The sequence below is a fragment of the Collimonas humicola genome (assembly GCF_018304945.1).
In the GTDB taxonomy this organism is placed as follows: Bacteria; Pseudomonadota; Gammaproteobacteria; order Burkholderiales; family Burkholderiaceae_D; genus Collimonas; species Collimonas humicola.
In genome coordinates this window covers 284,845-341,157 of the sequence record NZ_JAGQEE010000004.1, presented here as the reverse complement: position 1 = coordinate 341,157, position 56,313 = coordinate 284,845, and the positions used below count along the sequence as shown (strand labels likewise).

53 protein-coding genes and 1 tRNA gene (2 of these 54 cut by a window edge) are annotated in these 56,313 nt (G+C 60.5%); 21 read left to right on the top strand and 33 right to left on the bottom strand.

Annotation, left to right across the window (positions count from 1 at the left end):
• The 5 genes from KHU30_RS15600 to KHU30_RS15580 form a co-directional block, all read right to left on the bottom strand.
• Nucleotides 1–204: the 5' end (the start) of a methionine ABC transporter permease gene (locus KHU30_RS15600; RefSeq protein ID WP_211443538.1), read on the bottom strand. 450 nt of this gene lie to the left of the window's left edge; the window shows 204 of its 654 coding nt (coding positions 1–204); the start codon lies at nt 202–204; its stop codon lies beyond the left edge, outside the window.
• Nucleotides 194–1,249 carry a methionine ABC transporter ATP-binding protein gene (locus KHU30_RS15595; protein ID WP_211443537.1) on the bottom strand — a complete coding sequence of 352 codons (1,056 nt, stop codon included), beginning with the start codon at nt 1,247–1,249 and terminating at the stop codon, nt 194–196. The genes KHU30_RS15600 and KHU30_RS15595 overlap by 11 nt, the downstream gene beginning before the upstream one ends.
• Before the next feature lie 487 nt (nt 1,250–1,736).
• Nucleotides 1,737–3,389, bottom strand: a complete 1,653-nt coding sequence (groL, locus tag KHU30_RS15590; RefSeq protein WP_211443536.1) for a chaperonin GroEL — start codon at nt 3,387–3,389, stop codon at nt 1,737–1,739.
• Between the two features lie 90 nt (nt 3,390–3,479).
• Nucleotides 3,480–3,773 (bottom strand): co-chaperone GroES, encoded by a 294-nt coding sequence (groES, locus tag KHU30_RS15585; protein WP_211443535.1) that lies wholly within the window; start codon nt 3,771–3,773, stop codon nt 3,480–3,482.
• Nucleotides 3,774–4,196: 423 nt separating this feature from the next.
• The gene (locus tag KHU30_RS15580; RefSeq protein WP_211443534.1) at nt 4,197–7,412 is read right to left on the bottom strand and encodes a di-heme oxidoredictase family protein; all 3,216 of its coding nucleotides are present in this window, start codon (nt 7,410–7,412) and stop codon (nt 4,197–4,199) included.
• A 595-nt stretch (nt 7,413–8,007) separates the two neighbouring features.
• On the opposite strand from KHU30_RS15580, the gene KHU30_RS15575 reads away from it, so the two are divergent.
• Both KHU30_RS15575 and KHU30_RS15570 read left to right on the top strand, forming a co-directional pair.
• Nucleotides 8,008–8,631, top strand: coding sequence for a TetR/AcrR family transcriptional regulator (locus KHU30_RS15575; RefSeq protein ID WP_211443533.1), 624 nt, complete (start codon nt 8,008–8,010; stop codon nt 8,629–8,631).
• 237 nt (nt 8,632–8,868) lie between these two features.
• On the top strand, nt 8,869–9,273 hold the full coding sequence (locus KHU30_RS15570; protein WP_211443603.1) for a VOC family protein: 405 nt from the start codon (nt 8,869–8,871) through the stop codon (nt 9,271–9,273).
• 38 nt (nt 9,274–9,311) lie between these two features.
• Here the strand turns inward: KHU30_RS15570 and KHU30_RS15565 are convergent, their stop codons facing one another.
• Nucleotides 9,312–9,932, bottom strand: coding sequence for a septal ring lytic transglycosylase RlpA family protein (locus KHU30_RS15565; RefSeq protein WP_211443532.1), 621 nt, complete (start codon nt 9,930–9,932; stop codon nt 9,312–9,314).
• Nucleotides 9,933–10,434: 502 nt separating this feature from the next.
• Here KHU30_RS15565 and KHU30_RS15560 point away from each other — a divergent pair.
• From KHU30_RS15560 to KHU30_RS15550, 3 genes are read left to right on the top strand one after another with little or no spacing between them, the layout of a single operon-like run.
• The gene (locus KHU30_RS15560; RefSeq protein WP_211443531.1) at nt 10,435–11,925 is read left to right on the top strand and encodes an efflux transporter outer membrane subunit; all 1,491 of its coding nucleotides are present in this window, start codon (nt 10,435–10,437) and stop codon (nt 11,923–11,925) included.
• A 24-nt stretch (nt 11,926–11,949) separates the two neighbouring features.
• Nucleotides 11,950–13,101, top strand: a complete 1,152-nt coding sequence (locus KHU30_RS15555; RefSeq protein WP_211443530.1) for an efflux RND transporter periplasmic adaptor subunit — start codon at nt 11,950–11,952, stop codon at nt 13,099–13,101.
• A gap of 13 nt (nt 13,102–13,114) precedes the next feature.
• Nucleotides 13,115–16,183: an efflux RND transporter permease subunit gene (locus KHU30_RS15550; RefSeq protein ID WP_211443529.1), complete on the top strand. Its 3,069-nt coding sequence runs from the start codon at nt 13,115–13,117 to the stop codon at nt 16,181–16,183.
• A gap of 68 nt (nt 16,184–16,251) precedes the next feature.
• Here KHU30_RS15550 and cynR read toward each other — a convergent pair whose 3' ends face one another.
• Nucleotides 16,252–17,139: a transcriptional regulator CynR gene (gene cynR, locus KHU30_RS15545; RefSeq protein WP_211443528.1), complete on the bottom strand. Its 888-nt coding sequence runs from the start codon at nt 17,137–17,139 to the stop codon at nt 16,252–16,254.
• A gap of 113 nt (nt 17,140–17,252) precedes the next feature.
• On the opposite strand from cynR, the gene KHU30_RS15540 reads away from it, so the two are divergent.
• The 4 genes from KHU30_RS15540 (at nt 17,253) to KHU30_RS15525 (ending at nt 20,463) form a co-directional block, all read left to right on the top strand.
• A complete protein-coding gene (locus KHU30_RS15540) occupies nt 17,253–17,915 on the top strand; it encodes a carbonic anhydrase (RefSeq protein ID WP_211443527.1) in 663 nt (220 codons plus the stop codon).
• Nucleotides 17,916–17,967: 52 nt separating this feature from the next.
• Nucleotides 17,968–18,438: a cyanase gene (gene cynS, locus KHU30_RS15535; protein WP_211443526.1), complete on the top strand. Its 471-nt coding sequence runs from the start codon at nt 17,968–17,970 to the stop codon at nt 18,436–18,438.
• 81 nt (nt 18,439–18,519) lie between these two features.
• Complete coding sequence (locus tag KHU30_RS15530; RefSeq protein ID WP_211443525.1) at nt 18,520–19,722, top strand: MFS transporter; 1,203 nt, start codon at nt 18,520–18,522, stop codon at nt 19,720–19,722.
• A gap of 90 nt (nt 19,723–19,812) precedes the next feature.
• Nucleotides 19,813–20,463: a DUF1345 domain-containing protein gene (locus KHU30_RS15525; protein WP_211443524.1), complete on the top strand. Its 651-nt coding sequence runs from the start codon at nt 19,813–19,815 to the stop codon at nt 20,461–20,463.
• Between the two features lie 137 nt (nt 20,464–20,600).
• Here the strand turns inward: KHU30_RS15525 and mgtA are convergent, their stop codons facing one another.
• Entirely contained in the window at nt 20,601–23,363 is a 2,763-nt protein-coding gene (gene mgtA / locus KHU30_RS15520; protein WP_211443523.1) for a magnesium-translocating P-type ATPase, read from the bottom strand.
• A 689-nt stretch (nt 23,364–24,052) separates the two neighbouring features.
• Between mgtA and KHU30_RS15515 the strand changes: the two genes are divergently transcribed.
• Together KHU30_RS15515 and dacB are read left to right on the top strand one after the other, a co-directional pair.
• The gene (locus tag KHU30_RS15515; protein WP_211443522.1) at nt 24,053–24,235 is read left to right on the top strand and encodes a hypothetical protein; all 183 of its coding nucleotides are present in this window, start codon (nt 24,053–24,055) and stop codon (nt 24,233–24,235) included.
• 148 nt (nt 24,236–24,383) lie between these two features.
• A complete protein-coding gene (gene dacB / locus KHU30_RS15510; RefSeq protein ID WP_407928087.1) occupies nt 24,384–25,817 on the top strand; it encodes a D-alanyl-D-alanine carboxypeptidase/D-alanyl-D-alanine endopeptidase in 1,434 nt (477 codons plus the stop codon).
• An 85-nt stretch (nt 25,818–25,902) separates the two neighbouring features.
• On the opposite strand, the gene KHU30_RS15505 is transcribed toward dacB, so the two are convergent.
• Genes KHU30_RS15505 through KHU30_RS15495 form a run of 3 tightly spaced genes read right to left on the bottom strand, consistent with a single transcriptional unit; the run spans nt 25,903 to nt 27,856 of the window.
• Nucleotides 25,903–26,403 (bottom strand): TPM domain-containing protein, encoded by a 501-nt coding sequence (locus KHU30_RS15505; protein WP_211443521.1) that lies wholly within the window; start codon nt 26,401–26,403, stop codon nt 25,903–25,905.
• Nucleotides 26,403–27,257, bottom strand: a complete 855-nt coding sequence (locus tag KHU30_RS15500) for a TPM domain-containing protein (protein WP_211443520.1) — start codon at nt 27,255–27,257, stop codon at nt 26,403–26,405. Before KHU30_RS15500 ends, KHU30_RS15505 begins: the two co-directional genes overlap by 1 nt.
• Complete coding sequence (locus KHU30_RS15495; RefSeq protein WP_098494010.1) at nt 27,257–27,856, bottom strand: LemA family protein; 600 nt, start codon at nt 27,854–27,856, stop codon at nt 27,257–27,259. The genes KHU30_RS15500 and KHU30_RS15495 overlap by 1 nt, the downstream gene beginning before the upstream one ends.
• A 173-nt stretch (nt 27,857–28,029) precedes the next feature.
• Between KHU30_RS15495 and pyrF the strand changes: the two genes are divergently transcribed.
• On the top strand, nt 28,030–28,857 hold the full coding sequence (gene pyrF, locus KHU30_RS15490) for an orotidine-5'-phosphate decarboxylase (protein WP_211443519.1): 828 nt from the start codon (nt 28,030–28,032) through the stop codon (nt 28,855–28,857).
• A gap of 43 nt (nt 28,858–28,900) precedes the next feature.
• On the opposite strand, the gene KHU30_RS15485 is transcribed toward pyrF, so the two are convergent.
• From KHU30_RS15485 to KHU30_RS15445, 9 genes are all read right to left on the bottom strand, one after another.
• Complete coding sequence (locus tag KHU30_RS15485) at nt 28,901–29,404, bottom strand: CinA family protein (RefSeq protein WP_211443518.1); 504 nt, start codon at nt 29,402–29,404, stop codon at nt 28,901–28,903.
• Between the two features lie 100 nt (nt 29,405–29,504).
• Nucleotides 29,505–30,029, bottom strand: coding sequence for a phosphatidylglycerophosphatase A family protein (locus KHU30_RS15480; protein WP_230427403.1), 525 nt, complete (start codon nt 30,027–30,029; stop codon nt 29,505–29,507).
• Nucleotides 30,026–31,021: a thiamine-phosphate kinase gene (gene thiL / locus KHU30_RS15475; protein WP_211443516.1), complete on the bottom strand. Its 996-nt coding sequence runs from the start codon at nt 31,019–31,021 to the stop codon at nt 30,026–30,028. The genes KHU30_RS15480 and thiL overlap by 4 nt, the downstream gene beginning before the upstream one ends.
• Before the next feature lie 76 nt (nt 31,022–31,097).
• On the bottom strand, nt 31,098–31,655 hold the full coding sequence (locus tag KHU30_RS15470; protein WP_211443515.1) for a hypothetical protein: 558 nt from the start codon (nt 31,653–31,655) through the stop codon (nt 31,098–31,100).
• A 26-nt stretch (nt 31,656–31,681) separates the two neighbouring features.
• On the bottom strand, nt 31,682–32,389 hold the full coding sequence (gene trmB, locus KHU30_RS15465) for a tRNA (guanosine(46)-N7)-methyltransferase TrmB (RefSeq protein WP_211443514.1): 708 nt from the start codon (nt 32,387–32,389) through the stop codon (nt 31,682–31,684).
• 131 nt (nt 32,390–32,520) lie between these two features.
• A tRNA-Gly gene (locus KHU30_RS15460) sits at nt 32,521–32,594 on the bottom strand.
• A gap of 303 nt (nt 32,595–32,897) precedes the next feature.
• Complete coding sequence (locus KHU30_RS15455) at nt 32,898–33,218, bottom strand: DUF4359 domain-containing protein (protein WP_211443513.1); 321 nt, start codon at nt 33,216–33,218, stop codon at nt 32,898–32,900.
• A 157-nt stretch (nt 33,219–33,375) separates the two neighbouring features.
• On the bottom strand, nt 33,376–33,627 hold the full coding sequence (locus KHU30_RS15450) for a hypothetical protein (RefSeq protein ID WP_211443512.1): 252 nt from the start codon (nt 33,625–33,627) through the stop codon (nt 33,376–33,378).
• A gap of 32 nt (nt 33,628–33,659) precedes the next feature.
• On the bottom strand, nt 33,660–34,565 hold the full coding sequence (locus KHU30_RS15445; protein WP_211443511.1) for an alpha/beta fold hydrolase: 906 nt from the start codon (nt 34,563–34,565) through the stop codon (nt 33,660–33,662).
• A gap of 104 nt (nt 34,566–34,669) precedes the next feature.
• On the opposite strand from KHU30_RS15445, the gene KHU30_RS15440 reads away from it, so the two are divergent.
• Complete coding sequence (locus KHU30_RS15440) at nt 34,670–35,689, top strand: hypothetical protein (RefSeq protein WP_211443510.1); 1,020 nt, start codon at nt 34,670–34,672, stop codon at nt 35,687–35,689.
• Between the two features lie 73 nt (nt 35,690–35,762).
• Here KHU30_RS15440 and KHU30_RS15435 read toward each other — a convergent pair whose 3' ends face one another.
• Nucleotides 35,763–36,050, bottom strand: a complete 288-nt coding sequence (locus KHU30_RS15435; RefSeq protein ID WP_211443509.1) for a putative quinol monooxygenase — start codon at nt 36,048–36,050, stop codon at nt 35,763–35,765.
• A 387-nt stretch (nt 36,051–36,437) separates the two neighbouring features.
• On the opposite strand from KHU30_RS15435, the gene KHU30_RS15430 reads away from it, so the two are divergent.
• The 4 genes from KHU30_RS15430 to KHU30_RS15415 all read left to right on the top strand — a co-directional run bounded on the left by KHU30_RS15430 (nt 36,438) and on the right by KHU30_RS15415 (nt 39,249).
• The gene (locus tag KHU30_RS15430; RefSeq protein ID WP_211443508.1) at nt 36,438–37,496 is read left to right on the top strand and encodes a YncE family protein; all 1,059 of its coding nucleotides are present in this window, start codon (nt 36,438–36,440) and stop codon (nt 37,494–37,496) included.
• Between the two features lie 206 nt (nt 37,497–37,702).
• The gene (locus tag KHU30_RS15425; RefSeq protein ID WP_211443507.1) at nt 37,703–38,110 is read left to right on the top strand and encodes a DUF6249 domain-containing protein; all 408 of its coding nucleotides are present in this window, start codon (nt 37,703–37,705) and stop codon (nt 38,108–38,110) included.
• Nucleotides 38,111–38,116: 6 nt separating this feature from the next.
• Nucleotides 38,117–38,743, top strand: a complete 627-nt coding sequence (locus tag KHU30_RS15420) for an RNA polymerase sigma factor (RefSeq protein ID WP_211443506.1) — start codon at nt 38,117–38,119, stop codon at nt 38,741–38,743.
• Nucleotides 38,740–39,249, top strand: a complete 510-nt coding sequence (locus tag KHU30_RS15415) for a hypothetical protein (RefSeq protein WP_211443505.1) — start codon at nt 38,740–38,742, stop codon at nt 39,247–39,249. Before KHU30_RS15420 ends, KHU30_RS15415 begins: the two co-directional genes overlap by 4 nt.
• Before the next feature lie 154 nt (nt 39,250–39,403).
• Here KHU30_RS15415 and KHU30_RS15410 read toward each other — a convergent pair whose 3' ends face one another.
• Both KHU30_RS15410 and KHU30_RS15405 read right to left on the bottom strand, forming a co-directional pair.
• Nucleotides 39,404–40,789 carry an NCS2 family permease gene (locus KHU30_RS15410; protein ID WP_211443601.1) on the bottom strand — a complete coding sequence of 462 codons (1,386 nt, stop codon included), beginning with the start codon at nt 40,787–40,789 and terminating at the stop codon, nt 39,404–39,406.
• Nucleotides 40,790–41,177: 388 nt separating this feature from the next.
• Entirely contained in the window at nt 41,178–41,438 is a 261-nt protein-coding gene (locus KHU30_RS15405) for an energy transducer TonB (RefSeq protein WP_211443504.1), read from the bottom strand.
• A 133-nt stretch (nt 41,439–41,571) separates the two neighbouring features.
• Between KHU30_RS15405 and KHU30_RS15400 the strand changes: the two genes are divergently transcribed.
• The 3 genes from KHU30_RS15400 (at nt 41,572) to KHU30_RS15390 (ending at nt 43,782) form a co-directional block, all read left to right on the top strand.
• Nucleotides 41,572–42,000, top strand: a complete 429-nt coding sequence (locus tag KHU30_RS15400; RefSeq protein ID WP_211443503.1) for a DUF3574 domain-containing protein — start codon at nt 41,572–41,574, stop codon at nt 41,998–42,000.
• Nucleotides 42,001–42,115: 115 nt separating this feature from the next.
• Nucleotides 42,116–42,889 carry a DUF3050 domain-containing protein gene (locus KHU30_RS15395; protein ID WP_211443502.1) on the top strand — a complete coding sequence of 258 codons (774 nt, stop codon included), beginning with the start codon at nt 42,116–42,118 and terminating at the stop codon, nt 42,887–42,889.
• A 296-nt stretch (nt 42,890–43,185) separates the two neighbouring features.
• The gene (locus KHU30_RS15390) at nt 43,186–43,782 is read left to right on the top strand and encodes a hemerythrin domain-containing protein (protein ID WP_211443501.1); all 597 of its coding nucleotides are present in this window, start codon (nt 43,186–43,188) and stop codon (nt 43,780–43,782) included.
• Between the two features lie 36 nt (nt 43,783–43,818).
• On the opposite strand, the gene KHU30_RS15385 is transcribed toward KHU30_RS15390, so the two are convergent.
• From KHU30_RS15385 to wecB, 9 genes are all read right to left on the bottom strand, one after another.
• Entirely contained in the window at nt 43,819–44,868 is a 1,050-nt protein-coding gene (locus tag KHU30_RS15385) for a M29 family metallopeptidase (RefSeq protein WP_211443600.1), read from the bottom strand.
• 291 nt (nt 44,869–45,159) lie between these two features.
• Complete coding sequence (locus KHU30_RS15380; protein ID WP_211443500.1) at nt 45,160–45,426, bottom strand: hypothetical protein; 267 nt, start codon at nt 45,424–45,426, stop codon at nt 45,160–45,162.
• 69 nt (nt 45,427–45,495) lie between these two features.
• Nucleotides 45,496–46,296 carry a hypothetical protein gene (locus tag KHU30_RS15375; protein WP_211443499.1) on the bottom strand — a complete coding sequence of 267 codons (801 nt, stop codon included), beginning with the start codon at nt 46,294–46,296 and terminating at the stop codon, nt 45,496–45,498.
• Complete coding sequence (locus KHU30_RS15370) at nt 46,293–47,345, bottom strand: YaiO family outer membrane beta-barrel protein (protein ID WP_230427402.1); 1,053 nt, start codon at nt 47,343–47,345, stop codon at nt 46,293–46,295. Before KHU30_RS15370 ends, KHU30_RS15375 begins: the two co-directional genes overlap by 4 nt.
• Nucleotides 47,342–49,195 (bottom strand): polysaccharide deacetylase family protein, encoded by a 1,854-nt coding sequence (locus tag KHU30_RS15365; protein WP_211443498.1) that lies wholly within the window; start codon nt 49,193–49,195, stop codon nt 47,342–47,344. The genes KHU30_RS15370 and KHU30_RS15365 overlap by 4 nt, the downstream gene beginning before the upstream one ends.
• Complete coding sequence (locus tag KHU30_RS15360; protein ID WP_211443497.1) at nt 49,192–50,181, bottom strand: hypothetical protein; 990 nt, start codon at nt 50,179–50,181, stop codon at nt 49,192–49,194. Before KHU30_RS15360 ends, KHU30_RS15365 begins: the two co-directional genes overlap by 4 nt.
• 25 nt (nt 50,182–50,206) lie before the next feature.
• On the bottom strand, nt 50,207–51,271 hold the full coding sequence (locus KHU30_RS15355) for a bactofilin family protein (protein WP_211443496.1): 1,065 nt from the start codon (nt 51,269–51,271) through the stop codon (nt 50,207–50,209).
• Between the two features lie 2 nt (nt 51,272–51,273).
• Nucleotides 51,274–52,584 (bottom strand): glycosyltransferase family 2 protein, encoded by a 1,311-nt coding sequence (locus tag KHU30_RS15350; RefSeq protein ID WP_230427413.1) that lies wholly within the window; start codon nt 52,582–52,584, stop codon nt 51,274–51,276.
• Between the two features lie 205 nt (nt 52,585–52,789).
• A complete protein-coding gene (wecB, locus tag KHU30_RS15345; RefSeq protein WP_329956686.1) occupies nt 52,790–53,980 on the bottom strand; it encodes a non-hydrolyzing UDP-N-acetylglucosamine 2-epimerase in 1,191 nt (396 codons plus the stop codon).
• 552 nt (nt 53,981–54,532) lie between these two features.
• On the opposite strand from wecB, the gene KHU30_RS15340 reads away from it, so the two are divergent.
• Nucleotides 54,533–55,465, top strand: coding sequence for a 2-hydroxyacid dehydrogenase (locus tag KHU30_RS15340; RefSeq protein ID WP_211443494.1), 933 nt, complete (start codon nt 54,533–54,535; stop codon nt 55,463–55,465).
• Nucleotides 55,466–55,519: 54 nt separating this feature from the next.
• Here KHU30_RS15340 and KHU30_RS15335 read toward each other — a convergent pair whose 3' ends face one another.
• A protein-coding gene (locus KHU30_RS15335) for an ABC transporter substrate-binding protein (RefSeq protein ID WP_211443493.1) crosses the window boundary here: on the bottom strand, nt 55,520–56,313 show its 3' portion. The gene runs 361 nt beyond the window's last position; the window shows 794 of its 1,155 coding nt (coding positions 362–1,155); the start codon falls outside the window, past its right edge; its stop codon occupies nt 55,520–55,522.

Genomic DNA, 56,313 nt, shown 5'->3' with positions numbered 1-56,313 from the left:
GAAAGGTGTCGAGCGCACGGCGTTGACGATCAGTCCGGCGATGCGGTTGAAAATCGGCTGCGGCAGGACGCCTTCGCGGCCGGTCAGGTGCAGCGCGATCCCCAGCGGCACGCCAAGCAGGGCGCCGAGTACGCCGGAGATGCCGACCATCATCAGGGTTTCGCCGAACGACGATAAAAACAGATCAAGCATTTCAGATGACATGGTTCAACTCCTCTACGGTGACGCCCTGGGCCGTCAGGTAAGCCATGGCGGCCTGGATGTTTTCACCGGTGCCGTTGGCCAGGATCGCCAGCGAGCCGAACGCCTGCCCTTGTATTTCATCGATCTGGCCATGCAGGATATTGAAATCCAGGTCGAACTTGCGCACCGCTTCCGACAGCAGCGGCTGGTCGACGCCCGAGCCGGTAAATGCGAAGCGGAACAGGTGATCGCTGCTGTTACTGCTGCCGGCATCGCTTTGCGCCAGCCGCGCACGCAGGCGCTGCAGGACGCCCTGCGGCAGTTCCTGGGCGATCACATCGCCGATCAAGGCGCGCGTTACTTCATGCTTGGGCGCGCGGAACAGCTCCAGCACTTCGCCGTGCTCGATCATTTCGCCGGCTTCCATCACCGCCATGCGGTCGCAAATCATCTTGATCACTTCCATCTGGTGCGTGATCAGCACAATCGTCAGGCCCAGTTCGCGATTGATCTTGCGCAGCAGTTCCAGGATGGAACGGGTGGTTTCCGGATCGAGCGCGGAGGTGGCTTCGTCCGACAGCAGGACTTTCGGTTCATTGGCCAGCGCGCGGGCGATGCCGACGCGCTGTTTCTGGCCGCCGCTGATCTGCGCCGGATAACTGTCCTTGAGCGCGCTCAGGCCCACCAGCTCCAGCAGCGGCGTGACTTTTGCGGCAATGGCGCTTTTCGACAGACCAGCCAGTTCCAGCGGCAGCGCGATATTGTCGTACACCGTGCGCGACGACAGCAGGTTGAAATGCTGGAAGATCATGCCGATCTCGCGCCGCGCGCCGCGCAGCTGCTCGGCGCTCAGCGCGGTCAAGTCCTTGCCGTCGACGATGATGCTGCCGGAAGTAGGGCGGTTCAGCAGGTTGAGGCAACGCACCAGGGTGCTCTTGCCGGCGCCGCTGCGGCCGATGATGCCGAAGATCTCGCCCTTGCGTATCGTCAGATTGACGTTACGGACCGCATCGACCGTGCCGCGCGCGCCGTTGAAACGCTGGGTGACTGCTTTGATTTCTATCATTTCAGAATGAAAAAAGGCAGCTGATTGTCGCAATATCAACAATCTCGCCGCCATTATGTTTTTTTAGTAGGTGCTTATTTTATAAGCGTTTGTCAGGCAAGGGAAGGAACATTTAGGCATGGCTATATTACTGCCATGTCTATGCGCCCACTACCGGCAGTAGTTCAATCGGGGTCAGAGTTTTTTACGACGGCTGCATCGTCGTAAATTACTCTGACCCCGATTGAACGCGACTCTGACCCCTATTTAGTGGGCTGTGGAGCGCGGTGTTAAAACCTGGTTCTTTCTTCGATTGCCGCCCATAGGGGACAGAGCCGCACGGGGAGTGTAACTCGCCGCGCTTCGGCGGCTCATAAACTCTGTCCCCTATGGACTACTACTATAGGCTGCGCCATAAAAAAAGCCTGCGACGGATAACCATCGCAGGCTTTTTCAAAGCATGACAACAAATGCTTCATTTGGGCCGGAATATGCCGGCCCAAATAAATTACATCATGCCGTCCATACCACCCATGCCGCCCATGCCACCCATGCCGCCTGGCATGCCGCCGGCTGCCTTGTCTTCCGGCAGTTCAGCGATCATTGCATCGGTAGTCAGGATCAGGCCGGCAACCGAAGCAGCGTTTTGCAATGCCGAACGGGTAACCTTGGCTGGATCCAGGACGCCCAGTTCAACCAGGTCGCCGTAAGTGCCGTTGGCAGCGTTGTAACCGTAGTTGCCCTTGCCTGCCAGGACTGCGTTGATCACAACCGATGGCTCGTCGCCAGCGTTGAATACGATTTGACGCAGTGGCTCTTCGATCGCGCGCAGCACGATCTTGATGCCGGCTTCCTGGTCGGCGTTGTCGCCTTTCAGGTCCTTGACAGCAGCACGTGCGCGCAGGAATGCCACGCCGCCGCCTGGAACAACGCCTTCTTCCACTGCTGCACGGGTAGCGTGCAGAGCGTCTTCAACGCGTGCTTTCTTTTCTTTCATTTCAACTTCGGTTGCAGCACCAACGCGGATCAGCGCAACGCCGCCGGCCAGCTTGGCAACGCGCTCTTGCAGTTTTTCACGGTCGTAGTCCGAAGTCGCTTCTTCGATCTGCGCACGGATTTGCTTGACGCGTGCTTCGATAGTGATGGCTTCGCCGGCACCGTCGATGATGGTGGTGTTTTCCTTGCTGATTTCGATGCGCTTGGCTTGGCCCAGTTCAGCCAGAGTGGCTTTTTCCAGGGTCAGGCCGACTTCTTCAGCGATAACCTGGCCGCCGGTCAGGATAGCGATGTCTTCCAGCATGGCTTTACGACGGTCGCCAAAGCCTGGAGCCTTGACAGCTGCAGTCTTCAGGATGCCGCGGATGTTGTTCACAACCAGGGTTGCCAGCGCTTCGCCTTCGACGTCTTCTGCGATGATCAGCAGTGGACGGCCGGACTTGGCGACTTGTTCCAGGATCGGCAGCAGGTCACGGATGTTCGAAACTTTCTTGTCGAACAGCAGGACGAACGGGTTTTCCAGGGCAACGACTTGCTTCTCTTGGTTGTTGATGAAGTATGGCGACAGGTAGCCGCGGTCGAATTGCATGCCTTCGACGATGTCCAGTTCGTTTTCCAGCGACTTGCCATCTTCGACAGTGATCACGCCTTCTTTGCCGACCTTATCCATTGCCTTGGCAATGATTTCACCGATGTCGGTGTCGGAGTTAGCGGAGATCGAACCAACTTGAGCGATTTCCTTGCTGGTGGTGGTTGGCTTCGACAGAGTCTTGATTTCAGCAACGATGGCGACGACAGCTTTGTCGATACCGCGCTTCAGGTCTGTCGGGTTGAAACCGGCGGCAACGTACTTGAAGCCTTCGCGAACGATAGCTTGTGCCAGCACGGTAGCGGTAGTGGTGCCGTCACCAGCGTTGTCGGAAGTCTTGGAAGCGACTTCTTTCACGAGCTGCGCGCCCATGTTTTCCAGCTTGTCTTTCAGTTCGATTTCTTTAGCGACCGAAACACCGTCCTTGGTGACTGTAGGGGCGCCGAAGCTGCGCTCCAGAACCACGTTACGGCCCTTAGGACCCAAAGTGACCTTGACTGCGTTAGCCAGGATGTTGACGCCGTTGACGATCTTGGCGCGTGCTTCATCGCCGAAAATTACTTGTTTTGCTGCCATGTTTTATTCTCCTGAATACGTTGAATTCGATTGTGTCGCGGATCGGAAGCGCCAGGCGCCGGCCAATCAGAGAATCCCGGTCTACCGGAATTACTTGCCTTCGACTACGGCAAACAAGTCTTCTTCGCGCATGACCAGCAGCTCAGTGCCGTCGATCTTGACAGCCTGGCCCGAGTATTTGCCGAACAGAACGCGATCGCCAACCTTGACTGCCAGTGCACGGACGCTGCCGTTTTCCAGAATCTTGCCGTTACCGACGGCCAGCACTTCACCTTGATCCGGCTTTTCAGCAGCTGCATCTGGCAGCACGATGCCGGAAGCGGTTTTGGTTTCCTGGTCGAGACGCTTGACGATGACGCGATCGTGCAAAGGACGAAGATTCATATGTGACTCCTTAAGATTCAACAGGTTATTTGTATTTGCAGCAACATCGCAGCAAAGCACCACTGTTCTGCTTTGCTATATAGATGCGCCGCACAGTGACTAGTGAGTTCGGGGAGATTGTTAGCACTCTCTCCTAACGAGTGCTAAGTATAGGGACGCTCTGTCGATTTTTCAAGCCCGCATTCTGGTTTGCATTGATCCTGAATTGCATAATTTGCAATTATCGATATTCGTTTAATGCTTAATGGCAATGATCGGGGTCGAAGAACGCTCTTTTATTTCTGAAAAGAGTGCGCGCAGCTCATTGGCGCTGGTGCGAAGGCCGTCGAAAGGCAGAGCTGGAAATACCTGTAATGCAAACGGCCGCCGGACAGCTTATCTGTCCGGCGGCCGGCACATCATGCAATCCAGTCCTTAAGCGGGCTACAGAGACCTGAGGAACGCCAGCAGGGCTTCGCGGTCGGTTGCGGACAGGGCCTGGAAGCGCTGGCGGGAACGATCCGCCTCACCGCCGTGCCAGAGGATGGCTTCGGTCAGATTGCGGGCGCGGCCGTCGTGCAGATAACCGACTTTGGCGCTGTTGTCCATGACCTTGTCGGTGTAGCCGATACCCCACAAAGGCGCGGTACGCCACATGCCGCCTTTGGCCTGGCCTTCGACAAACTTGTCGGCAAGGTCGGCGCCCATGTCATGCAGCAGCAAGTCGGTGTACGGGTGGATGGTCTGGTTACGCAGCTCGGCAAACAGATGGCCCGGTCCGGTCTTCATCTCTACTGCGTGGCAGGCGGTGCAGCGTATGCCCTGGAAGAGCTTGGCGCCGCTGCTTACCTGGGCCGGATCGACGCGGTGTTCATCCAATGGCGCTACGCCCTTGGGGAAGCCGCTGGCAAGACTGCGTTGCGCCGGCACGCCCACCAGCGAAAGATAGTGCGAGATCGCTTGCAGATCGGATTCCGAGATGCCCTTTTGCACGCCGGCGGAGGCGCAGCCGGCCGGGTCTGTGTTGCAGGCGCGGTTGGGGTAGACCGGCGAGGTCACGGCCATGTCCAGCAGCAGCGCCGAAGCGGCCTGCTGGCGCAGCGTCGCCTTGGATGCCTTCCAGCCGAAGCGGCCCAGGCGTACGGCGCCTGTTTCAGGATCGAAGACAAAGTTAGGCAGGCCCTTGACGCCATCCTCATCCGGCGTCGCGCGAGCGCGCGCCAGGATGTCCGCCTCCGGCACGGCTTCCAGCAAGCCGGTGCCAATCATCGGCTGCGCGGCGCGCAGCGAGAAGGCGTCCGGCACCGGTCCCTCGAAAGCCAGCGTCGGCTTGCGCAATTCGACTGCCGTGCCGTCTGCCAGCTTTACCGTACGGCTCTCGAATCCCGCAACATTGACGCTGTTGCCCCAATTCTGCGAGCTTCCGGTCGCCGATGCGCCATTCATCTGTACTGCGGTGCCGTACTGCGGATGCGGTAGCTGCTGCCCGCTGGCGTCGATCATTGCCACCCGCACCGACATGCTGTCGAGCCGCTGGTTCAATGCGCCCGGTGCGATGCTGCGGCCGTTGTTGACGTGGCAGGCGATACAGGCCGACTGGTTAAAGCGCTGCCCCTGCAAGCCGACAGCCGGCGCATAGCGGTCATTGCCGGGCTCGTTGTGATCGCCAGTCGTGAAGTTGGTATGCACCAGCCGCCGTCCCTCGACGAAGCGCTGCATGTTCTGCATGCCGACATTGTTCTGCGGCTGCTGGAACATGAACAGTCCGTTGTTCGAGTAGTTGTAGGACACCGAACCGACGCCGCCCGACAAGGTAGCGGCCGGCAGCGGCACCGAGTTCAGGCGCGGTTGCACGCCGTACCAGGGCCTGAGGCCTGCGCCCACCACGTAGATCCATTCGGCTGAGTAGTAGCGGATGCCGCCGTCGTCGCCTTTGGCCAGCATGGCGTCCTTGGTGGAGAAGAACGAGGGCGAGACTTCGATCACATCGCCGGCCACCAGCGGCCGCCCGGGAACGTTTTTGCCATTGGGGAAGCCGTCCGGACCAAGATCACCGTGACCGGGGTAACCGGTCACAGTCAGGCTGCAGCCGTTGTTGAGCAGGTTGGCGCTGGCCAGCTTGCCGTTCGGCGGGTACGGTACGGGAGGGCAGATGGTGAGAGTGCGGTCGGCCAGCTCGCCGGGATTCATCCAGCCGTAACCGGTAACGCCCGGCCGGTCGAAGGCGCGGAACCAGGCCACGCCGCCGGGCAGCTGGGCTTGCTGGAAGTACTCGTTGACTTTCAGCGTCGGCTTGGTCACACCGGCAACGCGGCTATTGTCGATGATTTCGAAACCCCAGGTGCGGTTCTTGAAGTACTGCGGTACGAAAGTCAGGTAATTGCCCGGTCCTTTATCCACCGGCAAGCCGGTGACCGGGTCGACCGTCTCGTTGGGACCATAGCCGATCTCGTTCCATTCCTCGCCGCGCTCGCGGCCGTGGCGGGCCAGGCCGCGAGCGCCGAAGCGCGTCACCAGCGTGCCGTCGGGCAGCGTGAATTGCAGCGTTTCCAGCGGCTCGGCGGCGGCGGGCAATGGCGTCATGCCGTTGCCGCTGGCGGGGAATTTCAGGGCCGAGGTAGCGGCGCTGGGTAGTGTGTTGTCGCTGCCCGGCGTTTTGAACTCGACCTCGAACAGTGAATAGCCATATTGCGTGGCGCGGGCGATACCTTGCAAGCGGATGTAACGGGCATTGGCGCCGAGATTGAAAAATTCTTCGGTACCGCCCTGGCCATTGCTCACATAGCGCAGTTGCGACCAGGTCTGGCCGTCGTCCGACACCCGCAGCGCGTACTGCTTGCCGTAGGAGTTTTCCCAAAGCAGTTTCATGTAACCGATCTGCGTCTTGGCGCCAAAATCGAATTGAATCCAGGCGCCGTCCTCGGCGGCGCTCGACCAGCGCGTCGTCATTTTGCCGTCGATCGCCATGGCGGCCGACAAGCCCGGATTTTCCAGCGCCGACGAGGTCGCTGCTACCGGCTTGATGGCTACGCCCGGTTTGCTGGTGTCGACCGGCACAGGTACCGGATCAGATACGGGTGGCGCAACCGGAGTGCCTGAGAAGGCCTGGATCTCGAAGATGGAATAGCCGTACTGCGTCGACCGTTTGATGCCCTTCATGCGCAGATAGCGGCCCTGGCCTGAGAGCCCGCTCCAGTCCTCGGAGCCGCCCTGGCTATTGTCCACGGTCTTGATCGTGCTCCAGTTTGCATTGTCGTCGGAGACTTGCAGCAGGTACTGGAGAGCGTGGGCGTTTTCCCAATCGATGTGGACGCGGTTGATGACCTGGGATGTGCCGAAATCCAGTGTCAGGTATTCATCGTCGGAGAAGCCGCTGCCCCAGCGCGTGCTCTCGTTGTGGTCGATGGCCGCGGCGGCGGACAGGTCGCCGCGCTCGGCCGAACTGGCGCTGGCGCTCACCGGCGTCAGCACCACTTCCGCCGCGGCGCTGGCGGCGGCCAGGGACTGGGCGCTCTTGGCCGAGGCACCCTGGGCGGCAGGATCGTCGCTGCCGCCGCCGCAGGCTGCAAGCAACAAGCTCAAGGCGAAGGCCAGCCCATGCGCGGAAAGACTGCGCGCGGGTTTCCATTTTAGTCGCCGCCGGTATGGCAATTCATTCATGATGTTTCCTTTGCTTTTTTGTTAGTGCGTTCTAATCAAAAAAATGAGCGGTTTGAGCAACCGTCAATACTTTTTCAGGACTTGCTTGCAGATGCGGCGTCAGAACAGCGGGCAGGTAAGCATGCGAAGCTTGTTTGCGGACTTGCCCGTGTCCGAGGCGTTTACAACTCAGATAACTTTCACTTGCTGACGCGTGTGCCGTGCATGGCACAGGTCAAAAACTGCGTTCCGCGAGACTAGGTTCGGGTGAATTGATCCGTGGCGGATTCAGCGCGTTCGCAGTACATATATTGCATAAGAGCAAGTGCCGTACCAGCAAGATCAGGTGTGTTTTCTTGACATTTAATGGCAGTAAAAAATTTATTGCCGCGCATTTGTCAGGTACTGACATTTTTTGTCGCTGGGGTTGATGTGTGCGGCAAGCAGGCGTTCCATTTGTTTAGCGCGTCTTTGATTTGTTTAGCGCATCCTCAGCGCTGATGTGGTTTGAGAGGCGCAAATTTCAGCCGCTGCGCGATGATGTCGGGCGGATGCCATGCATCGTCCGATAGCCGGTAGAATGTGAGTCATTACTCGCTTTGTGTCAGGTGACATCGTGACCGCAAGAAAACGCCAATCATTAAAGCCGCGCAAGATTCCCCAGCAATCGCGCGCCGGACAAACTGTCGCTGCGATCCTGGAGGCTGCGGCCCGCATCTTGGAAACCAAGGGAATCAAGGGGCTCAATACCAATAGCGTCGCGCAGCGCGCCGGCGTCAGCATCGGCTCACTGTATCAATACTTCCCAGGCAAGGATGCACTCATCGTCGCCCTCTGCCAGCGCGAGCGAGCCGTGTTCTTTGCCGAGGCTGAAGGAGCGCTGAGCGAGCCGAGCGGCAAGAGGGCGTTGCAGCATCTGATTGCCGCTTCCGTGCACCAGCAGCTGCGGCGGCCGACGCTTGCGCGGCTGCTCGATGCCGAGGAAAGCCGTCCCGCCATTGCCAAAGAACTGGCGCCGTTCATTGTTGCCATGAGTGAGTTGATCGGCCAGATCCTGGCGCATGAAGACATGCCGCCGCAGCCGAACATCGAGATCGCGGCCGACGACATCATCGCTATCGTGCGCGCCATGGTGGATGCAGCGGGATACCGCGGTGAAGTGGATCGCGCAGCGCTGGAGTGCCGTGTCAGCCGCACCCTGTTCGGATATCTGGGGATCGTGGAGCGCCGGCCCGGATAGCCTGCAAGGGCTTTCGCAAATGTGAGCAATTGCCCGGGCCCGGGCTGCACCCGGCGCCCAAATCCTGCGTCACTTCTATGACCGCCTGTTGCAGGCCGGTGCGCTGGGCAATGCGAGTTTTAAAATCGAGCAATTACTCGCAAAATGGACGTTGTGGAGAGTCATGCGATCGCGCAGCGGTACGGATCGGTGACTGCTCCCTCTATGGCGTATTTCAACCTTTTTGCGAGAGCTATCATGCATATTCATACCCAAGCAAAGCTGAATCATTTGAGCTTTCCCACCACCAATGTAGCCGAGACGGCTGCGTTTTTCGAGAAATATCTCGGCTGCGAAATCATTGCCGCCGGCGACAGCTGCCTGCTCAAGCGGCACGACTTTGACATCGTTCTCGACCATGTCACGGAGGGGCAGCCGGCGTGGCCCAAAAATTTCCACTTCGGTATAGAGCTCGACAGCCTGGAGCAGGTCCAGGCTCTCTATAAGGAGTTCCTGGAAGACGGCGTCCATATGGAGACAGAGGTCTTCAACAACGCGCGCGGATCGCGCTTCTTTTGCCGTACGCCTGGCGGCGTTCTGCTGGAAGTGAATACCCGTGCGGACATGCAGCAGCAAGATCAATGGCAAAAGCTGTTTGCATAGCGCTGCAGGTCTGCACTTTGTCCGCTATCGCCAGGCCGTCATTGCTCGCTTGCGCTGCAATCGTCGGTATCGGTCGCCGGCGCGATGCCATGCGCGATCTGTGCCTTCACCAGAGTCATTTCGCTAGGGGACAAGGGCCGCACTTCGACGCGGGCCGTACCCTTGCCGGCGAAGCCCAGCTGTTTCGCCGCGCTGTAAGAGACATCCAGTATGCGTTTGCTGTGGAAGGGGCCGCGGTCGTTGACTTTCAATATCGCCATCTTGCCGTTGCCGATGTTGCGCACCAGCACCCAGCTGTCCAGAGGCAGGCTCGGGTGTGCAGCCGTCATGGCGTGCATATTGAAGCGCTCGCCGCTGGCCGATTTGCGGCCGTGCAGCTTGCCGCCGTACCAGGAAGCAGTGCCGCGCTGGACTAACTTCTTCGGCGCGTCGTCATCGGCAGGCACAGCACACTCGCCCGATGGCGGCGGCGTTGTCATTTCATGCTGCGTGGCGGCCGCTCCAGTGTCGCCGCTGGCGGCAGAAGCCGCCGCCGTTTGCGCTTGCGCGGCATCGGCAATCGGCAGCCACAGTACGACGGCGCAAACGCCCGCGCGCAGGAGCGGCGGGAGAGCGCGGTACGGCTGTCGGGGCCATTGCGGCAGCTTGAAAATTGTCATCTTGCGAAGTCTACATTTCAACTAGCAACATTGACCACTGTTGTTGCAAAATCAAACAAATCTCGTGCGGGGGCTTTTTCTGCCCTTGTCGTCCGATGCGCTTGCAGCGTGTCGGCACAGCCTTCTGGATCTCAAATGGAGGAATCAACAAGTCAGGCGGGAAGCAGGCTATTATTGCCGCTCAGAAATTCCGGCGATTCTTTTAAATCGCCTGAAATAATTGTCGTTTATGCAATTTAAATGCATATTTGATAAAATCCGGCCCGATTGCATTCCATTCCGCGTTTTAGTCGATTTATCCCATCGATTCTGCAGATCGTCGCAATCGCGTACTCAGTAGCAATTTTCCTCTTTACAGTGTCGCCACACCCTGTACATTGGAGAGTTGTGCAGGGCAAGCAGAGATCTTGTTACATCTAGTCAGGCAGCACCAAAACCGCATAAAACAATTGAACATCCCGCATTTGGGAGCCCCGCAAAAAAATTAAGTAAGGGAAAAAGGATGCGTTTACTAAAGATGCTCGGCAGCGTACCCCTGCTGTCCGTGATCGCCGGTTGCGTGGTCGGGCCTACCTATCAGGTACCCTCGCCAACCACATCATCACAAGCAGTACTGCCGCAATTTCAAAGCGCTTTACCGAAGCCGCCGGCAACGGAAGGCGGCACAACGGACCTGACGCGCTGGTGGTCGCAATTCGACGATCCGCTGGTGGCTGAACTGGTGGCCACGGCCGAAGCCAGCAACCCCAGCGTGGCGCAGGCGCTGGCGCGCATTACGCAGGCGCGCGCCACGGCCGGTTCCGCCGGAAGCGCGCTCTATCCTTCGGTGGCCGCCGACGCCAGCAGCACGCGCAGCAAATCTCTCTCGGGCCTGACCTCCAACCTGGGCAGCGTCGCCACCGTCGCCACCAGCAGCACCGCCACCTTCGACGCCAGCTGGGAGCTCGACCTGTTCGGCGGCAAGCGCAAGACTGCCGAAGCCGCCAATGCGCGTGTGTTCGCCCGCAACGCCGACTGGTACGGCGCCAAGGTGTCGCTGGCGGCGGAAGTCGGCAGCACGCTGGTGAACTACCGCGCCTGCGTGGCTACCGCGGCGATGCTGGAGCAGGACTTGAAGTCGCGCGAACAAACCGCCCAGTTGACCTCGCTCAAGGTCAAGGCCGGCTTTACCGCGCCGGCCGACGGCGCGCTGATCAACGGCTCGACCGCCGACGCAAGGCAAAAGCTGGTAGTGCAGCGCACCGAGTGCGACCTCGACGTCAAAGCGCTGGTGGCGCTGACGGATATTCCCGAGCCTTCCTTGCGCGCCAAGCTCGCGGTCAACCAGCGCGTGCCGCAGCCGCGCGGTTTCGTGGTCGAGAGCGTGCCGGCGCAAGCCTTGTCGCAACGGCCTGACATCGCTGTCGCCGAGCGCGAACTGGCGGCCGCCAGCGCCGAAATCAATGTCGCCCAGGCCAACCGCTATCCCAGCATTTCGCTGCTGGGCAGCATCGGCATAGGCGGCTTGCGCTTCGACGGCGGCAGCTCGCGCTCCGACACCTGGTCGTTCGGCCCTTCGCTCAAGTTGCCGCTGTTCGATGCCGGGCTGCGCAAGTCGCAGGTCGACCTGGCGCGCGGCCGTTACGACGAGGCCTATGCGGGCTACCAGGCGCAGGTGCGCAGCGCGGCGCGCGAAATCGAAGAAGCCCTGGTGCGCCTGGATGCGGCGGCGCGGCGTGAAGACGATGCGGCGCTGGCGGCGCGCGAATACGAAAGCTATTTCCGCGCCAACGACGACAAATTCAAGGCCGGCAGCGGCAGCCTGTTTGAGCTGGAGGATGCGCGCCGCACCTTCCTGGCCGCGCAGCAGAGCCAGATCAGCGTGCAGCGCGATCACGTGGCGGCCTGGATTGCCCTGTACAAGGCTTTGGGCGGCGGCTGGCGCAATCAGGCGGAACAGGCGGCCTTGCCGGCTGCATCGCCAACTGCGGCGCCAAACTCCGATCGTTCTTAACATAGACAAGTAAAGAAGAGAGTCATGAAAAAGCCATCTTTGAAACTGGTAGCAATTGCGGCGCTGGTCGTTGTCATCGGTTCCGCCGCGGTATGGGCCACGACAGGCAAGAGCAGCAAGCCCGCCGACAAGGAAGCCAGCAAGCCGAAAGCGTCCTTGACCGTCACCACCACCAAGGCGCAAAGCGCCAACTGGCCGCTGACGCTGTCGGCCAACGGCAGCATCGCCGCCTGGCAGGAGGCCGTGGTCGGCAGTGAACTGGGCGGCCTGCAGCTGGCCGAGGTGCGCGTCAACGTCGGCGATATCGTCAAGCGCGGCCAGGTGCTGGCGCGTTTCAGCAATGACAGCGTAGAGGCGCAAGTAGCGCAGCAAAAGGCCGCGGTAGAAGAAGCGAAGGCGGCGCTGTCGGAAGCGGACGCCAATGCCGAACGGGCGCGCACGCTGGTCAACAGCGGCGCCTTGAGCGGCCAGCAGACCACTCAGTATGAAGTCGCCGAGCGCAGCGCCAAGGCGCGCTTGCAGTCGGCCCAGGCCAGCCTGGAAATGCAGCAGATCCGGCTGCGCCAGACCCAGGTGCTGGCGCCCGACGACGGCGTGATTTCTTCACGCACGGCGACGGTCGGTTCGGTGGCGTCGCAAGGGCAGGAGCTGTTCAAGCTGATCCGCCAGAACCGTCTTGAATGGCGGGCCGAGGTGAATGCCACCGACCTGCTGCAGATCAAGGTCGGCCAGGAGGTCAAGCTGCGCGTCACCAACGGCGTGGTGGTGGACGGCAAGGTGCGCATGGTGGCGCCGACCGTCGATCCGCTCACGCGCAACGGCCTGGTGTATGTCGATTTGCCGGCGCCAGGCAGCGCCCACGCCGGCATGTTCGGCACCGGCCAGTTTGCGCTGGGCCACGCCGAGGCGCTGACCCTGCCGCAGAGCGCGGTGGTGATGCGCGACGGCTATAGCTATGTCTATCAGCTGGGCAAGGATGACAAGGTGACCCAGACCAAGGTCACGCTGGGACGCCGCATCGGCGACCGCATCGAAGTCGCCGAGGGACCGAACGGCATTACGATGGCGATGACGCTGGTGGAAAAGGGCGCAGGTTTCCTGGCCGACGGCGATACCGTGCGGGTAGCGCCGGCAGCGCCGGAATCGAAGCCGGCCGCACCGCTGGCGATGAAATAAGCGAGGCCCGGCCATGAATTTTTCCGCTCTCTCGATCAAGCATCCGGTTCCGGCCATCTTGCTGTTCATCCTGCTCACCATCATGGGCTTGATGAGTTTCAAGGACATGCTGGTGCAGGACCAGCCCGATATCGATTTTCCGTTCATTTCCATTTCCACCAGCCTGCCGGGCGCATCTCCCTCGCAGCTGGAAACCGAAGTGGCGCGCAAGATTGAAAATTCGGTCGCTACCGTCACCGATGTACGCCACATCTACACCACCATCAATGACGGCGTAGTCAATACCACCGTCGAGTTCCGCCTCGAAAAGGATATTTCGGAAGCGATGGACGATGTGCGCGATGCGGTCAACCGCATACGCAGCGATTTGCCCACCGACGTCCGCGATCCGGTCTACGGCAAGGCCAACACTTCCGGCCAGCCTATCATCACCTATACCGTCAAGTCCGACCAGCTCGATGAAGAAGCCTTGTCCTGGTTCGTCGACAACGACGTTTCCAAGGCTTTGCTGTCGGTTGCCGGCGTCGGCAAGATCGCCCGCGTCGGCGGCGTCAACCGCGAAGTACTGGTGGAGCTGGATCCGGAGCGGATGGCGGCCCTGAACGTATCGGCGGCGCAGATCTCGCGCCAGCTGCAGCGCGTGCAGCAGGAAGCGCCGGGCGGCAAGGCTGACATCAGCGGCGCGCGGCAATCGGTGCGCACCATCGGCACGGTCGGCAACGTGGCGGAAGTGGCTGCCTTGCAGATGGCTCTGCCGGACGGCCATGTGATCCGCCTGGACCAGGTCGCCAAGGTGACCGACGGCATCGGCGAGCGCACTGCGCTGACGCTGCTCGACGGCAAGCCGGTGGTCGGCTTCGAAATCACGCGCAGCAAGGGCGCCAGTGAAATCACCGTATCCAAAGCAGTCAAGAAGGCGGTCGCCGAGCTGAACAAGAAAGCGACCCACGTCAAGATCGAGGAAGCCTTCAACAACGTCGATGTGGTCCAGGAAAACTACGAAGGTTCAATGTCCTTGCTGTATGAGGGCGCGATCCTGGCGGTGCTGGTGGTCTGGTTCTTCCTGCGCGACTGGCGCGCAACCCTGGTGGCTGCAGCGGCGCTGCCGCTGTCGATCATCCCGACTTTCATGGCGATGAAGTTCCTCGGATTCTCGCTCAATGGCGTGACCTTGCTGTCGCTGGCGCTGGTGATCGGGATCCTGGTGGACGATGCGATTGTCGAAATCGAAAACATCGTGCGCCACCTGCGCATGGGCAAGACGCCGTACCAGGCGGCGCTGGAAGCGGCCGATGAAATCGGGCTGGCGGTGGTGGCCACTACGTTTACGCTGGTTGCGGTATTTTTGCCGACTGCGTTCATGAGCGGCATCGTCGGCAGATTCTTCAAGCAGTTCGGCTGGACCGCGGCGATCGCGGTGACCACCTCACTGGTCGTGGCGCGCTTGCTGACGCCGATGATGGCGGCCTATCTGCTCAAGCCTATCGTGCACGAGAAAAAAGAAAGCCGCCTGATGGCGAAGTACATGGCGGTCGCCTCCTGGTGCATGCACCACCGGGTCAAGACCATGGGCATGGCGGCGCTGTTCTTCATCTTGTCGCTGGCCATGATTCCATTCCTGCCGACCGGCTTCATTCCGCCTAGCGACCGCGGCCAGACCCAGGTCACGCTGGAACTGCCGCCCGGCAGCATCCTGGCGGAAACCCGCGCCAGCTCGGAACAGGCGCGCCGCTTGCTGATGACCAACAAGAATGTCGCCCAGGTCTACAGTGCGATTGGCGGCGACGAGACGCGCCGCTCCACCTTGACGGTGTTGCTCAAGGATCCGCCTGAGCGCAAGGAAAAGCAGACCGAGGTGGACAGCGAATTGCGCAAGCTGCTGACGCAATTGCCGGGACTGCGGTTTACCGTGGGCGGTGGCGGCAACGGCGAAGAAATACAGCTGCTGCTGTCGGGCGACGATCCGCAGGCGCTGAGCTCGGTGACGCGGGCCATCGAGCGCGAGATCCGCACGATTCCCGACCTTGGCAACATTACGTCCAGCATCAGCCTGGTGCGGCCGGAAATCATCGTCACGCCGAATTTTGCCAAAGCGGCCGACCTTGGCGTGACGTCTTCGGCCATCGGCGAAACCCTGCGCATTGCTACCTCGGGCGATTACGATCAGCTGGTCGCCAAGCTGAACCTGCCGGAGCGGCAGATCCCGATCCGGGTGCGCTTGCCGGAAGATGCGCGGCATGACCTGAGCGTGCTGGAACGTTTGTCGGTGCAGGGCAAGGGCGGCAACGTGCCTTTGAGTTCGGTGGCCGACATCCGCTTTGACAGCGGTCCGGCGCGGATCGACCGCATCGACCGCAACCGCCGCGTGATCATCCACGTCGAGCTTAACGGCCATGAAATCGGCGAAGTGATGGCGAAGATCAATGAGCTGCCGAACGTGAAGAACCTGCCGCCCAACGTCAAGCGCGGCGAGCTGGGCGACGCCGAAATCATGAAGGAACTGTTCTCCGGTTTCGCGCTGGCGATGCTGACCGGCGTGCTGTGCGTGTACATGGTGCTGGTGCTGCTGTTCAAGGGTTTCCTGCAGCCTGTGACGATCCTGGCGGCATTGCCATTGTCTATCGGCGGCGCCTTTGCGGCCTTGCTGATCACGCATAATTCGTTCTCGATGCCGTCGCTGATCGGCTTGCTGATGCTGATGGGGATCGCGGTCAAGAATTCGATCCTGCTGGTGGAGTACGCCATCGTGGCGCGTCGCGACCATGGCATGAGCCGTTTCGACGCGTTGATGGATGCCTGCCACAAGCGGGCCCAGCCTATCGTCATGACCACCATCGCGATGGGCGCCGGCATGCTGCCGATCGCCCTCGGGCTGGGCGCGGATTCCAGCTTCCGCGGACCGATGGCGATTGCCGTCATCGGCGGCCTGGTGACCTCGACTTTCCTGAGCCTGCTGGTGATTCCGGTGGTGTTCACCTATGTCGACGACCTGCTGCTGTGGGCCAGCCGCAAGTTCCGGCGCAAGCCGGGTGAAAGCGTGGCGCACATGGTGGCCAGCAAGTTGCACATTACCGAAACCTGATCGCAACGTGATCCAGAAAACGCCCGCAAGGGCGTTTTTTTATTGCCATGTATTTTTGATTGCTGGTTTTATCCGGCGGCAGCCATGTCGCCGGCGAGTTCGGCGAAAGCCTTGGCGGCAGCGCTTTGATAGCTGTCCTTGCGCCAGAGCAGCGAGACGGTGCGATGCGGCAGGGCAGGGTTCAGCTGGATTTCCTTCAGCCCCGGATGTTCGCGCGCAATCGCATCCGGCAGGATGGTGGCGACGCCGCCGCGGCGGACGATTTCCACGATCGCGCTGATGGTATTGGCTTCGATCGCGATCTTGGGCGAGATGCCCTGTTGCTGCAGATAGGCGTCGACAAAGGTGCGGGTGGCGAAATCGCTGCTGAGCAGCGCCAGCGATTGCTGTCCCAGCTCGCTGGCGGCCAGCGCGGCGGCAGGGCGCTGCGCCAGCGGATGCGTCAGGCCGGCCACGACGCACAGCTTTTCCACGAACAGGGGCCGGCTGCTGATTTCCAGGGAGCGCACCTGGTTGAAGGCGAGCCCCAGGTCGACCTGGTCCGCGGCCAGCGCCGTTTCGATCGCATCCAGCGTTTTTTCAATCACCTGCAGCGCGATGCCGGGATAGCTGGCGTTGAAGCGGGCGATCAGCGGCCCCGCCAGATAGGATGTCAGGCTGGGCGTCATGGCAAGCCGCAGCGTGCCGCGCGCCAGGTCGCGCACATCGTGGATCGCCCGCTGGCCGGCTTCCAGCTCGCGCAGCGCCCGGCGCGCGTAGGCGATATAGGCTTCGCCCGCATCGGTGGCGCGCACCGCCCTGCCGCTGCGGTCCAGCAGCTGCACTCCCAGTGTTTCTTCCAGCTGGCGGATCTGCTGCGACAAGGTCGGCTGGGAAACGTATAAAGCTTCCGCTGCCCTGGTGAAGTTGCCCTGTTCGACGACGGCGAGCAGGTAGCGTATGTGGCGTAGTAGCATGTTTGATAACTATAGGCAGTTCTTATGGCGTTGATTGTATATCGGTCTTAGACCTAATAGCTGAATGCCTTCATCATGGCTCCATTACTTCAACACCTACAAGGAGAAGCGCCATGAAGTCCATCGTCGATGGGGTTTTGAAATTCCAGAAACACACGTTCCCCGGCTTGTCCGGCCTGTTCAAGGAACTGGCCACTACGCAAAATCCGAGCGCACTGTTCATCACTTGTTCCGACAGCCGCGTCGTGCCGGAGCTGCTGACCCAGCAGGATCCGGGCGACATCTTCGTGATCCGCAATGCCGGCAATATCGTGCCTTCCTATAGTTCGGCGCCGGGCGGCGTCACCGCCACGGTCGAATACGCAGTCGCGGTGCTGGGCGTGAGCGACATCGTGGTCTGCGGGCATTCGGATTGCGGCGCCATGACGGCCATCTCCAGCTGCAAATGCCTGGACCATCTGCCCGCAGTGGCCGGCTGGCTGCGCCATGCCGATTCGGCCAAGGTAGTCAATGCGGCTCGTACCCATGCTTCGCCTGCAGCCCGGCTAAGCGCGATGGTGCGTGAAAACGTCATCGCCCAGCTGGTGAACATCAAGACCCATCCTTCCGTTGCGCTGGCGCTGGAACAAGGCAGCCTGAACCTGCATGGCTGGGTGTACGACATCGAAACCGGCACTATCGTGGCGCTGGACGGCGCAAGCAATCAGTTCGTCTCGCTCGCCGAATTTCCCCAGACCGTTGCTACGCAAGCCAAGCGTAGCGCCCTGGCCGCCTAAGGTTTAACCACAGTCAGTTCTTCACCCGTTCTCTCACTGAAAAGGAAACATCATGCAACAAGCAAACGTATATCAAGACAACCGCGTCGCCCTCACTTCCCGCGTCATCGCCGCCAAGGCGCTGAAGGACCTGTCCTGGAAACAGCTGGCAGAAGGCACCGGCCTGAGCGTAGCCTATGTCACGGCCGCGCTGCTGGGACAGCATGCCCTGCCGAAGGCTGCCGCGGAAGTAGTTTGCCGGCACCTCGGCTTCGAGCCGGAAGCGGCGGCAGAGCTGCAAATGATTCCTCTGCGCGGCAGCATCCCGGGCGGCATCCCTACCGATCCGACCATCTACCGCTTCTATGAAATGCTGCAAATCTACGGCACCACCTTGAAGATGCTGGTGCACGAAGAACTGGGCGACGGCATCATCAGCGCCATCAACTTCAAGCTGGACCTGAAGCGGGTGGAAGATCCGGATGGCGGTTCGCGCGCGGTGATTACTCTGGACGGCAAGTTCCTGCCGAACAAGCCTTACTAAAACCGGCGTTGCGGCCTGGGCAGCATCCCCAGGCTGCAATTGCGCGTGTTTTTTTTGAATCAAGCGGAAAGGTAGTTGGCGATGGAAACAGGAACGTCTTCCAGGCTCAGTCCTGGCCTGGTGGCATTGATGGCGATGGCGACCGGGGTCGCGGTGGCCAGCAATTATTATGCGCAGCCGCTGCTGCATACGATCGCCGGCCAGTTCGGCATCAGCAACGGCGCCGCCGGTTCGGTGGTTACCGTGGCCCAGCTCAGCTATGCCTTGGGCTTGCTGTTGCTGGTGCCTTTGGGCGACATGTTCGAGCGCAAGAAGCTGATCGTGGTCATGACTCTGCTGTCCGCCGCGGGGTTGGCGCTGACCGCGCTGGCGTCGAATCTCGCGCTGGTATTGCTGGGGACTGCGCTGACCGGGATGTTTTCGGTGGTGGCGCAAATCCTGCTGCCGTTTTCCGCGACCCTGGCGGCGCCTGAAGAACGCGGCAAAGTGGTCGGCCATGTGATGACCGGCTTGTTGCTGGGCATCCTGCTGGCGCGCACCGTGGCGGGATATCTGTCGGCCATCGGCGGTTGGCAGACGGTGTACTGGTTCGGCGCCGCCATGATGTTTCTTACTGCACTGGCGCTGGCGCGCGCGTTGCCGCGCTATCACCAGCCGCTGGGCCTGTCCTATCCGCGCCTGCTGACGTCGGTGCTGCGCCTGTTCGTTGACGAGCCGGTATTGCGCATGCGCGCCTTGCTGGGGGCGATTGTCTTTGCCGTATTCAGCATCTTGTGGACCTCTATTTCTTTCCTGTTGTCGGCTGCGCCATATCACTACGGCGACGGCACCATCGGCTTGTTCGGACTGGTCGGCGCCGCCGGTGCGCTGGCAGCCTCGCAAGTAGGACGGCTGGCGGACCGCGGCAAGGCGGGGCTGGCCACCAGCATCGGACTGGCGCTGTTGCTGCTGTCCTGGCTGCCGCTGGCGTTTTCAGAATATTCGCTGGCGGCTCTCCTGTTCGGCGTGCTGCTGCTCGATCTGGTGGCGCAGGCGGTGCATGTCACCAACCTGAGCGTGATCAATCACCTGCATGGCGCAGCCCGCAACCGTTTGACTTCGGGCTATATGACCTGTTATTTCATCGGCGGCGCCGCCGGTTCCATGCTCTCCACCTTTCTCTATGAGCATAGCGGCTGGCTGGCGGTATCGGCCAGCGGCGCCTTGCTCAGCGCACTCGGCCTGCTCATCTGGCGGGGCAGCCTGCGGCGCAGCGCCGCAACAGGGGCGCTCAACCCGGGCTGATCTTGGGCCGGTTGGCGGCCAGGAATACCTCCCTTCGGCCGGCTCTGGTAAAGTGCGCCTATTTACAAGCCGTGCAAAGGAAGCAGCGCCATGTGGTTCAAAAATCTGGTTTTTCGTAGCCATCCCCGCCTGGTCATCGGCATCGTGCTGGGGCTGATCGTCTGGGCCCTGGTGCCGCAGAGTTCGGCGATCACCCGCGCCCTGATCGGCTGGAACGCCGGGGTCTGGAGTTATCTGCTGATGCTGTGGTGGATGATGACCCGTGCCAGTTGCGAGCTGGTCAGGAAAAGGGCGGAGATCGAGGATGAGAACGACACCGTGATCCTGATCCTGATCTGCATTGCGGCCGTCTCCAGCATTGCCGCGGTAGTGTTCGGCCTGACGCAGGCCAAGGATTTCCTGCCGGGGCCGAAAGAGATCCGCTATCTGTTTACCGGCATGACGGTGCTGGGTTCATGGTTCCTGGTCGGCACCATCTTTACCTTGCATTATGCGCGGCTGTTTTACGCGGCCGACGCGGAGACGCCGCCGCTGCGTTTCCCGGATGAGGAAAAGAACCCGAACTACTGGGATTTCCTGTATTTCTCGTTCACCATGGCGGTCGCGGTGCAAACCTCGGACGTCAGCGTCATGACGCGTTCCATGCGCAAGATCGTATTGCTGCAATCGGTGCTGACCTTCCTGTTCAATTCGGCGATTCTCGGCTTGTCGATCAATATCGCGGCGGGGCTGGTGGGATAGCCCAGGAGAGCAAGGCCGGCAGGCGGCGGCCTTTGCCGCAGCCAAAAGAAAAAAGCCAATCGTTTCTGCGATTGGCTTTTTGTTTTGTGCGGATGGAGATGCATATCGCCATCTCCATCCGCAGGATTGCAACGGCTTTATTGCCAGCCGTAGCGCCTTGCGTACCAGCCCTTCATTGCCTGCGTCAGCACGGCATAGGCTACCAGGATCAGCACCAGCCACGGGAAGTAGGTCAGCGGCAGCGCCTGCAGCTTGAAGTAATCGGCCATCGGCGACATCGGCAGCAGGATGCCGACCATCATGATGATGATGGTCATGCTCAGCAGCGCCCACGAAGCGCGGCTCTGGAAGAATGGAATCTTGCGGGTGCGGATCATGTGCACGATCAGGGTTTGCGACAGCAAGCCTTCGACGAACCAGCCGGTATGGAACAAGGTCTGGTGCTCAGGAGTGTTGGCGCCGAAGATGTACCACATCAAGGCAAACGTGCTGATGTCGAAGATCGAGCTGATCGGGCCGAAGTAGATCATGAAACGGCCGATCTCGGCGGCATTCCAGCGCTGCGGCTTTTCCAGGAATTCCTTGTCGACGTTATCGAACGGGATTGCGATCTGCGAAATGTCGTACAGCAGGTTCTGCACCAGCAGCTGCAGCGGCAGCATCGGCAGGAACGGCAGGAAGGCGCTGGCCAGCAGCACCGAGAACACGTTGCCGAAGTTCGAGCTGGCGGTCATCTTGATGTACTTCAGCATGTTGGCGAAGGTCTTGCGGCCTTCCAGTACACCTTCTTCCAGCACCATCAGGCTCTTTTCCAGCAGGATGATGTCGGCGGCTTCCTTGGCGATGTCGACTGCGGTATCGACAGAGATGCCGATGTCGGCTGCGCGCAGGGCCGGCGCGTCGTTGATGCCGTCGCCCATGAAACCGACTACATGGCCTTTGTCATGCAGGATGCGCACGATGCGCTCCTTGTGGGTCGGGCTGAGCTTGGCGAATACCGTGGTGGTGTCGACCGCGACCGAGAGTTCGGCATCGCTCATTTTTTCGACCTGGTTCCCAAGCAGCATGCCGTCCACAGCTAGGCCGACCTGGCGGCAGATCTTGGCGGTGACCAGCTCATTGTCGCCGGTTAGGATCTTGACTGTGACGCCGTGCGCCTTGAGTGCGTCCAGCGCCGGCTTGGTGGATTCCTTCGGCGGGTCGAGGAAGGCGATATAGCCAATCAGCACCAGGTCGCATTCATCGGCAACGCCGTACACTTCCTTGGTCGGCGGCAGGTCTTTGGCGGCCACTGCCACCACGCGCAAGCCTTCGGCGTTCAGGCTGGAAGTGGTCTCGTAGATTTCTTGCAGCAGTTCCTTGGTGAACGGCACCACTTCGCCGTTGTGGCGCGCGTGCGTGCAGACCGAAACGATTTCTTCGACCGCACCCTTGCAGATCAATTCATGATGGTCGTCGCGTTCGCTGACCACCACCGACATGCGGCGGCGCTGGAAGTCGAACGGAATTTCGTCGACCTTGCGGTAGGCCGAGGCCAGCGCCATTTCGCGCTGCAGCTCGGCGTGTTCCAGCACGGCGACGTCCAGCAGGTTCTTGAGGCCGGTCTGGTAGTGGCTGTTGAGGTAGGCATATTCCAGCACCAGGTCGTCCTGCTCGCCGAGGATATCGGTGTGGCGCTCCAGGAAAATCTTGTCTTGGGTGAGGGTGCCGGTCTTATCGGTGCACAGCACGTCCATGGCGCCGAAGTTCTGGATCGCATCCAGGCGCTTGACGATCACTTTCTTGCGCGACAGCGCAACCGCGCCCTTGGCCAGGGTCGAGGTAACGATCATCGGCAGCATTTCCGGCGTCAGGCCGACCGCGATCGACATGGCAAACAGGAAAGCTTCAAGCCAGTCGCCCTTGGTCAGGCCGTTCAGGAAGAACACCACCGGCGTCATCACCATCATGAAGCGGATCAGCAGCCAGCTAACCTTGTTGACGCCGGACTGGAAGGCGGTCGGCGTGCGGTCGGTGGCGGTGACGCGTTCCGCCAGGGCGCCGAAATAGGTCTGGTTGCCGGTCGTGACGACAATCGCGGTGGCCGAACCGCTGACCACGTTGGTGCCCATGAAACACAGGTTGTCGAGTTCCAGCGGATTGCCGGTGGCGACGCCGCGGTGGGTCAGGAATTTTTCTACCGGCAGCGACTCGCCGGTCATCGCCGCCTGGCTGATAAACAGGTCCTTGGCGGTCAGCAGGCGCAGATCGGCCGGAATCATGTCGCCGGCGGACAGCTGGACGATATCGCCCGGCACCAGCTTCTTGATCGGCAGTTCGATGCGGCGCGCACCCTTGGGATGCAAGGTGACGTCGAAGTAGCGCAAGGCTTCTTCCGCAATGTCTTCGGCCAGGTCGTGGCGCAGCACGGTGGCGGTATTGCTGACCATGGCCTTGAGCTTGTCGGCTGCGGTATTGGAACGCGATTCCTGCACAAAGCGCAGCAGCGTCGACAGCAGCACCATCGATCCGATCACGATGGTGGCTTTCATGTCCTCAGTCAGATACGAAACACCGGCCAGCACCGTCAGCAGCAGGTTGAAGGGATTCTTGTAGCATTGCCACAAGTGGGCCCATTTCGAGATCGGCTTTTCGTGTTCGACTTCGTTCGGCCCGGCGCTGATGCGGATTTCGTCCGCTTCAGCGTCGGTCAGGCCGTCGGCGCGGCTATGCAGTCTTTGGAACAGCTCGCTGACCTCGATGCTGGCAGCGCTCGTCAGGGTCTGCGCCAGCGAAGGCGGCACTTCCTTGTTGACGGGGGTGCTGCGGAACATGTCGGGGGCCAGCCGGCGGAAATGGCGATCCATGCCATGCGTGCGTACAAAGCTAACGAATGTGTCTTTGAGAATATTCAGATTCATGGAATTCTTCTTTTTTCATGCAGTGCGGTCGGCTGTCGTCGATCAGAGGAGGCTGGCTGGGTGCTTTTAGCTTTGTCGCCTTTAACTGTGTCGCATTAACCTTGTATTAACGACTTGCTATCCATATGGATGACATGTTCCTGGCAAAAGGCGAAAAACGCTCAGCGCGGCACAGACTGTAAATTCGATCGGTGACATCTTGATGACAATATCAAGAGCCCGGAAACGGACGCTGCATTCGATGACCCGGCACGCGGACGCGGAACACGGGATTAGCCGAGCATGCAGCCGCTGTAACCCGGCTGCGTAACTTTGCATAACAAGATCAGGTGGTGGAATACTGCGTGCCGGAAAGATTCTCCGTGCACTGGGGATACCATCATCCGCCGCTGGCGAGATGACGGCAGGGGAATCCTGCGTTATCTTGCCGAGGCGATGCCAGAACGGGTCTGGCAACAACTGTCACTCGAACAAGTGCCCATTAAAGGGGCTCCATAAAATTTAGACTGGTGGATAGTAGCCGCGCAGTTGATGGTGGTCAAGAAAATTGTGCAGGACAGCAGAGGGTTTGTTGTACTTATTTTCGTTGTCCTTTTTGAATATGTTGATCGTTGTCATTTTTTTATTCCTCCTTGCTTTCAGGCATGCAAAACCTATACTGAAATTACAACTAAACCAAGGGGACGATCATGATCAGACTGATTATGGATAACCTGCTGTTCTTCGTGCCGATGGCATTTGCCGGGCTCATCTTGTGCGGAGAAGTGCCGGTTGCGTCGAAACTTGCACGTGGCAGCCTGCGCGCCATCGGCGCCGTGTGCGGCGCCTTGCTGGCGCTGATTATCCTGGAAGCCATACCTGCGCTGTTGTAAAAGCCAGGGGTGTTGCTGCCGCAGCTGGCGAGACCTTGGCGTCTCGCGGTATGCCTGTTATTTTCAAATTTGTCACAACGCCAAGCTTTGCATCGCGTGAACGCGTGGGATAATCCTTCGCAATCTTTCTTTTTTCGCCGGTGCTCACTTGAAAAAAATCTTTGCGCTACGTCTCCTGTTGCCGTTTTCTTTACTGTCTTCTTTGTTGCCGGCCAATGTCCAGGCGCAAGAATCGTCCGTTCCCGCATCGTTTAGCAAAGCCTTGCAGCTGGCCGGCATCCCGGCCCAGAGCGTTGGCGTGTATGTGCAGGAAGTCGACGGCAGCGGCAAGGTGCTGGCTTCGTCGAATGCCGCCACGCCGTTCAATCCGGCCTCGACCATGAAACTGGTCACTACCGACGCCGCGCTGGAGCTGCTGGGGCCGACCTATCGCTGGAAGACCCAGGCGTACGCTGACGGCAGCCAGGCCGGCAATGTATTGCAGGGCGATCTGATTTTCAAAGGCAATGGCGACCCCAAGCTGGTGCTGGAAAACTTCTGGCTGTTCCTGCGCCAGATCCGCGCCAAGGGTATCCGCGATATTCGCGGCAATATCGTGCTGGACCGCAGCACATTCGATGAGAATGCCTACGACCCTTCCGAGTTCGACGGCGATCCGATGAAGCCGTACAACGTCGGTCCGGATGCCTTGCTGCTGAACTACAAGACGCTGACCTTCCAGTTCGTGCCCGACGCCGACAAGCGCCAGGTCAATGTCGTGCTCGATCCGCCCATGAGCGGCTACCAGGTCAAGCCGCCGCGCCTGGGGCAGGGCAGCTGCGATGACTGGCAAGGCAAGCTGCAAGCGGCGGTCGACGCTGACGGCGCCAGCTTCAACGGTGCGCTGCCGGCCTCCTGCGGCGAAAAAACCTGGTATGTGAATCCCTACAAGATGAACTCCACGCAATACTTCGGCGTGGTGTTCCGGCAGATGTGGAGCGATCTCGGCGGCACTTTCAGCGGCAGCGTCAAGAACGGCGTCGCACCGCCCGACGCCCGCCTGATAACGGAATGGAATTCGGTCACCTTGCCGGAAGTGATACGCGACATCAACAAGTACAGCAATAACGTCATGGCCCGGCAAGTGCTGCTCACTATCGCCTCCGATATCCTGAAAGTCCCGGCCACCCCGGAACGCGGCGCCCGCGCCATCCAGAGCTGGCTCACCGGCAAAGGCATAGACGCCAGCGGCCTGGTGATCGAAAACGGTTCCGGGCTGTCGCGCAACGAACGGATCTCAGCCAAGACCATGGGCCGCATGATGACCTCGGCATTCCAGTCGCCCACCATGCCGGAATTCGTCTCCTCGATGCCGCTGGTAGGTTACGACGGCACCATGCGCAAGCGCCTGAAAGACCAGAGCGTGGCCGGCCAGGCCCACGTCAAGACCGGCACCCTGAACGACGTCCGCGCCATCGCCGGCTACGTCCTGGCGACATCGGGTAAATACTATGCGGTGGTATGCCTGATCAACCACCCCAACGCGCCCAGAGGGCAGGCAGCGCAAGACGGCTTGCTGCAGTGGGTATATGAAAATGGTTGAAATGCGCGGTTGAAATGCGCCGGAGATAAATCGACTCCGACCCCAAATATTTAATTGGGGTCAGAGTCGACTTAATTGAAGGTAATTATAGGACTATCGGTTTGTCTGACAGCTCGTTCTTTTTCCGGCCCTGGTCCGGGAAATGCTGGGTCAGGTAGCCGTTCATTTGTTCCAGCGCCGCCAACGTGCTGTCATGGAAGGCGCCGCTGGCGAACTCCTTGGTCATGGTCTTGCACACGGCTTGCCATTGCTCACCCTTGATGGCGCGGCCTACCGCGCGGTCGACGATGATCTCGACCTTGTGGTCGGCCAAGTTCACATACAGCAGGACGCCGACGTTTTCTTCGGTGTCCCAGATGCGGTAGTGGGCGAACAGTTCATGGGCGCGGTTGCGGGAGCTCACGCCGTTGAGCACCGCCGGCAGGCTGAGAGAGCCTTCGACGATCATTTTCACTTCCGCCCGGTGCGTGACTTCTCCTTCGGCGATCTTGTGCTGGATGGCTTTCAGCGTTGCCGCGGGAAAGGCGCGCCGCGCGCTGCCTTGCGTGGTCGTCAGGTGACGCCAGAGTCGTTGCAGAGTTCCCATTACCAATCCCCCGAGGCGCCGCCGCCGTCAAAGCCGCCACCGCCGCCGGAAAAGCCGCCGCCACCGCCGCCGAAACCGCCTCCACCCCCAAAGCCGCCGCCGCCCCGCCCACCCTGGCTCAGGACGCTGCCGATGATGACGCCGGCGGCATTGCCCCAGACATTGCTGTTGAGCGCGCGGCCGGAGCCGGCGCTGCCACCGCGCGAGCGGGAAATGATGGTGATCAGGATGATGAAGCCGAAGAACAGCAGCGGCGCCAGGGCGCCCAGCAGGTCGGAGGAGGGCTCTTGCGCCTGTGCCGCCTTACGGCTGGGCGGCGCAAAATTTTCCTGGTCCAGCAGCGGCATGATGGCCGAGATGCCCGCCGTCAGGCCGCCATAGAAATCGCCCTTGGAAAAATACGGTGCGATGATTTCCTGCAGCACGCGCTTGGACTGGGCGTCGGTCAAGGTGCCCTGGACGCCGCGTCCGGTAAGTATCATCATGCGCCGCAAGGCCTTGGGATTGTCCTTGGCCACCAGCAGGATGACGCCGTCGTCGATGCCCTTGCGGCCGAGCTTCCAGGCGTCGGCGACGCGCACCGCATAGTCTTCTATGCCTTCCGGCTCGGTCTTGCTAAGCAGCAGGATGGCAATCTGGCTGCCGGTGCGGGTTTCATATTCGCTCAAGGTATTGTCGAGCGTGGCGCGCTGGTCCGGCTGCAGCATGCCGACCAGGTCGGTGACATGCGACTGCAGCGGCGGCACCGCCACCTGCGTCGCCATGGTCTGCGCGGCGGCAGGCAGCGCCAGCATCGCCAGCAGGCCCAGCAGCGCCAGCCATGCCGCCGGTGCGCGGATTACGCTGCGCGACATTATTTTTTGCCGCCGAAATCGACATCGGGCGAAGTCGAAATCGCTTTTTCGTTATCCACCGTGAAAGATGGCTTGACCTTGTAACTCATCGCCATGGCAGTCAGGTTGGTCGGGAAGCTGCGCGCCAGCACGTTGTAGTCCTGCACGGCGACGATGTAGCGGTTGCGCGCTACCTTGATGCGGTTCTCGATGCCTTCCAGTTGCGACTGCGCATCGCGATACAGGCCGTCCGCCTTCAGCTGCGGGTAATTTTCCGACACCGCCATCAGGCGCGACAAGGCCGACGACAGCTGGCCCTGCACCTGCTGGAATTTCTCGAACGCGGCCGGATCGTTCAGCACTTCCGGCGTGATCTGGAAGCTGGTCGCCGCCGAACGCGCCTTGGTCACGGCTTCAAAGGTGGCTTCTTCATGGGTGGCATAGGCTTTCACGATCTGGGCGATTTTCGGCACCAGGTCGGCGCGGCCCTGGTACTGGTTGACGACTTCGCCCCAGGCGGCTTTCACGGCTTCGTCCTTGGTTTGGAAATCGTTATAGCCGCAAGCGCTGAGGAGGGAGGCGAAGACGGCAATTGCCAGCCATTTGAAGAAAGTTTTCATTGGATATCCCTGATAAAAGAAACAATGGAATGCACGTTAGCAAACAATCGCCGACCGCTCAAGTGTTAAATAGCGGAGAAAGACAGCAATTTGCTTGCATATCGGCTTGTTTGCCAGTGAATTCCGGGGTTTTTGGATTTACAATGCGGGGTTAGCATTATTGAGGCCTGATCGTGACTTTTATAGAAAAACTATCCGCCGCCTGGCGCACCAACAATTCCTTGCTGTGCGTAGGCCTGGACCCCGATATTGCCAAATTCCCCGCACATTTGCAGCAACAGCCGGACGCGATCTACACTTTCTGCAAGGAAATTATAGACGCTACCGCCGCCACCGCTTGCGCCTTCAAGCCGCAAATCGCCTATTTCTCGGCCATGCGCGCCGAAGACCAGCTGGAAGCGATCTGCGCCTACCTGCGTGAAAACCATCCCAATATCCCGATCGTAATGGACGCCAAGCGCGGCGATATAGGCGCCACCGCAGAGCAATATGCGCGCGAAGCCTTCGAGCGCTACGGCGCCGATGCGGTGACTGTCAGCCCGTACATGGGCTTCGATTCGGTCGCGCCCTACCTGGAATGGAAAGACCGCGGCGCCATCGTGCTGTGCCGCACGTCCAACGCCGGCGGTTCCGACCTGCAGTTCCTGACGGTGGACGGCGTGCCGCTGTACCAGCATGTGGCCCGCCTGGTGGCGGAGAAGTGGAACACCAACGGCCAGTGCGGCCTGGTGGTGGGGGCGACCTTCCCGCAGGAGCTGGCGCAGGTGCGCAGCATCATCGGCGACATGCCGCTGCTGGTGCCGGGCGTCGGCGCCCAGGGCGGCGACATCCAGGCGACCGTGCATGCCGGCAAGACGGCGAACGGCATGGGCATGATGATCAATTCATCGCGCGCCATCCTCTACGCCAAGCCGGACCTGGCAGCGGGCGAGGATTTCGCGCAGGCAGCCAAGCGCGTGGCGCAGGAAACCCGCGACGCTATCAACCTGTATCGCGCCTGAAGCGCATAAACGGGATTACTTCCACGGGATTATTTCTGCGGGATTACTTCAAGAAGCGCAGCAAGCCCTGCAGTGCATGGAGCACAGTCTGTTCACGCACTGCGCGGCGATCGCCCGCGAACACCAGCCGTTCGGTGTGGGTGTGATGACCCACTGACCAGCCGAAGCAGACCGTGCCGACCGGCTTGCCCGGAACCGCGCCGCCGGGGCCGGCGATGCCGGTGGTGGAGACAGTGACATCTGCATTGCTGTTAGCCAGCGCGCCTTCAGCCATGGCGGCGGCGATTTCCTCACTCACCGTGCCGTGCTGGGCGATCTCGGCTTCCGGGATATCCAGCAGTTCCGTCTTGGAGGCGTTCGAGTAGGTCACGAAGCCGCAATCAAACCATTCCGAAGAACCGGCGATTTCCGTAATCGCCTGCGACACGCCGCCGCCGGTACAGGATTCCGCGGTGGACAGGAACCAGCCCCTGGCTTGCAGAGCGCGGCCGACTTGTGCTGCCAGATCAATGATTTGTTCGGTGCTGTCTTCGAGTGCGGTGTTCATGGTGCAACTCCTGTATTCTGCCTGGTCGGTGCTTACATACTGCCACTTGTTGCAGGCAGATGCAATCCGTCCGGGGCATGCCGCCCAGTTAAATCCGGCGCTAAATCAAGCGCCATGCCGCCAGCAACAGCAGGGTATAGAAGGCCGCCACGATGTCATCCCACATGACGCCGAAGCCGCCCTTGAAATGGCGGTCGAAATAGGCGATCGGCGGCGGCTTGACCATGTCGAAAAAACGGAACACGACGAAGGCGCCGAACTGCGCCGACAGGCTGGCCGGCGTCACCAGCACCAGCACCAGCCAGAACGCGATGATCTCGTCCCACACCATGCTGGCGTGATCCGGCGCATGCAGATGGCGGCCGGTGGTCTGGCAAGTCCAGACGCCGACCACGAAGCCGGCGGCGATAATCACCAGCCAGTTGAGCGGCGTGAAAATTTCCGGCCAGCGCGTGGTCATCACCACATACGAGAGCCAGGCAAACAAGGTGCCGAAGGTGCCCGGCATGACGGGCGACAGTCCGCTGCCGAAACCTTGGGCGATGAAGTGGGCGGGATGCGACAACATGAAACGAGGGCCAGGCCGGATCGGTTGCTGTGAAGGATTGCTGTCCGTTGTTGTCATGTGGTCTGAAAGTGATCGAAAGAGCTGAGTTGCAGGTTGAGTGGCGCCAGGCTGGCGTCTTGCAGGCGCAGGCCCGGGGCGGCATCGATGCGGCCGATGCGCGTCACCGCGGTGGCGCTGGCCTGGGCCGCGGCCAGTACGGCGTCGCGCCGGCTGGCGGCGGCGGTAAAGCACAGTTCATAATCGTCGCCGCCGGCCAGGGTGAAATGGCGGCGGACAGTTTGCGCTTGCTGGTTCAATATGGGACCGGCCGGCAGGCTATCGACCGCCAGGGTGGCGCCGACGCCGGAGCGCTTCAGGATATGGCCGAGATCGCCGGCCAGGCCATCGGAAATGTCGATGGCGGCATGGGCGATCCCGCGCAAGGCCAGCCCCAGCGCAACGCGCGGGCTGGGCTGGTGCATGCGCGCCGCAGCCAGCAGGAAATTCTCGCTGCCGAGTTGCAGGTCGGGATTCAGCTGGCCGGCCAGTTCCTGGCGGTAGATCGCCAGCGCCAGCCGCGCATCGCCCAGCGTGCCGGAGACCCAGATGTCATCGCCCGCTTGCGCGGCATCGCGGCGCAAAGCCTGGCCCGGCAAGGTTTCGCCGAAGACGGTGATGCAGATATTCAGCGGTCCCTTGGTGGTGTCGCCGCCGATCAATTCGCAATGATGCGCGTCGGCCAGCGCCAGCAAGCCGCTGGAAAACGGCGCAAGCCATTCCTCGCGCGCAGCGGGCAGCGCCAGCGCCAGCGTAAACGCCAGCGGCCGCGCACCCATCGCCGCCAGGTCGGAGAGGTTCACCGCCAGGCATTTATGGCCCAGCGCGAAAGCATCTGCATCAGGGAAAAAATGCCGTCCTTCCACCAGCATGTCGGTGGAAATGGCCAGCTGCATGCCGGCCGTAGGCGTCAGCAAGGCGCAGTCGTCGCCGACGCCAAGGGCAATATGCTCGATATTGCTGCGCGCGGTGCGAGTAAAGTAGCGGGAGATCAGGTCGAATTCGGACAACATAGGCAGATTGTACCGAATGGCGGGCCGCTACATAGGCATTTTGCCGAAATTGGATATCGGCACTGGCCGGATTGCTTCAAAACCCCGCGCCGCAGGAGGTGGTGCGCGAAATCGCGCCCTTCTGCATGATGTCTTCGCCCTTGGTGTTGCCCACCGAGATCTGGGTGACGCAATAGGTGCCGGTCGGTCCGGTCACCTTGGTGACCCGCTGGCCGTTCGGCAGCGTGATGTCTTCCATGGTGGTTTCTTTGGGCGAACGAGGTTCCGGCGGAGCCGCAGGCGCGAGGCCCATTTCCAGTTTCTGCTGCATGGTCGGCGTGGCGGCCGCGGCTGCCTTCTCCTTGGGCGGCGCATCCTTGCGCAGCTCGCGGTCTATCTTGCCGGCATCGCGTTTCGCGGCCTCGACCATGCCTTCGGCTGACGGCCGCGCGGATGCTGCCGGCAATTGCGTCGCCGCGCCGGGAGGGGCGGGCTGATAACGGGTGTCTTCAACCGTGATGGCGCCAGGCGGCAGCGGCGGTGCTTGCTCTCCCGCCTGCGCCAGAGAGATATGAGACAAGGCAAGCAGCGACACCGAGGCAGCAAGCCTGGCGAGCCGGTTGTCGATACGGGGGAAAAATCGGATCATCAGCATATTGCAGCTTCCTCTAACAATTCAGCTCAAACGCGCGTGAACACCAGGTCCCAGACGCCATGCCCAAGCCGCAAGCCGCGATTCTCGAACTTGGTCACAGGCCGATATTCCGGCCGTTCCGCATAAGTCTCCGCGGTATTCTTCAGCAGCGGCTCGGCGCTCAATACTTCCAGCATTTGTTCAGCATACTCCTGCCAGTCGGTAGCGCAATGCAGGTAGCCGCCCGGCGCAATGCGCGACGCCAGCAAGCTCACCAGCGGCCCCTGGATCAGGCGCCGCTTGTTATGGCGCGCCTTGTGCCAGGGATCGGGAAAGAACACATGCGCACCGGCCAGCGAGCCAGGCGCAATCATGTTGGTCAGCACTTCCACCGCATCGTGCTGGATCAGGCGCAGATTGCTCAACTGCTGCTCGCCGATCAATTTCAGCAAGCTGCCGACGCCCGGCGTATGCACCTCAACGCCGACGAAATTCTTTTCCGGCATGCCGGCCGCGATCTTGGCCGAAGTCTCGCCCATGCCGAAGCCGATCTCAAGGATAGTCGGCGCACTACGCCCGAAAACCTGCGCCAGATCGACTTCAGCCTTGTTATATGAGACACAGAATTGCGGCCCCAGTTCTTCGATGGCACGCGCCTGCGCCGTCGACAAGCGCCCGGCGCGCGTGACAAAGCTGCGGATCCGGTGTTCGGTCGGATCGTAAAAGAGGGGTTTGCCGGATTTATTTTCTGACATGCTAATTAGACTTTAGGTGGAGCGAAGCAAGCGCTGGATTGCCCTTGCGGACAGGACCATTGTAACGCCAGACAAATACCTGCCTCAAAAATACAAATGGCACCCTGAAATGGCGGGTGCCAACGCTGGTCTGGAGCGGGTAGAGGGGATCGAACCCTCGTCTAAAGCTTGGGAAGCTTTCGTTCTACCATTGAACTACACCCGCGAAGCCCATATTCTAAGCCATTTCTACTTTGAATTTCTGACAATTTCGCTCCGCAAAGACTGCGAATTAATCTACAAGTCGACTTTGCTGTCTTCACAATTGCAGCACTGTTGGGGCTACTCAAAATGTCACAGCGCATCATCTAGGGATAGCTCGGCGAATTCGTAGCTATTCGCAACGAAGTTGCTACTCTTGTGTTGAAAGAAACTAATTCTTAGTTTTGGTACGAAAACGCAATAAAACGGGCCGGTAAATCTCGGATCAATACGTTTCTGCCGCCATGAATAGTCAATGCATATGTGATCACTGTACGTGATCGTTGCCTTGCGACCGTGAAATTTGAAAGAAATTACCAAGGACACCCACAACTTTTAGATGTTGATTTCCCAGATTCGAGTCGTAAGTGCTAAACAGAACATAGTTATTTCTCACGGTGCTGTTAGCGATGAAGCTACTAGCCACTCCTCCAAATAGCGTCCCCAGTGTTCGTGTCAAGTCATCCCGTTTATTGGCTTCCTGGGTGATGACTTGATGGATGTACTGCTCATAGCTGTCTAGTTTTGGATTCGTGAATGCCAATAATCCTACAATCGATAGCACTACGATGGTTGATGGTAATTTCATTCTTCATACCTCTGATAACCCACTTCATTGCGATAGCTTCTCTTGGGCTGGTTCGAAACCGGGATAAACCTTGAATGCGGATAGTGTGCCGGATATTTCAGACCAACCTGTTCATCTGTTTAATCCGACAAAAGACCCCTATCTCCCGGAATATGCATTACTGCTTCGCGGATGAATTCTTGCAGAATTCATTGAACGCTTCCCTCGATTTGTCGAGGCCGTTCTTCTGGGCGAGCTCCCAGGGGCGTTCACAATGGTTCGTGTTGGTACACCACGAATATCCTGCCGAGGCGATGCACCCGTGTTCATCGCGGTCCGATCCGGGCGCGGGGGCTGGCGGGGGCGGCTGGGTGGTGCATCCCTCCAGGCAGGCGATCAGGCAAGCGGCCAAACTAAATTGTAATTTCATTGCGACTCCTGAATAAAATCTTTTCATATCGATTAATTTTTCCTGCGCCGCAAAAAGTCGTCGATATAGTCCGCAATCTGTCCCGGCACATCGTTGGTGGCGAAATGTCCGGCGTCCAGCAGGTGGAGTTCGGTTGACGGCAGTTCGCGTTGAATCGCCTGCGCGCCTTCCACTGCGAAAATCGGATCGTGCTTGCCCCAGACTACCAGGGTCGACGGCTTTTGCGTGCGCAAGTATTCTTGCCACTGCGGATAAGCGCGGACGTTCGATTGATAATCGTGTACCAGGTCAAGCTGGATCGCCGCCATGCCGGGCTGCTTGAGGAAGGCGATTTCATCCATCCACAGGTCGGGATTATATTGTTCGGGATGCGGGCGGCCGCCCACATGTCTTGCCTCGCCAGAAGCTTGGGACAACATGCCATCGCGAATCTTTTGCTCGAATTCAGCGCGATGGGCCCAGTAGCTGCGTCGCACATTCCAGATTGGCGTCAGTCCCTCTTCATGGATCACCGCATTTTGAATGATCAGCGCCTGCACCCGTTCCGGCCTCGCCAGCGCTATGCGAAAGCCGATTGGGCCGCCGTAGTCTTGCAGGTAGATCGCGTAGCGATTCAAGCCCAGCATGTCGGTGAAGGCCAGCATCGTCCTGGCGAGATGATCGAAGGTATATGGCCACGCGGCGCGGTCAGGCGCCTGAGATAAACCGAAACCCGGGTAGTCGGGAGCAATCAGGTGATAGTGCTTGGCCAGGTGCGGCAGCAGCGGTTCAAACATGCGGGACGAGGACGGATAGCCATGCAACAGCAGCAGTACGGGCGCGCCTTGCCGCCCGGCTTCGCGATAGAAAATCCTGACCCCGTCGACCTCAATGTTCTTGTACCGGGTCGCAATCGCGTCGGTGCTTGCGGCGATATCTATCGGTGCGCTGGCTTTCATCGTTTCCTTTTCTGAAATGGGTTTGCCTTTGTCTGTCATTCAGTTTGAACAAAAACAGTGGAAGCATGTTGCCATGTGGTAATTATTAAAGCAATATTGCATATATGAAAAACATCCTGATCCGCACCGGACTAAACATTCAGATGACAGCCCTGCTGTTGCTGTTTATGTCGCCAATCGCATGTGCCGCATCGCATGCGCCGTCGATAGTCAGATCCTTTGATATATTTTGGGCGGCCGCGCAGGATAAGCCGTTTGCGCAGCAGGAAAAGCTTTGGGATGAATTCATTGAACAAGATCGGGAAGACCTCTACCAGGCAGTTGTCTGGGAAGCCGATCATCACCCGGATTGGCGCGGCCGGAAGCACCGTATTTTGCAATCACGGTTTGCAAGTTACTCCGGATTGGCCAATCAAATCGCTGATGCAGCAGCGAGATTGGAGGTAGACATCTCTCGGCAAGGAGCCAAATTCAGGACTGTGTTTGCGGACGCACCTGAGAGCCCTGATGCCCAGATAATCCTCGCACCCAACTTCGATGCCAAAAGCGGCGTTCTGGCAGATGGTTCTTGCGTATTGGTTTTTGCCATTGATTCGCTCATTCTTGAAAAAGCGAATATGGACGTAGTTATTCCGCACGAGCTGTTTCACCTGTATCACGCCAACCATGCGGGGATAAAAAATGACGGCGTAATGGCAGGTGCTGACCTGACGCTTCCACTATTCGAGGAAGGGCTCGCCACCTACGTCAGTACCCAGTTGTCTCCAGGGTACAAGGATGAAGAATATCTGCTGCAGGAAGATCTTGGCTCTTTGCAGGACCAGCGATTGCCGGAAATCGCCAGGCGTTTTCTGACCGATGCAGATTTCCTGGCGATAGACAGATTGCATCCGGATGCCTTCAATCGTTGGTTCAACTCGTCAACGACCAAGGTTAACGCTGATTTGCCAAATCGCACTGGATATTGGCTGGGGCTCGCTGTCATACGTTATCTGAGGCAATCATATTCCTTGAGCGACATCGCGTCCTGGCGGCCGGATCAGGCGCAGATGCGTGCACGTGAAGTATTAACGGCATTGGCAAGCTCTTTAAATCAGGAGCGGCCCTTGAGCAGCAATAATTAACTCTGCAAAAATAACAAATGCGGAATTTTTTCGGCGTTATCCAAATACATCGCTGGTATTCTGCGCCGTCTTCTCAGGCGATCTGCGTGTAGCGATGGATGACGGGCGGCTGCGCCAGCAACGGGGCGGCTTTGGCGATTGCCGCGGCAACGTGGGGTGTAGCCATATGGGCGTCGGCCGCTGCTTGCTCTGTCCAGTGCTCGATGGTGACAAATTCGAGCGGATTTTCTTCGTCCTGAAACAGTTCGTAACTCTGGCAACCTGCTTCGTTGCGGCTAGGACCAACCAGATCTTGCAGTATGTTTTTCATTGACGATTCCGCGCCTGGTTGCGATGAGATCCGGGCCATGACCTTGATCATTTTGCTGTCCTCCCATTGCCGCAGACAAGTGCGGGGGTTGCAAGGCCTGGAGTCCATGGAAGCTGGCGTCAAGCCTGCCGTCAACTCCAGTGAAGATAATCATACGCCTGCCAGCATGATAGAACCGAGGAATTATCAAGAAAACATTGCACTGTCTTGGTATTTGGGAGGTCGGGAGTTTTAAAGTGGCAATGAAGGCTATTCCTCGGTCGCGCGGGAGGCAAGACGATGGCTGTCTGCCGTCATTTTCTTCCACTCTGGCCATCCTAATCCTGCGCTAATTGTTTACTGCTAGCTTGACGCGGGCCTATGAGAATATTGAACCTGTCATAGCCGATAAAATGCGCTGCCCGGCATTGGAAATTCATCAACCCTTAAATCAAATACATGAAAAATTTCACCTTCAGCAGTTCGGCCATGGCTGCGGCCTGTGCCTTCGCGTTGTTGCAGATCGCCCTTGTCCCGGCTGTCCGCGCTGCCGCACCGGAGAGCTACAAGATCGTTTCGCGCTTTCCGGTAACCGGGGTGGAGGGATGGGATTACCTCGCTGTCGACAGCAAACGGGACCATCTGTTTGTCAGCCGTTCCGACCATGTCCAGGTTATCGATACCCGCTCGGGAGAGCTGGTTGCCAACATAGCCGATACCGCCGGCGTCCACGGCGTCGCGATCGCGCAAGACCTGAAGCTCGGTTTTACCAGCAACGGCCGCGCGGGCACGCTGACGGTTTTTGAGCTCGACAGCCTCAAGACGATCGATACCGTCAAAGGCATCGGCGCCGGTCCCGACGCGATACTTTACTATCAGCCATTGCAGCGGATCTACAGCTTCAACGGCAAAGATCAAAGCGTGACGATCGTCGATGCTGTCACACGCAAGGTGATCGACACGCTGCCGGTCTCCGGCCAGCCGGAGTTCGCCGTCAGCGACAGCCTTGGCCATATCTTTTTCAATGTGGAAGACAAGAATGAAATTGCCGTGATCGATGCGCAGTCTTCAAAAATCGTCAAGCACTGGACCATGGCTGCGTGCGACGGACCGAGCGGCCTGGCGATCGATGACCTGCATCATAGGTTGTTTTCGGTATGCGGCAACAAGAAGATGATGGTTGTCGATGCCATATCGGGAAAAACCGTCACGACGGTAGACATCGGCGACAGGCCGGATGCGGCCGCGTTTGATCCAGCGACGGGGCTGGTCTTCGTTTCCAATGGTGGCGGAACCTTGACGGTTGTGCATGAGGACACGGCGGACAAATACACGGTTGCAGCCAGCCTCGCCACCCAAAAGGGCGCGCGTACCTTGGCGCTCAATCCGGAAACGCATCTTGTGTATCTGGTCAGCGGCAAATTCGGCGCGGCGCCGGCGCCCACCCCAGCCAATCCTCGTCCGCGCGCTGCGCTGTTGCCGGACACTTTCAATGTATTGGTTGCCGCGCCAAATTAAGGCCCGTTGGGAAATAAGCTGGGCGTCTGGGCGGCCATGGATGGATGCGATGCAAGGCGCTCCATCGGCCCAGTACGAGGTGAAATTCCAAGACAGCGGGGCGAAGGGCCTGGTCCGTAAAAAAAATTGCGCAGTTTTGAATCCAAAACGTCATCCAGCCACATCCAAGCAGGGTAAGCCTTTCACGAACCCTTTCAGGAGACAGCATGAATTCGGAAACCATTTCAAACCTCGGCCCCCTCATCATTCCTGTGCTGGGGCTGTGCATCCCCATCGTCGCTATCGTCATGGGCGTCCTGTCCAGGATGCGCCGCGCCGAACTGATGCACGAAACGGTGCGTCAGCTGGTTGCGCAAGGCCGTGAGATTCCGCCGCAGCTGCTCGACGGCAGCCTGCTGGCGGATCGTCCTGCCGGCGGCAATTCCGGCTGGCAGAACAAAAGTGTCCAGCTGATCTTCGGCGCCACCAACGCGGCGGCGGGCTTAGGGTTGATGGTGATGTTTTACGCCATGCGGCCGGACGAGTGGCTGTGGGCGATCGGCTGCATCCCCTTGTTTGTCGGCATTGCGCTGCTGGTGGTGTGGAAGATGGAATCCAAGCCTGCGCCGCGTTGAGCCCTTGTGGAGCCCGATATCGCCGCGCTGCTGGAAGATCCCGATCTCGCTCTGCTGCAGCGGGTGCGTCAGCATGACGATCGCCAGGCCTTCGGTCTGTTGGTAAAGCGCCATCAAGGCGCCGTGCGGGCGCTGTTGCGGCGTCTGGCCGGAGGCGATGCGGCCTGGGCGGACGAGCTGGCGCAGGAGGCGTTTTTGCGCGCTTACCAGAACCTCGGCGGCTTTCGCGGCGAGGCTCGCTTCCGTACCTGGCTCATCCGTATCGCCACGAATCTGTTCCTGGAACAGCGCCGCCGCGGCGACGCCCAGCTGCAGGCGCAGACCCAGGTTTTGAGCGGTGAAACTGAGCAGCAGATGGCGGACGGCCTTATGGCTCGGGCAGACCATGCCCTGTCCTTGAGCGACACGGTGGCGCTGTCGCTGGACATGCAGCGGGCGCTGGATATGCTAAGCGACGCCGAGCGGCAAGCGATTGTGCTGAGCTACTGGGGCGACCTCTCCCATGCGGAGGCCGCGCTTGCCTTGGGATGTCCGCTGGGCACACTCAAAACCCATTTATTGCGTGGCCGCGCCAAGCTCGAAACGGCGCTCGCCGCCTGGGCTCCGCGCCAACCTTTGGAGCAGTGCAAATGAAGCAGATTCCCACTTCGGATTCATCCGGTTCGATGCGGCAAGATGAGCCGCAAGGAGAGGCAGTCAGTCTTGCTGCGGAAGGGAGCGGCTGGCTGGCGGATACATTGCGCCGCCAAGCTCGGCTCGATGCGCCGGCAGACGACGGATTTGCCGCCGCGGTGATGCAAATTCTGCCTGAGCGTTCAACCGGATCTGTGATGGCCGCCCGAAGCAGTACATCGCGTGACCGCAGCGTTTCCGAATTGCCGGGCTGGCTGGCGACGGTGCTGCCTTTGCTTGGCGTATATGGATTGGTGGTTACGGCTGCGACTATGCTGTGGCTGGCACTGACACTGGCAGTGATTCCCGGCGTCGCGGCGGCGCCGCTGTTTGGTCCCGGCGTGCTTGAAGCCTGGGAAGGGCTGGCTAACTCCCTTGTGATCGATCTGGCTCATTGGCTGGCGCCGGCGATGATCCTGGGCTGGCTCGCCTGGTGGCTGCACCAGCAGGAGTGGCTTCTGGAATAATTGGCCGGATCTCCCAGAAGATACGGCCGCTATTTGCGTGGATCAGGAATTCAACCCCCGCAAACAAAAAAGGCAGCGCTCCGGGGGAGGCGCTGCCGTCAATCGACTATTCAAGGAGACCCAAAAAGCCGAAGTTACTGGTTTTTGCTGAGTCTTAAATCGCCCAGCCACCCGCATAGAAGACTGCCAAGGCGATCGCAATCGCGACGGTGCCGACGTTCAGCTTGCGGAATTCGCCAGACACCACGCGGCCGATCACCAGAGTGCAGAAGCCGAGCATGATGCCGGTGACGATGTTGCAGGTGAGGACGATGAATACTGCGCACAGCAGGCCGGACATGGCATCGACCATGTCATCCATATGCATGCGGCTGACGCTGCCCAGCATCAGCAGGCCGACGTACATCAGCGCCGGTGCGGTCGCATAGGAAGGCACCAGGCCTGCCAGCGGCGAAAAGAAAATCACAGCCAGGAACAGCAGGCCGACCACGACGGCGGTCAGGCCGGTGCGGGCGCCGGCTGCGGTGCCGACAGTCGATTCGATATACGCGGCGGCAGGAGCGCCGCCTACCAGGCCGGCGAAAATCGAGCTCAGCGAATCTGCTGTCAGCGCTTTGCCGCCATTGTGGATGTAACCCTTTTCATTGACTTGCCCGGCCTGGCCGGCGACGGCGCGGATGGTGCCGGTTGCATCGAATACCGCAGTCATCACCAGCGCCAGCACGCTAGGCAGCACGGTCATGCTGAGCGCGCCCTTGATATCCATCGAACCGATCAGGCTGGCGTGCCCTGGCGAGCTGAGCGCAGGCATGGAGAAGATGCCGGTGAACTTGACAGCCGGATCGAAGATCAGGCCGATCGCCGACAGCGAGACGACAACCAGCAGAATCCCGCCCGGTACGCGGCGGCGCTCAAGGCCGAAGATGGCGGCCAGGCCGACGATGCTCATGACGACCGGGAAGGCAGTGATGTGGCCGAGCGCTACTGGCAGGCCGGGACCGGCGTTCTTGACCACCAGGCCGACGTCGTTGGAGGCGATCAGCAGCAAGAACAGGCCGATACCGACACCGGTGCCGTGCGCTACGCCGGACGGCAGGTTTTGCAGGATCCAGGAGCGGATGCCGGTCACGGAAATGGCGGTGAACACCAGGCCCATCAGGAACACGGCGCCGAGGGCGACCGAAGGCGACAGTCCTTTGCCGAGCACCAGTCCGAAGGCGGTGAAGGCGGTCAGCGAAATGGCGCAGCCGACGGCGATCGGCAGGCGCGCCCACAGGCCCATCAGCAGCGAGCCGAATGCGGTGGTCAGGCAGACTGCGACGAATACCGCGCTGACGTCGAACCCGGCCCTGCCAAGCATGCCCGGCACGACGAAAACTGAATACACCATGGCCAGGAAAGTGGTGATGCCGGCGACGACTTCACGCCGTTGGGTGCTGCCGCGTGCGGTAATCTGAAAGTACTGGTCGATTTTACCTTCGGCCACGGCAATAGGTTCACCCAGGCCCACAACAGGCTGGGGCTGGAGTTGTTGTTCCATCATGATCGAGCTGCTCCTTTGTATGTCCACTGCAGCGGCCGGTAACCGGCTTTTCATCGACTGTGAATCGACTGTTAAGCGACCGTCAACAGGGTGTCTCGTGTTATGTTTTGAATTGCCAGCAACCGCACACCGAACCCTGGTAACTGGACTGCTCGTCGTTTGCAAAGAAGATCAGTTCGGCGAAGACAGCTTAGGGTATGGATAGCCGCGAATCCATCATGAGGGTTCAATAGACGCCATTCGCATTTCCATATGCGGGGCAAGGCGGCGCAATGAAAAGGCCGCTCGCGCAGAGTGAAACCGTGGCGGAGAAGGCAATCCGGGAGGGCGGCGCAGCCGGAATATAAATCCGCTGGCAAAACGACAAGGCTTGCGGTGCGCCTGCTTATTGGTGAATGGTGTAGGTCAGGTCGTGCCAGTTGTGCGAGGTCTTGGCGCCGCGGCTCTTGCCGGGGAAGCGCATTACCGCGATCTCGCGCTGCGCCCGCGCATCCAGTTCCGGAACGCCGCAGCTTTTCCTGATCGCCACATCGGTCACGTGTCCCGCGCTGTCGAGATACACGCGCACCAGGATCTTGACCGCCTGCGCGGCGGGGGCGGCGTTGGACGGGGCGGCTTTGGCGAGCAGTTTTTCGATGAGATTCATGGCATATCCTTATCTGCGACAATTCTCCCTCACTTTGCTCGTTTAAGATATAGCAGCACTCCATGAACTTTGGGGCCGGCGCCAGGAGCCGCTACAGGGAGCCGTTACCGGGAGCCATTACCGGGGGAACACAATGCGTCTCAGCTTGATTTGTCCTTTGCTTTGCGTGCTGCTGGCGTCAGCCTGCGCGACCGTGCCGGAAGGCGCCGGCGGCGATTTGTGCAAGCAGGCCGGCGGCAGCAGCCAGCTGCAGGCCGAACTGCTGTTTGGCCGCGACACCAATGGCCGCGGACCGGTAAGCGATGCCGAGCGCGCCGGCTTCATGGCCGACGTGGTGACGCCGCGTTTCCCGGCTGGCCTGACGACCTGGGACACCCGCGGCCAATGGCGCGATGCGGCCACAGGCAAGACCATCCAGGAAGACAGTTTCGTGATCCGCATCGTCGCCGCCGCAACGCCGGAGACGCTGGCGCGGCTGGCGCAGATACGCAGCGCCTATGTCAGCCAGTTCCACCAGGATGCGGTGGGTTTGCTGCTCACCTCCATTTGCGCTTCGTTCTGAGAGCAGCCTGATCCGTCGCCGCCGGCCTGGCGATGCATCAAATTATTGCCATTGGGAAATATATCTGTCATTGTCGTTTTACACACATTTGTGTGTGACTTCTCGTGGAGATGACATGACAACGACTATTGAATCGCTACAGCTTACCCTCAAGGAAAAGCACAATCTGTTGACCAATCATGCTGTTTTTTCAGCCATCCGCAACCAGAACGATTTGCGTCTGTTCATGGAGTGGCATGTTTTTGCTGTATGGGATTTCATGTCGCTGGTGAAGCGCTTGCAGATGGATCTGACCACCACCTCGATCCCCTGGTATCCGCCGGCCAATCCGCATGCCGCGCGCCTGATCAACGAGATTGTGCTGGGCGAGGAGTCGGATATCACGCCCAAGGGCGCGATGACGCATTTCGATCTTTACCTGTCGGCGATGAAAGAGATCGGCGCCTCCACGCGGCAGATCAATCAGTTTTTAAACATGATCAGGAAAGGCGATACGGTCGCCGCCGCGCTCAAGCGCGCGGAGGCGCTGGCGCCGATCCAGCGCTTTGTCACGGCTACCATCAACACTTGCCAGGAAGGGCAGACGCACCAGGTCGTCGGCAGCTTTTTCTACGGCCGGGAAAACGTCATCCCGGAGATGTTCCAGGCCTTGCTGAAGAGGTGGAGCATCGCGCCGGAAACCGTACCCGAACTCAATTTCTACCTGGAGCGCCACATCGAGGTCGATTCCGGCGACCATGGGCCGGCGGCGCAACGCATGATTGAAGAGATTACCGGCAACGATCCGGTGCAGATGCGCGAGGTGCTGGAAGCCGGGATCAAGGCGATCGACGAGCGCCATCGCTTGTGGGACAGCTTGCTGGCGGCCCTGCAGCATCCGCCATCCTGAAAGCGCATTGCCGGCAGCGCTTGCAAACACGCGTGGCCCGGGACGCCGAAATCATTTTTCAGCGCCGGCGGTCGTTTTATGAGCAAGGCGTTGTATTGGCAGATGTGGTCCGCTGCTTCGGCCGGATGCCTTGGTCTGGCCGGAGCGGTTAGCGCATGAAAAAATCTTTTAAATTGCCACTGAGAAAGATATTCCCAGATGGAATTTAATGTACTATTGTTGTTGATAGGCAATCACAATAATAAGCAAGTAATACTCTGATAATTACTCCTGCACGGGGACTGGCGAGGTGAAATATGTGGCTGAAAACAATTTTCAATAAACCCGCGACCAGTACCCACGATGAGGAGAAGCACGACGCAGTAAAAAAAACTCCCAGCCAGCAGTCAGCAACGCCAGCCAGAGGAGCCACACCGATAGCCGAGCGGGCTGCACTGCAGCCGGCCAAAAGCGCCAATCATCAGATCGAATACGATGAAAAGCTGATCCCGCAACTGAAAGGGGACCATGCGGCGCTGCTGCTGATGTACTCGACAGTGGCGAACAGGATGAGCGCCGACAAGTGGGATGCTGTGCCTGCCGCATTGCGCGAGATGCGGATGGCGATGTACGGCCACTTGCTGACCGAGGGCGTCAAGCTGTATTCCTACATGCGGCGCAGCCTGGCTGAAGATCCTGCCCTGCACGATGTCTACCGTTCCTATAAGCGGGAAATGGATGGCATCGGCCGCGTGGCGTTTGATTTTTTCGACAAATACCAAGGCAAGGAATGGATCGTCTCGCGCGATGCGCGCATCACATTCAAGGATGAGTTTGAAAATCTCGGCAAGGTGCTGGTAGACCGCATCACGCGCGAAGAGAATATTCTTTATCCTCTGTACATTCCCTCTTAGCAGCTGCTTTGCATTGCGGCAGCGCCTGCGGCCGGCTCAGGGTTGCCAGGCGCCGTTCCGATACACCACTGCGTCATCCAGGTAGACCGCCTCGGTCACCGCAAAGACGTCGATATGATATCTGGCGCTGGCGCGCTTGATGTTCGCCTTGCTGTAGACCCCATGTTTGGCGCCGAGCGAAAGATGGATGCCGCACATCCGCTCGTAGGTGCCGATGTCGCTCACCATGCGCTCCTGCGAAAACGCCCGGTTCATGCCGAAGCCAAGCTCGCGCAGCCACACTTCGCCTTCATCGGCGCGGATGTTGGCCAGCACCTGGTCGAAATCCGGCGTGGAATCGATGACCTCGGCGACCCGGCCTTTGCTGATCACCAGGGTGATCGGCTGCGCCGGCCGGTTGACCCGGAACGCAGTGTCGCCGAACACGAATATGCGCACCTTGCCATTGACCGCTTCCAGGTCCTGCGCCTCGGTGAATACTTCGCCGATGGGGAACTGGCCGCCGACATTGTTCATCTCGCTGTAGTCGCCGATGTTCAGCTTGGCCGCCTCGAACGGTGAATCGAACACCAGCTGCGCGCCGCCGCTGTCGACCACGCCGCGGCGGGCGCGGTCGATGCGCGCCTTGAGCGCGTAGCCGACGCCGCGGTAATAGGCAGGATCGTAAGCCAGCGCTTCGATGTAATGCAGCGCCTCGGGTCCAGGCATGCGCGACAGATGCGGATGCTCTATCACCTTGAGGCCGCGCTTGAAGAGTTCGACGCGGATGCGGAACGCTTCCAGGCGGAAGTTGGTGGACTGCACCAGGATCACCAGGTCGCCCGCCTGCAGCGGCGCAAAAGCCGCCAGCACGGCGTCCGGCGTGAGGGCATCGAAGTCGATGAAGGCAGCGTCCGGCAGGCAGTGCCGGTAAGCGGCGGTCAGCGTGACGGCCAGTGCGCAGCGGGCGTCCGACACCACCACGGCGGCATGCGGCGCTGCATGCTCGAGCGCCAGGGTCAGGATGTCGCGCAGGTGCTTTTCTGCGGTGTCCTGCGCTTCCTGGCTGATCACGTTGGCGGGGGCTTGGTTCTGAATCGGGGTCATCGTCGCGTATCTCTCGGGGAAGGAGATGCCACGCTGCACGCCATGCCATCCCAGTTGGATCAGCATTTTAATCGACAACCCGTATCGGGGGTGCTTTTGCCCGGAGTTACCTGGAAAACCCGTAATCGACAAGGGTTTGCCGGGCTTCGGGCGTGAGCAGGAACAAGGCGAAGCGGTAAGCCGCATCATGCGAGCCGCCGTGCGGATGCGCCGTGTTTTAAAAGATATAGCGAGGGATTGAAAAAAAGCCGTCGCTGCGGCTTTTCCCTTGCATCGTCCTGCCGACTGGCCCTAGTCAGCCAGGCCTTTCGCCAGCAGCTCGGCCACCAGCTGGTTGAGATCGAGTTCGCGCTCTTTCGCCAATGTCTGCAGCTGCTGCACCAGCGTGCCGTTGAGCTTGACCGCGAACGGCACCAGGCCCAGCGCCTGATCGCGCTTGCGCTGCTCCTTGCGGTCGACCACGACGACGTCGCTGTTGCCGAATCCGCCAGCGCCGGGCGCGGTCATTTTGCCCATGAGTTTCTTGGCGTCGCTCTTTGCCATGCCGGTCTTTTTCACAATTGCTATCCTTCTTCATTAATGATCACGGAGTATAAGCCTGTTGGCGCCGTTTGCCGCGCAATCGGGCTATTCGCGCCGCTGCCAGCTCATGGCCCAGGAATAGAAGCCGACCAAGGCGCCGAACTGGATCAGGCTGGAGCCCAGCAGGTAGATGAGGGGATGCCACAGCAGCGAGTAGCGCAGCATCAGCCAGGCGGCAAAGGTGTATTGGAATGGCGTCAGCCCGATCAGGTAAAGCACGGCCAGCACAGACAGCAGGATTTTGCGATAAACCCCGAAGTCGAAAATGTTGTACAGCAGGCCATAGATCCAGGGCGTCAGCAGGATCAGCACCATGGACGCTTGCATCAGCGCCGAGACGGAGGAGGCCGACTGATAAGGGAATTCCGCCGCCCAGAAGTAAAAATACAGCTGGCTGGCCAGCTGCACCAGGCCGATCACGCGCAGGGCATAGGATATCGGCAGCATGCGGGCCGGCAGCAACGTGGTGGTCAGCAGCAGCGTGATGCTGATCAGCATGCCGCTCCACCATTGCAAAGGATCCGGCAGCGCCGCTTCGACATAGGCGTAGGGGATCGAACGGATGCCCGGAAAAGCGCTGCGGCCCATTCTGAGCGCCATCTCGTCGCCCAGGCCATTGGCCCAGAATCCGATAATCGCGGCCCACAGCTCGGCAATCAAAGGCCAGGCCAGCAGCGTGCAAGAGAAGATCAGCGCCGGCAGCAGCAAGATATCGATCCAGCGGCGGTGCGGAAAAGCCAGCCGCCGCAGGGCGCGATGGGTTTGTATCAGCTGGCCGCCAAAGCCGGTGAAGCGCGGGTTGACCGCTGCCTGCTTGCCGCCGCCATCTTCCCGCCGTGCTTTCATCTGAAACTCCAGCGCCAGCCGAGATTGAAGGAGAGCCGGTCGTAGAGCGGGCTCTGGTAGTACTCCAGCCCCGCCAGCAACATGCTGACGCGGTTGATCCGTTCGCGCCATTGCAGATTGACGGTATTGCTCTTGAAGTTCACCAGTTCCGGCCCGCCCGGCAGCACCTTGTAGGTTTCCTTGGCATGCTCATAGCGGACGATGACGGCGCGCCGGTCGTCATTGCCGAAGGTTGCGGCGATGTATTCGCTGGGGCCCAGTATCGAACCCGGATCGGCCCAGTTCAGGCGCACGCCGCCTTCCATCACCACCCCGGTCAGGTAAGCGATGCCGGTCAACAGCAAGCCTGTATCGGAACGCGCGCTTTCATTGCCCTTGGCGTAGTAGGCGCCGATGCCGGCGACGTACTGGCGCTCGCTGCCGAACTTGCGATAAGCGGTGGCATCGCCGCGCCAGCTGGAAAACAGCGGACTGTTGCCAGCGCCGACGCTGACGGTGCTGTAGTAATCCGGTGAAAAGTCGTGGGTCAGCGAGACGCTGCCATAGTTGCCGGTATAGCCGAAACGAGACTGCTGCGTCAATTCGCCTTGCACCACGCCCAGGGAGGTCACCGCCATGCCGCGCAGCGACGTCAGACGCGCATGACCATAGCCATTGGTCATGTGGCCGTCACCGCCGATCAATTCGAGAGCGCCTAGCTCGGGGCTCAGTTCCGGCGCCGCGGCAGCTGTGCTTTCGGGCGGCGCGACTGCAACCGGGGCTGCATCCACCGGGGCTGCCAGCGCCAGCGGCACGGGCGCCGAATCGGTTGCGGCGGGCACAGCATGGGCCGAGGCCGGCGACAATGCCGGCGCCATTGATGCGGCCGGCGCAGCTGCTGCGTGCGGCTGCACAGCGGCGACCGCTGCGGGCGGCGTGTTCATCAGCGGCATCAAGCGCGCGTGCTGTAATACGGGAACCTGTATGTCGGTGCTGTCGTCAGCCGATGCACAAGCAGGAAATGCGACGCAGCCGAAGGACAGGCCCAGAGTTGCCAGTGCTGTTTTCAATGCAGTGCTTCCTTTATCAACGGTGTTGAAATGCGAAGTTGCTTGCTGTCGCCGGCGATCACGGTCCAGTTTTCGCCGCGTTGCTCCACTCTAGCATTGCCGGCCAGGATGCGCGGCTTTGCATACAGCGCAACCGGGAACAGCCAGCTTTGCTGCTGCAATGAAACGGCATTGGCCGCATCGACCACGACTGCATGCCGGTCGCCGGAAATATTCCATGCCGTCTGCTCCCTGCGGTTCATGAAGCGCGCCAGGTCGGTCATGGTGCGCCAGCGGAAACGGCCGCTCTTTCCGGCTGCGTCAGCGGCCAGCATCAGCCGGTTGATGGCGTCGGGATACAGCACCGCGCCCGGCGGGTGGAAATAAATCAGCCTGATCTGTCCGGTATCCTCGGTAAACTGCACCAGCGACGTCAGCCAGTTGCTGATTTCGCTTTCCGGTACATGCTCCATATAGGCTTCTTCGATGGTGCTGATATGGCCATAGGTCTGCACCGGGAACGACCAGATATGCTTGTCGCGGCGGCCGTCGCGGTAAGCATGGGTCGGGCCCTGCCCGATATTGCCGGTGAAGTAGTAGGCCAGCACATCCTGGTCGTCCAACCAGTCGGTGACCCAGACCGGCTGGTTGCCGGTCGGCGCCGAGTATTCGGTCTGCGGGCGGCCGATCAGCTGGTTCACCGCATCGGCATTCTGTTCCAGGTAAGTGGTCATTTTTTCGGCATTGCCGGCAGCCAGGTTCTTGCCGAACCAGTCATGTATCCAGCCGCCGTGGCTGCCGATTTCATTGCCTTGGGCCAGCAAGGTTTGCAAGCGCGCCTGAAACGCCGGGTTATGGTTGAGGTCGACGCCGAGGCCGTCGCCGAAGGTGCGCTGGTCAGGCCCGGCGGTGACATGGATGCTGAACGGCCCGCGCCTGAATACGCCGGCCTTGATCAGCTGGTCCATGGCGGGAATGCAGATCTTGGCGTCGCAATGCCAGTTCAGGATCAGTCCGCCGATCGCGTCCGGCGCGGCGGACAATTGCGGCTGGCCCATGATGCGGTTGGCGAAGTAGTGCAGGAAGCCATGCATCAGGATGCCGTCGGTACGCAGCTTCAGGTATCCCAGCGGCAGGTTGACGAACAGCACGCGGCCCTGGCCGACATCATGTTCGCCTGCAATCACGGTATCGCCCTCGGCTTGCATGCGCAGGGTGCCGGCATAGGTGGCGGCGGTACGCAGGGCCGGATAACGCAAGGTGTCCTCGCCGTAGCCGGACAATACCGCCAGCTCGCCGTTTTTGATCCAGCGTCCCGGCGGAATTTCCAGCGCCTGCATGATCTGCGGACTGCCGGAGATGGTCGGGTTGAACGATATTTTGTCATGCAGCGCACCGTACATGGCGTATTCGGTTCCTGCCAGCTTTGAAAAGCGCGACGCCGGTTCGCTGTAGTAGCCGTTCTCGTCCAGCACGCCGGCATCGCCCACCAGCATCAGGGCGCCGCCGTTTTCCACAAAGCGGCTGATCTGGTTGACGAAAGCGGTGCTGATCTGGCGATGGATGGTGTCCGGCAGGATCACGCCGGCGAACGGCCGTTCGCCTTGCAGTCCGCGCCGTGAAAATTCAGAGGCGGTAATGGTCTGCAGGCGGATCCCTTCTTCCGCCGCGCCGTCCAGCCATGCGTTGGAATACAAGCGGTTGGCGTCGGACAGTTCGTCCGGCAAGACCAGGACGATGGCGTCGCTTTGCCATTGCGCCGGGCTGATCTGGTTGATGCGGTAGACCCAGCCGGCGCCGCCGCCGATGATGACGGCAAGCGCCAGCGCCAGCAGGATCTTGCGCAGATGTGGGTGGCGTAGGGCGCTCATGATGACGGCTGTGGAGTCCGGTTTTTGAAAGTGTTGCGCAAGCCGATGCGCACGCCTTCTTCGACGATGTTCCAGCGGCCCGCCGCGCGCCAGGCGGCGGCATTGTCAAGCCATCGCCGCGCGCTGGCCTGGTCGCCGTTGCGATAGGCGGCCCAGGCGATCAGTCCCCAGGGATAGTGATCGCTTGCACCGGCCAGCCATTGCGCGCCATAGCGTTCCATCCACAGGCGCCAGTAACGCACGCCGCTGGCGCCGCCGCGCAGGTCGTATAGCCACAGATAGACGGGCGCCACCGCATTCGGATAGAAGCCGTATGGTGTCGGCGGCATGCTGGCGCGCGCCGGTTCAAGGGCGCCGTCCGGATCGTAGCCGTAAGTGAGGCGCAAGCCTTTAAGCATGCTGGCGCTGCTCGGCAGCGCCGCCAGCTGGACGGCGAAGCGTGTGCTTGCCGCACTGCTGCCGCGCAGATGGCGCAGGGCGCCGATGACTTCGACGTTGTCGGCGAAATAGGCCGCGCTGCCGGCGGCGGCGTGGAATGTCTGCTGCGCCGGATTCCACAGGGTTGCCAGGTGTTCCAGGGACCTGGCGCAACTGGCGGCCAGCACTTCATCGGCCGGCAGGACCTCGGCGGCCAGCAGGCACCATAGCGCATCCAGGGAGTCGTCGGCATCCGCCGGGCCGCAGGCCAGCCACTCCGCCGCGCTGCTGCGGCAGATGCGCGGGAAGGGGCCGTCGGCCTGCTGGAAGGGCAGCAGCCAGTGGCCGAAGGCACTGGCCGCCGGAGCGATGTCGACGCCCAGCCGATGCGCCGCCAGCAAGGCCTTGAGCGCGAAGTAGGGCTCGACATAGTCGCCTTTGGGAAAGACCGTGAGGGCGCCGTTCGGCTCGGCGAAATCGGCGAACGCCTGGGCCGCCGGCAAGTCGTCGGCCGCCGCTGGGCGGCAGGCGCAGCAAAAGAAAAAGACGGCTGCGCGGAGGGCAGGCACGGCTCGCCATTGCGTCCGGCGTCGATCAGCTGGCATGCGATTTCTCCTCCAGCGCGACCGTGGCGCCGTCATGCGTGGTAATGACGCCATGCACCGCGCAGCCGGCGGCGATGCTCAGCTTGCGGCAGATTACGGTGGTTGCCGCCTCGGGCGTGCCGATGCGGCAACCGGGGCCGATCACGATATCGTTCTGGCTGATCACCGGGCCCAGCACGGCGCAGCCGCTGGCCAGCACGATGTCTTGATTGCTGACCAGGCTGCCGGCAATGCAGCTGTGTTCTCCCAGATGCAGGTCGCCATAGGCCTTGATGCTGCCGAACACGGTGGTGCCCGGAAGGATGCGGTAGGCGCCGCGCACCACATAGTCGCCATGCTGGCTGAGAGCGGCCGATTGCTGTGCGCCGTCATCCAGCAGGTAGCGCATGCGCGGCGATGGCGCCTGCGGCGCCGCTGCGGCGGCAGCGCTGGCGTCGCCGAAGTGCATGGCTGGCGCGCCGGCGCGCACAAAGCGGCTGCCGCCGGAAAACCGGATTTCCCTGAGCGCGGTAATGCGGCCGTCGATGGCGGCGTTGCTGCCGACCTGGATGCAGGGCGCATCGATCCAGCGATGCACGACCGTGTCGGCGCCCAGCGTAATGCGGCCCTGCGCCGAGCAGGCGCGCAGGCTGGCGCCTGCGCCCACCAGCAGATCGGCGGCGGCAAACAGGTCGGCCTGGCTATGGCTGCCTGGCTGCAGCCGGGCGTCGTGCAGAAAGATGACGATGCCGTTCTTTTGCTGCAGCACGTTCAGGGTCGCCGGCAGGTAGCCGTTGCCGGCATCGTCGTCCAGACGCTGGTGGACGACGTGCAGCTTGTCGTTGATGCTGACGGTGCGGTCGGTCTGGATGCTTTGCAGTGTCTGCAAATCGATGGTCAGCATGCCGACGACGGTGTGCCGGAAACTGTCGGCGAAATAGCGCAGGTTGTTGATCTCGTTGCGCCTGACCGGCAGCGGCGCCACGTCGCTTGGGCGCAGCCATTCGCGCAGCGCCGGGATGAACGGCAGGCACATGATCAGCAGCACGCTGATCAGCAGCATTGGCGCAGCCATGCTCAGGAAACCTCGACCGGCAAGCCGGGCAGCGCGCTATCGCGCGGCAGAATCAGCTCCTGGGCAGGGGTTGCCGGCGCCATCCTGAATCGTTCGGTCTTATGCCATACCAGTTCACGCTTGCATAGCGCATCCAGTAACTGGGCAATGGCCGCACGGGAAATCGCCGTCAGGCTGACCAGGAAGCCGAAGATGCTGAGCGGCAGCAAGCGTATGCGGTTGCGGTGGCCGTCCAGGTAAGTGGCGGCGGCCATTTCAAAAAAGGCCGCGTTGGTGCCGAAGGCGCCGTAGCCCACGATGCCGCTCAGGGCCAGCCAGCCGAACAGCCATTGGTGCGAGGTCATGAAAAACTGGATGATGGTGATGCCCCAGCCGATCAGCAGCAGGGGCGGCATGACGAATACGCACAGCAGCAGGACGCCGTCGGCTCTTTCGCGTCGGCTGATGCGCGGGTTTTTCAGCAGGCGCATCAGGTTGCGGCTCATGACCTGGTTGTGGCCGCGCGACCATCTGCTGATCTGCCGGATCCTGACCGGCCACGCTTCGGGCACTTCTTCGTAGCATTCCGAGCGGTTCTGGTAGACCGTTTTCCAGCCATGCTGCAACAGGCGGAAGGTGACGTCGGTGTCTTCCGCCAGCATATCGCTGTTCCAGCCGCCGATTTCCTCCAGCGCGCAGCGCCTGACGCCGCCGACGGTGCCGCCGTACTGCGGCACCAGCCCCAGGTTCATGCGCGCCGCCTGGTCGACCTGGTAACCGCCGGCCCGCTCCAGGTCGAGCAAGCGCGTGAGCAGGTTGGCGCCGGCATTGATCGGTACTACGCGGCCCATGATGGCGCCCACTTCCGGATCGAAAAACGGTGCCACCAGTTGCTTGATCAGGCCGCGCGCGGGAAGATAGTCGGCGTCGAAGACGATGACGATTTCGGCCTGGATCCTCTCGGTGGCGTCGCGCAATGCAGCGGCCTTGCCGGGCCGTCCGCTGTCGCGGTGGAACAAGGTGAAGCGGCCGGGATGGGCGGCGGCGATGCGGTCGATGATGGCGCGGGTGCCGTCGCTGGAGCGGTCGTTGACCGGCATGATGACCAGCTTGTCGCGCGGATAGTCGACTTCGAGCAGGGCGTTCAATGCATCCGCGATCACCCGTTCTTCATTGTGGGCGGCGACGCACACCACGACTGTGGGCCACAACGCCTGCTCGATATCCAGGTAGGGCTGGCGCTGCCGTCCGAACAGGCGGTCGAGCGTGAACAGATAATGGCGGACCGTGTAGATCACCAGCAAGCATATTATCCCCGCCAGGATAGCCGTCATCAGATCCAGTTCTGCTGTGCGGGCGCTGAATGCTAAAGACGATGCCTGCGCCTTGCCGGCGGCCGCCATCAGGCTGGAAATGAGAAAGAAAACAGGCCGGCGCGCCATGGTCGCGGCCAGCCGCCGGCATGCCGTTGCCTTGCCTGGAATATCGGGCCAGCTGTCCATATTTCCCCCTGATTCCGCCGCAACACAAGCCGCGTGCCTATATTGTTTGAAAGCTCTTCGCGACCAGATGTATTTTTCCCAGTGGTTCAAATTTTTCCACGCCGAACTCATCGATCTCCCTGCCGCACAGCACAGCCGCGATCCGCTCTGCCGCATGGCCGTCGCCATAGGGATTGACGCGTTGCGTCGCCAGTTGCCAGGTGGCGTCGTCTTCGTAAAGCTGGGTCACTGCGGCGACGATGCGCGCCGCGTCGGTGCCGACCAGCTGCACGGTGCCGGCGGCCACCGCTTCCGGCCGTTCCGTGACATTGCGCATCACCAGCACCGGCTTGCCGAGCGACGGCGCCTCTTCCTGTACGCCGCCGGAGTCGGTCAGGATCACGTGCGCATGTTGCATCAGCCGCACAAACAGCAGATAGTCCAGCGGTTCGATCAGGTGGATATTCGGCAGCTGCGCCAAGGCCGCCTGCACCGGTCCCTGCACGTTCGGATTGAGGTGCACCGGATAGACGATCTGTATATCGGAGCGGCGCGACAATATCGCCAGCGCATCGCAAATTTCGGCGAACCCGGGGCCGAAATTCTCGCGCCGGTGGCCGGTCACCAGCAGCAGCTTTTTATCGGCGCGCAGGTAAGGGAAGTGGGCGTCCAGACGCTCGCGCAACTTGTGGTCAAAGGCGATCGATTCGGTGCTCAGGCGCAGCGCATCGATCACCGTGTTGCCGGTGACGACCACCCGGCCGGCCAGGTGTTCCGCTGCCAGGCTGGCCTTGGCCCCGGCGGTGGGCGCCAGCAGCAGGTCGCTCACCACATCGACGTAGCGGCGGTTCATTTCTTCCGGCCAAGGTTGCGTCAGGTCGCCGGTGCGCAGGCCGGCTTCGACATGGGCGACAGGTATCCGCCGATGGAAGGCGGTGAGGGCGGCGATCATGGCGGTGGTGGTGTCGCCATGCACCAGGATGCGGTCCGGCCGGGTAGCGTCAAGCACTGGGTCGAGCAAGCCGATCAGGCGCGCGCTCAGCCCATTCAGGGTTTGGTCCGGGAGCATGACGTCGAGACTGTGATCGACCTTGATGCTGAACAGGTCCAGCACCTGCTGCAGCATGAGCCGGTGCTGGCCGGTGACGCACACCAGCGACTGGATGCCCGCCTCGCGTGCCAGGACCCGCAGCACCGGAGCCATTTTTACCGCCTCCGGGCGTGTTCCGAAGATAGATAGAACTTTCACTTTATACACTCGGCTGTTCGAGTTAAAAAGCCGGCCTGCCGAGATCAGTCTCGCCAGGGCCATGATGTTCTTGCTGCGCGCCTATCCGGCAGGGCCCCCGAAGCAAAGGGGGAAGTCGGCTGCCCGTGGCGACGGGTTCGGGCAGCGGAAAGCATGACATCGATGCTTAATTGTTCTTATTGTTCTTATGGATATATTTCCTTTAGGGAAATGTATTAACTCTCTTAACTCTCGATGATGTCGTTGAGTAATGTAAATCCTATAATAAAAATTGCGATTTGACTGTTACTTATTGTTAATAATTTAATTCATTTGGGAAATAAGTTGAAGGCTGGCAGGATCAGGTGCCTTGTTCAGTGCGAATCCTGAGCGCATCGCCGCGCCAGGCAATTTCCAGATGTGCGAAAGTAACAATGAAATCATCGGCATCGCTTGTGCACCTGGGAGCCGAGTTGCCGGGCGAGCTCGCTCAAGCACGGCCAGGATTTCACCGCTATCATTACCGGCATTGCGCATTCGGCGCCGAACGTTTCATCCACCTCCTGGCATCCCATGCTTTCCACTCTTCTGATTCTCAATCCTTTGTCCGAACAAAGTCTGCAGCGCATTGCGCAAGAATGGCAGATCGTCTATGCCCCTACGGCCGCGCAACGCAGCGACGCCATCGCCAGCCATGCAGCGCAGATACGGGCGGTGCTGACCATCGGCTCGATCGGCCTGCACGCGCGGGAAATTGCGGCCTTGCCAAAACTGGAACTGATTTGCGCGCTAGGCGCGGGTTTTGAAAACATCGATGTGGCAGCTGCGCGCGAACGCGGCATCACGGTCGCCAACGGCGCCGGCACCAATGACGCCTGCGTTGCCGATCACGCCATGGGCCTGCTGCTGGCGACGGTGCGCGGCATTCCGCAGCTGGGCGTGGCGCTGCACCAGGGCATCTGGCGCGACGCGCTGCCTTTGCCGCCCAGCGTCTCCGGCAAGCGGCTGGGGATCGTCGGGCTCGGCACGATCGGCAAGCAGATCGCGCGCCGCGCCGCCGCTTTCGACATGGCCATCGGCTATCACAACCGCTCGCCGCGCAACGATGTGCCGTTCACTTATTTTGCGACGCTGCATGCCCTGGCCGAATGGGCCGACTTCCTGATGATCGCCACGCCGGGCGGCGCCGGCACCCGCCATATGGTGGGCGCGGCGGTGCTCGATGCATTGGGGCCGCAGGGGTTTGTCGTCAATATCGCGCGCGGCAGCGTGGTCGATACCGCGGCGCTGGCGCAAGCCTTGCGCGAGGGCCGGCTGGGCGGCGCCGGCCTCGATGTATATGAGAGCGAACCGTTGCCGCCGGCAGAATTGCTGGGCTTACCGAATGCGGTGCTGACGCCGCATGTGGCAGGATGGTCGCCAGAGTCGGTGGCCGAAACCGTGCGTCTGTTTTTGGAAAACAGCCAGCGTCATTTCTCAGGACAGCCGGTGTTGACGCCTGTCTGATGAAACAAAAAATCCGGCAATTGCCGGATTTTTTTGCCGCGGCCCGCAGGTGCATCAGTTCATGAACTTCTTGTCTTTGGTGATCATGGTCATGTCGACGAACGTCGAGCCGTTATGATTGCTGCCGCTGAAGTTGACGTCGAAACCGCCGCCGTTGTAGTTCTTCATGTTGATGGATTCCAGCGCCTTGACCAGTTTTGCACGCGTCAAATCCTTGCCGGCGCGCTTCAGGCCCTCGACAAATACCTTGGCCGCGATGAATCCTTCCAGGCTGGAAAAGTTGGATTCCCTGACGCCGGATTTTCCCATCAGCTTGACATATTCAGCGACCACTGGCGCCGATGAACTCCACGGGAATGGCACGACCTGGGAAATCACCACGCCTTCGCCTTCCTTGCCCAGCGTATCGGCCAGCGCCTGGCTGCCGACGAAGGAGACGTTATAGAACTGGCCGTTGTAGCCAGCCTTGCGCATTTCCTTGATGTAAGCGGCGCACGAAGCATAGGCGCTGATCTGGATCACCGCGGCGGGACGTTTCGGCAGGATTTTGCCGACGGCCTTGCTGACGTCGGTGCTGTTGCGCTCCACCGTGGCCGATTCGACCATTTCCAGATTCAATTTCTTCATGGCCCGCTGCACGCCTTCCAGTCCGGCGCGGCCATAGGCGTCGTTCTGGTAGAACACCGCGATGCTCTTGATGCCGACGTTCGCCAGCTTTTCCACCAGATGTTCGGTTTCGTCGAAGTAGCTGGCGCGAACGTTGAAGACCTGGCGGTTGAGCGGCTCACGCAGCGATTGGGCGCCGGTGACCGGCGCGAAAAACGGCACGCCGGCCTCCGTGAAAATCG

What these genes read in the sequence shown, in the direction of transcription:
- KHU30_RS15595 (WP_211443537.1), bottom strand. Translation starts at nt 1,249, where the DNA reads ATGATAGAAATCAAAGCAGTCACCCAGCGTTTCAACGGCGCGCGCGGC.
- groL (WP_211443536.1), bottom strand. Translation starts at nt 3,389, where the DNA reads ATGGCAGCAAAACAAGTAATTTTCGGCGATGAAGCACGCGCCAAGATC.
- groES (WP_211443535.1), bottom strand. Translation starts at nt 3,773, where the DNA reads ATGAATCTTCGTCCTTTGCACGATCGCGTCATCGTCAAGCGTCTCGAC.
- KHU30_RS15580 (WP_211443534.1), bottom strand. Translation starts at nt 7,412, where the DNA reads ATGAATGAATTGCCATACCGGCGGCGACTAAAATGGAAACCCGCGCGC.
- KHU30_RS15570 (WP_211443603.1), top strand. Translation starts at nt 8,869, where the DNA reads ATGCATATTCATACCCAAGCAAAGCTGAATCATTTGAGCTTTCCCACC.
- KHU30_RS15565 (WP_211443532.1), bottom strand. Translation starts at nt 9,932, where the DNA reads ATGACAATTTTCAAGCTGCCGCAATGGCCCCGACAGCCGTACCGCGCT.
- KHU30_RS15560 (WP_211443531.1), top strand. Translation starts at nt 10,435, where the DNA reads ATGCGTTTACTAAAGATGCTCGGCAGCGTACCCCTGCTGTCCGTGATC.
- KHU30_RS15555 (WP_211443530.1), top strand. Translation starts at nt 11,950, where the DNA reads ATGAAAAAGCCATCTTTGAAACTGGTAGCAATTGCGGCGCTGGTCGTT.
- KHU30_RS15550 (WP_211443529.1), top strand. Translation starts at nt 13,115, where the DNA reads ATGAATTTTTCCGCTCTCTCGATCAAGCATCCGGTTCCGGCCATCTTG.
- cynR (WP_211443528.1), bottom strand. Translation starts at nt 17,139, where the DNA reads ATGCTACTACGCCACATACGCTACCTGCTCGCCGTCGTCGAACAGGGC.
- KHU30_RS15540 (WP_211443527.1), top strand. Translation starts at nt 17,253, where the DNA reads ATGAAGTCCATCGTCGATGGGGTTTTGAAATTCCAGAAACACACGTTC.
- cynS (WP_211443526.1), top strand. Translation starts at nt 17,968, where the DNA reads ATGCAACAAGCAAACGTATATCAAGACAACCGCGTCGCCCTCACTTCC.
- KHU30_RS15530 (WP_211443525.1), top strand. Translation starts at nt 18,520, where the DNA reads ATGGAAACAGGAACGTCTTCCAGGCTCAGTCCTGGCCTGGTGGCATTG.
- KHU30_RS15525 (WP_211443524.1), top strand. Translation starts at nt 19,813, where the DNA reads ATGTGGTTCAAAAATCTGGTTTTTCGTAGCCATCCCCGCCTGGTCATC.
- mgtA (WP_211443523.1), bottom strand. Translation starts at nt 23,363, where the DNA reads ATGAATCTGAATATTCTCAAAGACACATTCGTTAGCTTTGTACGCACG.
- KHU30_RS15515 (WP_211443522.1), top strand. Translation starts at nt 24,053, where the DNA reads ATGATCAGACTGATTATGGATAACCTGCTGTTCTTCGTGCCGATGGCA.
- KHU30_RS15505 (WP_211443521.1), bottom strand. Translation starts at nt 26,403, where the DNA reads ATGGGAACTCTGCAACGACTCTGGCGTCACCTGACGACCACGCAAGGC.
- KHU30_RS15500 (WP_211443520.1), bottom strand. Translation starts at nt 27,257, where the DNA reads ATGTCGCGCAGCGTAATCCGCGCACCGGCGGCATGGCTGGCGCTGCTG.
- KHU30_RS15495 (WP_098494010.1), bottom strand. Translation starts at nt 27,856, where the DNA reads ATGAAAACTTTCTTCAAATGGCTGGCAATTGCCGTCTTCGCCTCCCTC.
- KHU30_RS15485 (WP_211443518.1), bottom strand. Translation starts at nt 29,404, where the DNA reads ATGAACACCGCACTCGAAGACAGCACCGAACAAATCATTGATCTGGCA.
- KHU30_RS15480 (WP_230427403.1), bottom strand. Translation starts at nt 30,029, where the DNA reads ATGACAACAACGGACAGCAATCCTTCACAGCAACCGATCCGGCCTGGC.
- thiL (WP_211443516.1), bottom strand. Translation starts at nt 31,021, where the DNA reads ATGTTGTCCGAATTCGACCTGATCTCCCGCTACTTTACTCGCACCGCG.
- KHU30_RS15470 (WP_211443515.1), bottom strand. Translation starts at nt 31,655, where the DNA reads ATGCTGATGATCCGATTTTTCCCCCGTATCGACAACCGGCTCGCCAGG.
- trmB (WP_211443514.1), bottom strand. Translation starts at nt 32,389, where the DNA reads ATGTCAGAAAATAAATCCGGCAAACCCCTCTTTTACGATCCGACCGAA.
- KHU30_RS15455 (WP_211443513.1), bottom strand. Translation starts at nt 33,218, where the DNA reads ATGAAATTACCATCAACCATCGTAGTGCTATCGATTGTAGGATTATTG.
- KHU30_RS15450 (WP_211443512.1), bottom strand. Translation starts at nt 33,627, where the DNA reads ATGAAATTACAATTTAGTTTGGCCGCTTGCCTGATCGCCTGCCTGGAG.
- KHU30_RS15445 (WP_211443511.1), bottom strand. Translation starts at nt 34,565, where the DNA reads ATGAAAGCCAGCGCACCGATAGATATCGCCGCAAGCACCGACGCGATT.
- KHU30_RS15440 (WP_211443510.1), top strand. Translation starts at nt 34,670, where the DNA reads ATGAAAAACATCCTGATCCGCACCGGACTAAACATTCAGATGACAGCC.
- KHU30_RS15435 (WP_211443509.1), bottom strand. Translation starts at nt 36,050, where the DNA reads ATGATCAAGGTCATGGCCCGGATCTCATCGCAACCAGGCGCGGAATCG.
- KHU30_RS15430 (WP_211443508.1), top strand. Translation starts at nt 36,438, where the DNA reads ATGAAAAATTTCACCTTCAGCAGTTCGGCCATGGCTGCGGCCTGTGCC.
- KHU30_RS15425 (WP_211443507.1), top strand. Translation starts at nt 37,703, where the DNA reads ATGAATTCGGAAACCATTTCAAACCTCGGCCCCCTCATCATTCCTGTG.
- KHU30_RS15415 (WP_211443505.1), top strand. Translation starts at nt 38,740, where the DNA reads ATGAAGCAGATTCCCACTTCGGATTCATCCGGTTCGATGCGGCAAGAT.
- KHU30_RS15410 (WP_211443601.1), bottom strand. Translation starts at nt 40,789, where the DNA reads ATGGAACAACAACTCCAGCCCCAGCCTGTTGTGGGCCTGGGTGAACCT.
- KHU30_RS15405 (WP_211443504.1), bottom strand. Translation starts at nt 41,438, where the DNA reads ATGAATCTCATCGAAAAACTGCTCGCCAAAGCCGCCCCGTCCAACGCC.
- KHU30_RS15400 (WP_211443503.1), top strand. Translation starts at nt 41,572, where the DNA reads ATGCGTCTCAGCTTGATTTGTCCTTTGCTTTGCGTGCTGCTGGCGTCA.
- KHU30_RS15395 (WP_211443502.1), top strand. Translation starts at nt 42,116, where the DNA reads ATGACAACGACTATTGAATCGCTACAGCTTACCCTCAAGGAAAAGCAC.
- KHU30_RS15390 (WP_211443501.1), top strand. Translation starts at nt 43,186, where the DNA reads ATGTGGCTGAAAACAATTTTCAATAAACCCGCGACCAGTACCCACGAT.
- KHU30_RS15385 (WP_211443600.1), bottom strand. Translation starts at nt 44,868, where the DNA reads ATGACCCCGATTCAGAACCAAGCCCCCGCCAACGTGATCAGCCAGGAA.
- KHU30_RS15375 (WP_211443499.1), bottom strand. Translation starts at nt 46,296, where the DNA reads ATGAAAGCACGGCGGGAAGATGGCGGCGGCAAGCAGGCAGCGGTCAAC.
- KHU30_RS15365 (WP_211443498.1), bottom strand. Translation starts at nt 49,195, where the DNA reads ATGAGCGCCCTACGCCACCCACATCTGCGCAAGATCCTGCTGGCGCTG.
- KHU30_RS15355 (WP_211443496.1), bottom strand. Translation starts at nt 51,271, where the DNA reads ATGGCTGCGCCAATGCTGCTGATCAGCGTGCTGCTGATCATGTGCCTG.
- KHU30_RS15350 (WP_230427413.1), bottom strand. Translation starts at nt 52,584, where the DNA reads ATGACGGCTATCCTGGCGGGGATAATATGCTTGCTGGTGATCTACACG.
- KHU30_RS15340 (WP_211443494.1), top strand. Translation starts at nt 54,533, where the DNA reads ATGCTTTCCACTCTTCTGATTCTCAATCCTTTGTCCGAACAAAGTCTG.